Source organism: Streptomyces sp. NPDC048484, assembly GCF_040651415.1.
Taxonomy (GTDB): Bacteria; Actinomycetota; Actinomycetes; order Streptomycetales; family Streptomycetaceae; genus Streptomyces.
This window is the reverse complement of record NZ_JBEZJY010000007.1, coordinates 226,569-270,190: the sequence shown is the minus strand read 5'-3', so window position 1 is coordinate 270,190 and position 43,622 is coordinate 226,569. Positions and strand designations below refer to the sequence as shown.

Below are 43,622 nucleotides of genomic sequence, written 5' to 3'. Positions count from 1 at the left end.
CTGCAGAACGGCTACGCCCTGATGGTCGGCGGCGACGCCGAGCACATCGCCAAGGTCCAGCCCGTCTTCGACGCCCTCAAGCCGGAGGGTGACGCCGGGTTCGTCCACGCGGGCAAGGTCGGCGCCGGCCACTTCTCCAAGATGGTCCACAACGGCATCGAGTACGCCATGATGCAGGCCTACGCCGAGGGCTGGGAGCTCCTCCAGGCGGTCGACTCCGTCACGGACGTGCGCGAGGTCTTCCGCTCCTGGCAGGAGGGCACCGTCATCCGCTCCTGGCTGCTCGACCTGGCCGTCAACGCCCTGGACGAGGACGAGCACCTGGAGCAGCTGCGCGGCTACGCCCAGGACTCCGGCGAGGGCCGCTGGACCGTCGAGGCGGCCATCGACAACGCCGTACCGCTGCCCGCGATCACCGCGTCACTGTTCGCCCGGTTCGCGTCCCGGCAGGACGACTCACCGCAGATGAAGATGATCGCGGCACTGCGCAACCAGTTCGGCGGTCACGCCGTCGAGAAGGCTTAGTTCGGAAGCAGCCGGAAAGCAGCCGGAAGCAGACCGGAGCAGTCCGGCAGGAAACAATCCACAGGTCCGCTCCGCGGATCCACAGCCCCGGGGGAGGTCGGCGAACGACCATGCACGTCACGCATCTGTCGCTGGCCGACTTCCGCTCGTACGCCCAGGTCGAGGTCCCGCTCGACCCGGGCGTCACCGCGTTCGTGGGGCCCAACGGACAGGGCAAGACCAATCTCGTCGAGGCGGTCGGCTATCTGGCCAGCCTCGGCAGCCACCGGGTCTCGTCCGACGCGCCCCTGGTGCGGATGGGCGCCGACCGGGCGATCATCCGGGCCAACATCCGCCAGGGCGAGCGCCAGCAGCTCGTGGAGCTGGAGCTGAACCCCGGCAAGGCGAATCGCGCCCGTATCAACAGGTCCTCGCAGGTCAGGCCCCGCGACGTGCTCGGCATCGTACGGACCGTGCTGTTCGCGCCCGAGGATCTGGCGCTGGTCAAGGGCGACCCCGGAGAGCGCCGGCGCTTCCTCGACGAGCTGATCACCGCGCGCTCTCCGCGGATGGCCGGGGTGCGCTCGGACTACGACCGTGTCCTGAAGCAGCGCAACACGCTGCTGAAGTCGGCCGCGCTCGCCCGCCGCCACGGCGGCCGCACGATGGACCTCTCCACACTCGACGTGTGGGACGAGCACCTCGCACGCGTCGGCGCCGAGCTGCTCGCCCAGCGGCTCGATCTGATCGCCACGATCCAGCCGCTCACCGACAAGGCGTACGAGCAGCTGGCGCCCGGCGGCGGCCCGGTGGCCCTGGAGTACAAGCCCTCCTCGCCCGAGATCACCGGCCACGCGCGCGAGGAGCTGTACGAGCAGCTGATGGCGGCCCTGGCGGAGACCCGCAAACAGGAGATCGAACGGGGCGTCACGCTCGTGGGCCCCCACCGGGACGAACTGCTGCTCAAACTCGGCCAGATGCCCGCGAAGGGATACGCGTCACACGGCGAGTCCTGGTCGTACGCGCTGTCGCTGCGCCTGGCCTCGTACGACCTGCTGCGGGCCGAGGGCAACGAACCCGTGCTGGTCCTCGACGACGTGTTCGCCGAGCTGGACACCCGTCGCCGCGAACGCCTCGCCGAGCTGGTCGCCCCCGGCGAGCAGGTACTGGTGACGGCCGCGGTCGACGACGACGTGCCGGGCGTACTGGCGGGGACGCGATATGCGGTGGCCGACGGTGCGGTGGAGCGGGTATGAGCGAGAACACACCTGGGCCGAAGGAACCGCCCGAGCCCTCCGGGGTCGACCTCGCGCGCGTGGCGCTGCGCGCGGCGAAGGAGCAGGCACGCGCGCGTGGGGACGCGGCGCGGGACAAGAAGCAAGCGCGTCGTGGAGGTCTGCGCTCCGGCGCGCACGCCGACGGGCGCGACCCCATGGCTCTCGGGTCCGCCATCAACCGGCTCATCACCGAGCGCGGCTGGGAGACCCCGGCCGCCGTCGGCGGGGTCATGGGCCGCTGGCCGCAGATCGTCGGGGACGACCTGGCCAACCACTGCGTACCGGAGAAGTACGACGAGGACGAGCGCGTACTGATCGTGCGGTGCGACTCGACGGCCTGGGCCACCAATCTGCGGCTGCTCGCTCCGCAGCTGGTCGCACGCCTGAATGAGGACCTCGGGCACGGCACGGTGAGGCTGATCAAGGTGCTTGGCCCCGGTGGTCCCGTCCACCGCTACGGCCCCCTCCGTGCCCCCGGCAGCACCGGTCCCGGTGACACCTACGGGTGAGCCAGACCGGACGGTATGCCGTCCGTAGCGCGGGGTTGACACCCGGAAGCGCTGAGTGCCGCTCTGCGCCTCTTTGAGCCCGGGTCCGCATATGGGGAGTCGGTGGAGACCGGTTCAGGGCGGCACATGCGGACTCAGGTACCGGCAAACCCCCATCACTGTCGGCGCTACCGGTAGACTGGAAGCTAATCCCGCCCCACTTGTGGGACGCACCGAGCAACGCTGACAAAGGCTTACCAACGCAACACGCCGCAGCCGCTCCGGCAGACCGCCTGGAGCTTGGCTTGTGCTGTGCCAGAAAGGGCGCTTCGTGGCCGATTCCGGCAACCCCAACGAGAACATCCCGTCCACCGACGCGGGCGCGAAAATCGAGCTCAAGACCTCGAACGGCGAGGTCACAGCCTCGTACGACGCCAGCGCCATCACCGTCCTCGAGGGTCTGGACGCGGTCCGCAAGCGACCCGGCATGTATATCGGCTCGACCGGCGAGCGCGGACTGCACCACCTCGTGTACGAGGTCGTCGACAACTCCGTCGACGAGGCGCTGGCCGGCCACGCGGACACGATCGACGTCACGATCCTTCCCGACGGCGGCGTCCGCGTCATCGACAACGGCCGTGGCATCCCGGTGGGCATCGTCGCCTCCGAGGGCAAGCCCGCCGTCGAGGTCGTGCTGACCGTGCTGCACGCGGGCGGCAAGTTCGGCGGCGGCGGTTACGCGGTCTCCGGTGGTCTGCACGGCGTGGGCGTCTCCGTCGTGAACGCGCTGTCCTCCAAGGTGGCGGTGGAGATCAGGACCGACGGGCGCCGCTGGACGCAGGACTACAAGCTGGGCGTCCCGACGGCTCCGCTGGCCGAGCACGAGACCACGGACGAGACCGGCACGTCGGTCACCTTCTGGGCCGACGGGGACATCTTCGAGACCACGGACTACTCCTTCGAGACGCTCTCGCGGCGCTTCCAGGAGATGGCGTTCCTCAACAAGGGTTTGACGATCAAACTCACTGATGAGCGCGACTCGGCGAAGGCCGTGGCGGGTGCCGACGAGGCCGGTGCGGACGAGGCCGAAGAGGTCAAGACCGTCACGTACCACTACGAGGGCGGCATCGTCGACTTCGTGACGTACCTCAACTCCCGCAAGGGCGAGGTCGTCCACCCCACCGTGATCGACATCGAGGCCGAGGACAAGGAGCGCATGCTCTCCCTCGAAGTCGCGATGCAGTGGAACGGCGGCTACAGCGAGGGCGTGTACTCCTTCGCCAACACCATCCACACCCACGAGGGCGGCACGCACGAGGAGGGCTTCCGTGCGGCGCTCACCGGTCTCATCAACCGGTACGCGCGCGACAAGAAGCTGCTGCGCGAGAAGGACGACAACCTCACGGGCGACGACATCCGCGAGGGTCTGACGGCGATCATCTCGATCAAGCTCGGCGAGCCCCAGTTCGAGGGGCAGACGAAGACCAAGCTGGGCAACACCGAGGCGAAGACCTTCGTCCAGAAGGTCGTCCACGAGCACATCACGGACTGGCTGGACCGCAACCCGAACGAAGCCGCGGACATCATCCGCAAGGGCATCCAGGCGGCCACCGCGCGCGTGGCGGCCCGCAAGGCCCGCGACCTCACCCGCCGCAAGGGACTCCTGGAGACGGCGTCGCTGCCGGGCAAGCTGAGCGACTGCCAGTCGAACGACCCCACCAAGTGCGAGATCTTCATCGTCGAGGGTGACTCCGCCGGCGGTTCGGCCAAGTCCGGCCGGAACCCGCAGTACCAGGCGATCCTCCCGATCCGAGGCAAGATCCTCAACGTCGAGAAGGCGCGGATCGACAAGATCCTGCAGAACCAGGAGATCCAGGCGCTGATCTCGGCCTTCGGTACCGGGGTCCACGAGGACTTCGACATCGCGAAGCTCCGCTACCACAAGATCATCCTGATGGCGGACGCCGACGTCGACGGCCAGCACATCAACACCCTGCTGCTGACCTTCCTGTTCCGCTTCATGCGGCCGCTGGTCGAGGCCGGCCACGTGTTCCTGTCCCGCCCGCCGCTCTACAAGATCAAGTGGGGCCGCGACGACTTCGAGTACGCGTACTCGGACCGTGAGCGCGACGCCCTGACCGAGCTCGGCCGCCAGGCCGGCAAGCGCGTCAGGGAGGACTCGATCCAGCGCTTCAAGGGTCTCGGTGAGATGAACGCCGAGGAGCTGCGCATCACGACCATGGACCAGGAGCACCGCGTCCTCGGCCAGGTCACGCTCGACGACGCCGCCCAGGCCGACGACCTCTTCTCGGTCCTGATGGGCGAGGACGTCGAGGCACGCCGCGCGTTCATCCAGCGCAACGCCAAGGACGTCCGCTTCCTCGACATCTGAGTCGGTCTCAGCTGACCGCGTCAGAAAGGATCTTCACCAGCAATGACCGACGAGACACCCATTTCCCCCACCGGTCCGGGCATCCCCGTTGCGGGCGAGACCATCCAGCGTGTCGAGCCCGTCGGGCTCGAGACCGAGATGCAGCGCTCGTACCTCGACTACGCGATGTCCGTCATCGTGTCGCGCGCGCTGCCCGACGTACGGGACGGTCTCAAGCCCGTCCACCGCCGCGTCCTGTACGCCATGTACGACGGCGGCTACCGGCCCGAGAAGGGCTTCTACAAGTGCGCCCGTGTCGTCGGCGACGTCATGGGCAACTACCACCCGCACGGCGACTCCTCGATCTACGACGCGCTGGTCCGCCTCGCGCAGCCGTGGTCGATGCGGATGCCGCTGGTGGACTCGAACGGCAACTTCGGTTCCCCGGGCAACGACCCGGCCGCCGCGATGCGGTACACCGAGTGCAAGATGATGCCGCAGTCCATGGAGATGGTCCGCGACATCGACGAGGACACCGTCGACTTCACGGACAACTACGACGGCCGCTCCCAGGAGCCGACCGTCCTGCCGGCCCGCTTCCCGAACCTGCTGATCAACGGCTCGGCGGGCATCGCGGTCGGCATGGCCACCAACATTCCGCCGCACAACCTGCGCGAGGTCGCGTCCGGTGCCCAGTGGTACCTGGAGAACCCCGAGGCCTCGCACGAGGAGCTCCTGGACGCGCTGATCGAGCGCATCAAGGGCCCCGACTTCCCGAGCGGCGCCCTTGTGGTGGGCCGAAAAGGCATCGAGGAGGCGTACCGCACGGGCCGTGGCTCCATCACGATGCGCGCGGTCATCGAGGTCGAGGAGATCCAGAACCGCCAGTGCCTGGTGGTCACCGAGCTCCCCTACCAGGTCAACCCCGACAACCTGGCGCAGAAGATCGCCGACCTGGTGAAGGACGGCAAGGTCGGCGGCATCGCGGACGTCCGGGACGAGACCTCGTCGCGTACGGGCCAGCGCCTGGTCATCGTCCTGAAGAGGGACGCGGTCGCCAAGGTCGTCCTGAACAACCTCTACAAGCACACCGATCTGCAGACGAACTTCGGCGCCAACATGCTGGCGCTGGTGGACGGCGTGCCGCGCACCCTGTCGCTCGACGCGTTCATCCGCCACTGGGTGACGCACCAGATCGAGGTCATCGTCCGCCGTACGAGGTTCCGGCTGCGCAAGGCCGAGGAGCGCGCACACATCCTGCGCGGCCTCCTGAAGGCCCTGGACGCCATCGACGAGGTCATCGCACTGATCCGGCGCAGCGACACCGTCGAGATCGCGCGTGGGGGCCTCATGGGCCTCCTGGAGATCGACGAGATCCAGGCCAACGCCATCCTCGAGATGCAGCTGCGCCGGCTGGCCGCTCTGGAGCGCCAGAAGATCGTCGCGGAGCACGACGAGCTCCAGGCGAAGATCCGCGAGTACAACGCGATCCTGGCCTCGCCCGTCCGTCAGCGCGGCATCATCAGCGAGGAACTCGCCGCGATCGTCGAGAAGTTCGGTGACGACCGCCGCTCCAAGCTGGTGCCCTTCGACGGCGACATGTCCATGGAGGACCTGATCGCCGAAGAGGACATCGTCGTCACCATCACGCGCGGCGGCTACATCAAGCGGACCAAGGCCGAGGACTACCGTTCGCAGAAGCGCGGCGGCAAGGGCGTACGCGGCACGAAGCTCAAGGAAGACGACATCGTCGACCACTTCTTCGTGTCGACGACGCACCACTGGCTGCTGTTCTTCACGAACAAGGGCCGCGTCTACCGCGCGAAGGCGTACGAGCTGCCCGACGCCGGGCGGGAAGCGCGCGGACAGCACGTCGCGAACCTGCTGGCCTTCCAGCCGGACGAGGCGATCGCCGAGATCCTCGCGATCCGCGACTACGAAGCGGTGCCCTATCTGGTGCTCGCCACCAAGGGCGGGCTGGTGAAGAAGACATCCCTGAAGGATTACGATTCACCGCGTTCGGGCGGCGTCATCGCGATCAATCTCCGTGAAACGGAGGACGGTTCTGATGACGAACTGATCGGAGCCGAGCTGGTTTCATCGGCCGATGATCTGCTCCTGATCAGCAAAAAGGCCCAATCGATCAGGTTCACCGCGACGGACGACGCACTGCGCCCCATGGGCCGTGCCACCTCGGGCGTCAAGGGGATGAGCTTCCGTGAGGGAGACCAGCTGCTCTCGATGAATGTTGTTCGACCCGGTACGTTCGTGTTCACTGCCACAGACGGTGGGTACGCGAAGCGGACCAACGTCGACGAGTACCGCGTCCAGGGTCGCGGTGGCCTGGGCATCAAGGCCGCCAAGATCGTCGAGGACCGCGGCTCACTCGTCGGCGCGCTGGTGGTCGAGGAGACCGACGAGATCCTCGCCATCACACTGTCGGGCGGTGTGATTCGCACGCGAGTCAACGAGATCAGGGAGACGGGCCGTGACACCATGGGCGTCCAACTGATCAACCTGGGCAAGCGCGATGCCGTCGTCGGTGTCGCACGTAACGCCGAGGCCGGTCGCGAAGCCGAGGAAGTCGACGGGGTGGTCGACGACTCGGACGAGGTCGAGACGGTCGCCGGCACGGACGAGGGCGAGCAGTCCTCGGACGAGTAACGAGGAGTGAGTCATCGTGAGCGGAGCCACGGGCGCCGGTTCGACCGATACGGAAACGGACGGCGGCCGTGGCCCCGCCACGGAGGCGACTGACTCCCATGACTCTCATGGAACCCAGGGGGGAACTGTGACGGACACCCGAGGCCCACAGACGCCGCAGTACGCGGCCGGTGCGGCCCCAAGCTCGCCGGTGCCTCCGGGCCCCGCGACACCTCCGGGCCCGCCGACGCCTTCGGGCACGGCGGCACCTTCGGGTCCGGCGGCACCTTCGGGTCCGGCGGCACCGAAGGCTCCGGGCTCGCCTCTGCCGGGGGAGCGACAGTCGCAGCAGCCCGCTGCTCAGCCGTACCACCCGCCGCAGGCGTACCCGGCGCACACGGCACCCGCCGCGGGTGCCGCCGCCGTCCGCAGGCCGCGCACCGGGGCACGCACCACGCCCCGCACGCGCAAAGCACGACTGCGGGTGGCCAAGGCCGACCCGTGGTCGGTGATGAAGGTCAGCTTCCTGCTCTCCATCGCGCTCGGCATCTGCACGATCGTGGCGGCCGCGGTGCTGTGGATGGTCATGGACGCCATGGGCGTCTTCTCCACCGTGGGCGGCACGATCTCCGAGGCCACCGGCTCGAACGAGTCCAACGGTTTCGACCTGCAGTCGTTCCTGTCGCTGCCGCGCGTACTGATCTTCACATCGATCATCGCCGTCATCGACGTCGTCCTCGCCACCGCGCTCGCGACCCTCGGCGCGTTCATCTACAACCTCTCGGCGGGCTTCGTCGGCGGTATCGAGCTCACGCTCGCCGAGGACGAGTAAACGTTGTCATCCCCGCTTCACTGTGCGAGCGCATCCCAGCCGGGGGTGCGCTTTCGCGCTGTCCAGGCAGGCTGGAGCGGGGCTCGGATACCGATTTTGGGACTGACCCCGTCGTGCGCTAATCTTCAGAGGTCAGCGCGCGGGACGTACACCGCACAGCGCGGCGGGGCTATAGCTCAGTTGGTTAGAGCGCATCCCTGATAAGGATGAGGCCACAGGTTCAAATCCTGTTAGCCCCACATACGAGAAGACCCCCAGTCGATCAGGCTGGGGGTCTTTTAACATCACCGGTTGACACCAACGGCGACGATCAGCCGATGAGCGGATCTTCCAGAAGCTCAGCGCGCATCGACACGGCCTCCCGCTCGCTGCGCCCGGAGATCTCTGCCGGTTCGGCGGCAGGCCCGACTGGTACCCTCCCGCAGCGGCTTCAACTTCTCTGACCCAGACCGCAGTTGACGTCGGGGCTGGATGGGTGCAGGCGGGATGACCGTGAGTAGCCGAGTCCGGTGGAAAGGGCTGTCGTGATCCTCCTGGTGCCGGTGGTCTTTCTCGCTGCCATCGCGATGATCGTGTTCTTGCTGCTCCGGTGCCTCAGAGTTGTCTTGCCGGGGAACCGGCACTGGTCTGGATGGCGCCGTGTGGTCGTTGCCGGCGCCCTTGCCTGCGCGGCCACGGCTACGGCCTCTTACTCGTTGGGGGTCATCAATCTGATGCTGACCGTGGCCGTGGCGCAGGATGGCGGGACGAACTCGGCTCCGTTGCCCTACAACCACCCGTGCATGAGCCAGCTGAAGGGGGCGACAGACTACGACGTCCAATTCCTCGCCCTGCGCACCCTGTGCGTCATGGAAGACGGAGAGCGTAGAGCAGTGGACGACGTACCGCAGGGGGTTCGGGTGACGGCAGCGGCATCCGCGGGCAGCTCCGCCGTGTTGGCGGGGATCGTGGTGGCTGCCGGGGCCCTTCCTGCGCGTCCGACTGCCGACAAGCGTCCTTGACGCCCCTGCACTGCAGCAGCGAGGTACAGCGACCACAGCGACCGTCGGTGTCCCGCACCAATCCCAGAAACTGGATGAGAAGCCCCGGACGATGAGTCGGGGTTTCTGCCCGCGCTGCCCGCGCTGCTTGCGCGTCTCCTCGGTGAATCGCGGGGCAGGGCCCAGAAGGGCCCGGCTGCGGAAGCCGGTATCTCCTGTCCGACGCTCAACGCATGGATGAACCGGACGCGCGGGACCTCCCGCATCGATCCGGAACGGTTGCTTTCGATGGTCGAGGTGTTCCGTCGCTGAGGTGCAAGGACCACGCCTCAGGGGGTTCTTCGCCTCCCGTCGGCCGACCGGCGCCCGGCCCCAGTGGGGACGAACGCGAGACACAACTGCTCAAGGTCTACCGCAAATTGTCCGAATCCAGGCAGCGCACTCTGGTCAAGAACGCCGAAGCGATGCTCCAGCTCAGTCGCACTTCTTGACGGTGCCTCCGGTGCCTCCGGTGCCTCCGGCGCCTTGGCGGATTCGGGTGCTTTGCCCTACCGGTGCACAGCACGGAGGGGCGATTTTCGGACTGGCAATTCTCAGTGGGACACCCAACAACTCTCTCACTCAGTGAACACGCATGAGCACGATCCGCTTGTTGCTTGCCGCCGCATGCCTCCCTGCGCGGGATTTCTGCATGCCCTCATTGCATCCCAGGAGGAATTCCTGTGTGTCTCGGGGCTTCTGCGGCGGATGACCTTCGGTCGGCGAATTCCGGGTTGCCGGGGGTTCGAATGCCGGTCTCTCGGAGAGCGGTCGGTCATCCCCGAGTCGCTGAGCCGGCAGCCGCCAGAACCGGGGCCGAGGATTGCGAGGGAAGAGCGATGCCGGCGGTGGGTGCGGCGGTCCCGGCCGGTGCCGAGGATGTGCAGGTGGCCATTGCCGTGCGCGTAGGGAGTTCCCCGCGGAGCCCTGCGGTCGGCCTGGTCGCGGTTGTGCCGGCGCCGGTGACGGTGCCGATGACTCCGGTCACAGTGCGGGTGGGGCCGGAAGGGCCAGAGGGTGCCGGGATGGTGTGCCTCGTGCCGGACGGGGCCGGGATGGTGCTCCTCGCGCCGGAGCTTGCCGTACCGGAGCCTGCCGTACCGGAGCCTGCCGTGCCGGAGTCCGTTGCGCCGGCGAGGGGCGCTGTGGGGGCTGTCGCGTCGGCGACGGCTGTTGCCGCGGCGTTCGTCGTGGTGCGGGCAGCGGCAGGGGCCAGTGCGCTGGCGTGTGCGACGGCGGTGTCCGTGGCCGTGGCGTCCGTCGGCGGTCGGTGCCGGCAGGACGGCGAGGAGCCGTGCGCCTCCGCGTGGATTCGCTGCTTCATCGTCGGTGGCAGGGAGTGTGCGTGGGCACGGGCCCGGATGGGCTCCTCCTGCGCCGCCGTGTTCTGCGGAGCGTCGGTGTTGCGCGCTGTCCCCGCCTCGGGTACGGCGGCGACGGCGGTCGTCGTGATCAGTCCGAGCGTCGTGCACAGCGTGAGGAAGGCGGTGACGATCGCCGTCCACAGGTTCATGGCCGGGTTGCGGGTCATGGTCCCTCTCTTTCGGGTGGGTGGATTTGCGTACTTTCCTCATGATGTGTATGTCGGCTGCGAGGTGACGGACCGACGCTCGTGGCGCGGCGATCTTCTGATGAACACCACTCATATGGGCGTAAACATTGCGAAATAGCCTGAAGGGCGTAGAAACAGGGGCGAAATACTCCTCGGAGAAGATGTGACCACCCTCCGATCGGAGCGGGCGAGATCCAGTCCTACTGCGTTCCCACCGAGGCCAGTTGAGGCCCGACGCAGGTCACCGATCGGTATCGGCCGGTGTGTATAGTCGGGCGCCAGAAGTCCCCAACGCCAAGGAAAGACGAGGTCGCGCGGTGAAGAAGCTTCTTGTGGTCGCACTGGCCGCCATCGGCGGGCTCCTCGTGTACCGCCAGATCCAGGCGGATCGCGCCGAGCAGGATCTGTGGACGGAGGCGACCGACTCCGTGCCCACGGGTTCGTGAGATCGACGACAGTCTCAGTACAGACCCCGGCCGCCTCGCGGTCGGGGTTTTGTGTTGCCCGGGGCCGCCGGGCCCGGTAGGAGGGGACCGGACGTCACAGGAAGCGCTTGTGTCACCGAAGAGTGGGGTGGCGCGGCGGTCCGAGGGGCAGGATGGTCGAGGCTTCGCGGGCGTTCGGGACCCTGTCGGAACAGCGACGGCGCCGACCTGCGGGAGCCTGATGGGTGACGGTCGGGGTGATGGCGAGGGGGCGCGTGATGGGGCGGCGCACGAGATGGTGGCGCGGCCGTACGGCCCTGGCCGGGGCGGCGGCGCTGCTCTCGGTCGGGGCGTCGGCGGGACAGACGCCGGCGGCCGGTACTACCCCTCCGTACCGCTTCGCCGCCGGCGCCGAGCGGATCGAGGGTGCGACGCAGCTTTCCGACGCCGTACGTCTGACACCCGGTACGACCTACCGGAGCACCATCCGCGACGACGGCAAGCTCTACTACGGGTTGCGGCTGGACAAGGCGTCCAGCGCGTACGTGTCGGCCACAGCTGTTCCCAAGCAGGGCACGAAGGTCGTGTACTCGGACGGCATCAAGGTGTCGCTGCAGGACGCCGCAGGCCACAAGTGTTTCTCCGGGGACGCAGGCGCCGCCCGCTTCGGACCCACCGAGAGTCCGCGCCCGCTCACCGCCTGGGCGTCGCGCAGGGCCGGCCCCGGCGCTTACAGCTGCAAGGACGTCGGTACGTACTCGGTGCTCGTCGAGCGTACGAGCGGGAGCGGGTCCTCACCGGACGACTGGGAGCTGGAGCTTCAGTACGTCTCGGAGCCCGCTCTGGAGGAGACCGCTCCGACGGCCGCCCCGGAGGTGTGGGACTCCGCCTCCCCGGAAGTGCCCGACGGCTCGGCCAGGCCCCGTGAGGGCGGCACGAGCTTCAACGCGGCGCGCTCCCTGGAGCAGGGCGTCTGGAAGGACGAGATCCAGGCCGGGCAGACGCTCTTCTACCGCGTTCCCGTCGACTGGGGCCAGCAGATCGACGCCACCGCGGAACTGGGACCGGCCGACGGAGACGGCTTCCTGGGGAATGCCCTCGTCATGTCGCTCTACAACCCCGTGCGTGCCCTGGTGGACGACGCCGACACCGGATACGACGGCACACGGCAGCGGACCGCCCTGGAACCGCTGCCTCCGGTGGCGTACGAGAACCGGTACGCCGTCGACGACCAGGTCGGCGGTATGCGGTTCGCCGGCTGGTACTACCTCGCCGTGCACCTCGGGGCGGGTATGGCCGACAAGTTCGGCGACGGGCCGTTCGAGCTGACGCTGAGCGTGGGGGTGAGGGGTGCGGCCGGGAAGGCGCCGGCGTACGGAGGTGCCGTCGCACCGCGCGACGTGTTCGAGGTGACCGCGGGGGACCGCGACGACGCGGAGAGGGGCACTGCGGCGACCGGCGGGGGCGGTGGTGCGGGCGAGAACCTCGCGATGAAGGCGGTGGCCGCGGGCGGGATCGGTGCGGGGTGCGTCCTCGTGCTGGGGCTCGCGGTGTGGACGGTGGCCGACCGGCGGCGGGCGGCGGCGGAAGCGGCCGAGGGCGCGGTGCCGGTTGCCGACGGCGTGGCTGCACGGACGTACGGGCGGCCGCGAGCCCGATAGTTCAGTGGTGCTGGGGTCTGGGTCCGGCCGGTGGTTCAGCGGTGCCAGGGCCGGTTCAGATCCGTGTCAGTGCCCAGAACCCGATCGCGAAGCAGACGAGCGCGAGCAGCAGCACCGGAACTGTCACCAACATGGGCGGTCCGGGCCGCGGCCGCGCTCGCGCCCGCCTGGCACGGTGACGCGCGACGGGCTGCGGCTGCGGCTGCGACGGAACCTGAATGTCCTGAGCGGTGTATGAAGCAGTAGAGGCAGCTTCGTGCGGCTGCGGGCGCGGCACGGGGGCCGGGGTCGACGCGTACGGAGCCTGGGGGGAAGGCGCGTGAGTGGGTTCGTACGGGAGCGATGGGGCGTAGGCGGAACTCGGCAGGCCGAGCGGAGCGGAGGGAGCGGGGGGAGCAGAGGTACGAGGCGGGGGTGGCAGGTGGAAGCTGCCGGTGTCCGACGCGGTGAGGGGCTGCGGGGGGACGGGCCCGGTGGGCGCTCGCTCGGGCGAGGGACGTTCCGAGGGACGCTCGGGCGAGGGACGGTCGGGAGAAGGTGGGTCAGGAGTGGGGTGGGCCGCTGGGGGGACGGCTCCCGTGGAGGTCTCGGGGGATGCGGCGCCGTCTGTCGGTGCCTCCGGCTGCCCGGAGCCTGTTCGAACCTCCGGTGAGGCCGAGCCTGTCCGCGGGCCCGGCAGCGAGGCGTTCGGGGCCGGTCCTCGGCGCACGGTGTCGTGTCCCTGAGCCTGTCCCTGTGGCTGACCTCGTCCTGGCCCTCGTCCTGGCCCTTGTCCCGGCCCTCGCCCTTGGGGCCGGGACAAGGCGGTCGTGGTCGTGAGAGGGCCGTCAGGGCCGAACCCCGCTTGCAGCGGGCCGAGTTGGTCGAAGATCTCGATCAGCTCGTCGTCGGGGCCGGGCTCCGGCAGGAGCTCCCTGGCCGAGACGAGTGCCTTGCGTGCTCCTGTGGCGGTGCGGAACCGAGCCTGTGGGTCCGGTTCGAGCAGAGATGCCACGACCTGCCACAGGGGCTCGGGAACCCCCTTCGGGGCGCTCGGGGTGCCCTGGGCCGCGAAGTGCTCGACCAGCGTCTTGGCGTCGGGTTTGGCGCCTTCGAGGAGATAGAGGGCCACCAGGCCCACAGCGAAGAGGTCGGCGGGGAAGTCCGGGTCCGCGCCGAGCAGCTGCTCGGGCGCGAGGTAACCAGGCGTGCCCACCACGTAGTTGGTCTCCGTGAGCCGTGGGTCACCGAGACGCATCGAGATGCCGAAGTCGGACAGCCGCAGCCGGGGGCGGCCCGTGCCGGTCGCCTCCAGCAGGATGTTGGCGGGCTTGATGTCACGGTGCACGATCCCCTCCGCGTGCACCGCGGCGAGCCCCGCCAACAACTGGTCGAGCAGTGTGCAGACGAAGGCCGGCGGGAGAGGGCCGTAGTCCCCGATCAGATGGACCAGCGAACCCCCACCGACGAGGTCCATGGTGAACAGGACCTTGTCGTCGTCGGCCGCCCAGCTGGCGGGAGCGAGCACATGGGGATGATCGATCCGCACCGCCTGCTCGCGCACGAACCGCAGCAGCGAGTGGGCGTCGCTCTGCTGGAGCACTTTGGCGGCCACATACCGGCGCCGCCGGTGGTCCCAGGCGCGCCAGACCGCACCGACTCCCCCGCGTCCGATCGGGTCGACCAGTTCGTACCGTCCGGCGAAGACCTCACTCATGGTCGTGCGTCGCTCCCCCTTCGGCGGTCGGTACGGCAGCCTCTTCGAGGTACCCGGCTGCCCTGCTCTTCCGGGTGTCCGGCCTCCGCCGCCCGGATACCCGGCCGCCCGGCTGCCTGGCTTCCTGCTGCTGGAAAGCCACAACATGCTTCCAGCCGCAGGGCGTTCGGCTGCCGGGCGGTGTTCTCAGCTCTGGTGGGACTGGTAGTGGGCAACCGCGTCGGAGGTGCGCCCGGCTCCGTACACCCGGAGGAACTCTGCCAGTTCCGGGTGCGTCGGGGCGAGGGTGTCGGCCGCCTCGATGATGTCCCCCGCCGCGGACACCGAGCGCAGCAGTGACTGAATCTCGCGCACCACGCGCTTCACCGTCGGTGCCCCGCCCGAACTGGTGGTCGACTGCGTGGTGTTGCTCAGCACCGAGCCCCCCTGGGACTTCTTGATCTCCTCCATGCGCTCGGTGGCTTCCGCGGCGCTCACGCTGCCGTCCGCGACCTGGCCCGAGAGATCCTGCAGCAGCTGAACACGCTGGACCACCGCGGGATTGCCGATCTTGGCGCGCTGGCCGCTCATCAGCTGAGACAGCATGGGCGCGGACAGGCCGAGCACTCCCGCCAGGCGGGCCTGATTGAGCCCCAGGTCATCTATGAGCCTACGGAAGAGCGCCCCCAGCGGCTCCCCGTACCAGTTCCGCTGCAGCTCCCGGGCTCTCGCGGTTGCTTCCTGCTGTGCGGCGTCCATGCGCGTCTCCCCATCGCTTCCCCAAGTACCGTGGTTCGCTGTCGCGAACCACGTCGTGCATCTTACGGAGAGTGGTCGTACACGGGGACCCCCAATCCTTTTGCGGGATACCGGGGGTGACCCGGTACTCTGGTCTGCGGTGGCGGTCCAGAGGGCGATCTTTCTGGCGTATGCCTCCTTTTCGGGGCCTTAGCTCAGTTGGTAGAGCGCTGTCTTTGCATGGCAGATGTCAGGGGTTCGACTCCCCTAGGCTCCACGGAAAAGAACCCCCTCCGGCCTGGCTTTATGCAGGTCGGAGGGGGTTTTTGTATGTGGCGGGCAGGGATGGGACAGGGGCGGGGCGAGGGTCGGCCCCTGGCGGGGGAACCGGGAAAACGCCCGGCGCCCCGGTTGTGGCGCCGAGTGGGTCTCCGGCGTGAACTTTTTCGGTCTCAAGTTTTTTTCGGGGTACTCCCGTTCGGCGCCGGCCTGTTCAACAGGTCTGGGGCGACGGGGAATTGACCGTCCGTCGTGGGTGACGTGGCCTCGTCAACCTTCAAGGGGCACTTTTCTCGGGCCCCCGAGCCCCGTGGGCCGCTTGGCGGTGAAGTGCATCACAGGTATTTCGTTGCGATCTTTGCAATTGTTCGCGCAAAGAAGCGTGCGGGACGGGGTCGGGTGGCTGCCATGCGGGGGGTCCGGGTGGTGTGAGGGCAACATGCAGGAGTCGTGAAGGCTCGCGTGAGCTGCTGTGAACGCATGGGCGTAACCAGAGCGATGCACTCCGTTAAGCGAGTCGGCGTACATGTTGCACAGTCGGCCCGTTGCAAACGTCATCGCGAGAGAGGGGCGTGAAACGGTTCAGTGGAGTGGCGTCGGCTCTCAGCAGGCGGTGCCTGTTTCACGTGAAACACGGTTGGGGGGCAGGAGACCTCAGGTCTCCTGCCCCCCAACCGTTCAGCAGGTGCGGGGTGTGCGCCAGGCGTGTCAGGCTCGCCAGGTGTGGTCGGCCGCTTCAGCCGTGCTCCTTGCGGTCCGCCGCCTCCGCCTCCGCCTCAGCCTGCTTGGCCTGGACCTCGGGGTCGAGATCTTCCTGGCCGCTGCCGTCGACCGAGGCCAGACGGCCGGTCTCCGGAACCTCCGTGGCGGCGGGCGGCTCGACCAGCCAGTCGGGGTTGGCCTGCTTGTCCCACCACTTCCAGGCGGCGAAGGCGCCGCCGGCCAGGATGCCCAGAACCGCCAGCCCCTTGGCGAGACGGCCGGCCCTGGCCCGCCGCTCGTGCTTGCGGACCAGCTTCTCGACCTCCTTGGCCGAGATCTGACCGCGCAGGGCCGCGAGCGCCGCCGTCCTCCGGGATGCGGCCTCCTCACGGGCGGGCCCGGCCGCGGCCCTGGCCTGCTCAAGCCTCGGGCGGGAGTAGTCCGCGGCCTGTCGGGCGGCCTTGCGGGTACGAACCGCGGCCTCGTGTGCCGCCTGGTCGACCTTCGGCGGCATATGGGTGAGCGCCTGCTCAAGGCGTGGTGCGAGATGAGCGTCGTACTGAGTGCGTGCCTGTTCGGCGGCCTGGAGAGCGGCGGACGACACCTTGGGCGCGAGCTTGACGCGTGCTTCATTCGCGTAGTGGGTGGCTCGGTCCTTTGTAGTGTCGGCGTAGGGCGCCACCACTTCCGCGGCGTGCCGCACGCTGTCCTTCGCCGACTCGGTTGCCGCGCGCACGCTGTCCTTGCGGGTCACGGGATCCTCCTCCTCGGTGGCGTACACGGGGGTTTGGGGCCATCCCCCAGAAAGTCACAGTTCACCTTTCCACCCTTATCCGGATCATGCCTGCCCGAGCGCTTCGGGGCATGCGAGGGCAGGCATCCGGGTCATGAATGGTGACTCCGGGCGTACTTGGTGAAATAACCGATCAATACGGTGCAACAGGAGCCTGCGACGACAATGCCACGGATCCCCGGACCGCGCGCCTGTTTGGTGCGAAGCGGCTGAAGCGGTCCGTACGGCGGTGACAGAAGACTGGCGGCGCGGTCCGTGCGAGGATCGGTGAGTCACAAAGGACAACGGAAGGCAGATCGTGGCTGAGCAGCTGTACGCCACCCTGAAGACCAATCACGGCGACATCGAAGTGCGGCTCCTGCCGAACCACGCGCCCAAGACGGTCCGGAACTTCGTCGAGCTCGCCAAGGGTGAGCGGGAGTGGACCAATCCGGCCACCGGTGCGAAGTCCACGGACAAGCTCTACGACGGCACGGTCTTCCACCGAGTGATCAGCGGTTTCATGATCCAGGGCGGTGACCCGCTGGGCAACGGCACCGGCGGTCCCGGCTATGAGTTCGAGGACGAGTTCCACCCGGACCTCGCCTTCGACAAGCCGTACCTGCTGGCCATGGCGAACGCCGGCCCGGGCACCAACGGCTCGCAGTTCTTCGTCACGGTTTCCCCGACGGCGTGGCTGACCCGCAAGCACACCATCTTCGGTGAGGTCACCGAGGGGGCCAGCCAGAAGGTCGTGGACGCCATCGCCGCGCTGCAGACCAACCCGCGCACCGACCGCCCTGTCAACGACGTCGTCATCGAGTCGGTCGTCATCGAGACCCGCTGAATCGAGACCCGTCGGTGAGCCCCCTTCCGGCCCTGTGCCGGAGGGCTCCCGCAGGGAACCAAACGCCCCGCCCGTCCGTAGGGATGAGCGGGGCGGCGTGTTGCGTACCCCGTGCGTACAGAAGGATGAGGGGATCCCGATGGATCAGGCGCCAGGCAGCCCGCAGGAACCACAGGGGGCCCCGAGCCTGCCGACCTGCTACCGGCACCCGGACCGGGAGACCGGCATCCGCTGTGTCCGGTGCGACCGCCCCATCTGTCCGGAATGCATGATCAGTGCTTCGGTCGGCTTCCAGTGCCCCGAGTGCGTACGGGACGGTTCCGGCACAGGGCACGCCCCGAGCGCCTCCCAGCCCCGCACCCTCGCGGGCGGCACGGTCAGCGCGGACCCCCGGCTGTTCACCAAGATCCTCGTCGGGCTCAACCTCGCCGTCTTCCTGGTTCAGCTCTCCGTGGGCGACCGCTTCACCGACAGCTTCGACCTGATCGGGCGGGCGTTCGTGCCGATCCTCGGAGAGGTCGAGGGCGTCGCCGAGGGCCAGTGGTACCGCATGGTCACGGCGATGTTCCTGCACGGGAGCTATATCCACATCGCTTTCAACATGCTCAGCCTGTGGTGGATCGGTGGTCCCCTGGAGGCGGCGCTCGGCCGCGCCCGCTATCTCGCCCTGTACGGGGTCTCCGGCCTGGCGGGCAGCGCGCTGACGTATCTGATCGCCGAGCCGAACCAGCCCTCGCTCGGCGCCTCCGGCGCGATCTTCGGCCTCTTCGGCGCCACCGCCATCCTGATGCGGCGCCTGAACTACGACATGCGCCCGGTGATCGCCCTGCTGGTGATCAACCTGATCTTCACCTTCGGGTGGAGCAACATCGCCTGGGAAGCCCATATCGGCGGTCTCGTCGGCGGTGTCCTCATCGGTTACGCCATGGTGCACGCACCCCGGGAGCGACGGGCGCTCATCCAGTACGGCGCCTGCGCGCTGGTGCTGATCGCGGTTGTGGTCATGACACTCGTAAGGACGGGTCAGCTCACCTGAGCGGGGCGACCCGTGGCCACGTTGTCCACAGACCGTGGCGGATCTTGTGCATGCTGTGTGGGAACAAGTGTGCCCCCTGTCGCTGACCTGGGTTTCCCCAGGCAGGACAGGGGGCGAACACATTTCCGGATCCCGGTAGGTCAGTCACACCGGCGTCAACACCCGACGGGTTATCCACAGATCTTCCGACCTTTTCCCCACTGTGGAAACTCCTGTGGATAACTCAGTGGACCGCTACTTCCACTGCGTCGAAACGCCGAACCCCGCCGCGATGAAGCCGAAGCCGACCACGATGTTCCAGTTGCCCAGTGAGTCGACCGGCAGGGAGCCGTCCGTCACGTAGAACACGACGATCCAGGCGAGGCCGATGAGGAACAGGGCCAGCATCACCGGGGCGACCCAGGCGCGGCTGTTCAGCTTGATATTGGTCGCCTGCTTCGCCGGGGGCGGCGTGTAGTCGGCCTTCTTGCGGATACGTGACTTCGGCACGAGGGTCTCTCCTGTCGATGCGCTGCGTGGCCGCGCAGGGAACGTGGGCTGCTCCGGGCAGCGTACAAGGGGACTCTTAGCGCTCCCCCGGGCGTCCGTTAGCGTAGTGCTTCCGTGGCGCCGAAGGAGATAAGGGTACGTTGAGCAATTCTGCCGACTCTCCCCAGCCGGGTTCCAGCCCTGACCGTATCCGGAGATTCCGGCCGGTGCGGCTACTGACCGTGTCCGTCTTCGCCCTGGCCGGGCTGATCTTCTTCACCAGCTTCGACACGGCCAAGGGCACCGACATCCGTACGGACGCCTCGCTGCTGAAGCTCTCCGACCTCATCCAGGAGCGCAGCCACAAGAACGGGCGGTTCGACGAGAGCAACGGATCGCTGCGCGACGACGTCGAGAACCTCGCCGAGCGGGACAACGGCAGCACCGCCGCGGAGGCGGCCAAGCTGTCCGCCCTGGAGAAGAACGCGGGCACCCAGAAGCTCAAGGGCAAGGCCCTCACCGTCACCCTCAACGACGCGCCTGCGAACGCGACGGCCAAGCTCCCCGGCTATCCCGAGCCGCAGCCCGACTACCTGGTCATCCACCAGCAGGACCTGCAGGCCGTGGTCAACGCGCTGTGGCAGGGCGGAGCCAAGGGGATCAAGGTCATGGACCAGCGGCTGATCTCCACCAGCGCCGTCCGCTGCGTCGGCAACACGCTGATCCTCCAGGGCCGCGTCTACTCGCCCCCGTACAAGATCCAGGCGGTCGGCGACCCGGAGAAGCTGGAGAAGGCCCTCACGGCGTCCCCGGCGATCCAGAACTACATGGTCTACGTCAACGTCTACGGGCTCGGCTGGAAAGTCGAGGAGGACGGGGCGGTGACTCTTCCCGGCTACTCGGGCACAGTGGATCTCCACTACGCGAAGCCTGTGGAGTAACTGCCGCTGGGGGACCCTGTGTCGGTGCGAGTGGTCGTCAGGACGTTCAGCGAGCTGTGCATCACGGTCGGCACCGTGATCGTGCTCTTCGTCGTCTACGTGCTCTTCTGGACGGGTGTGAAGGCCGACACCGCGATGGACGACCAGATCGCCCAGCTCCAGGAGCAGTGGGCGAAGGGTTCTGTGACCGCCGGGCCCGACGAGCCGAGATCGACGGAGGGCCCGGGTGCGACTCCCCGGAAGCCCACCGCCTACCAGGACGGCAGGCCCTTCGCCGTCATGTACATCCCGCGGCTTGGTTTCACGTGGAACAAGCCCGTGCTCGAAGGAACGAAGACGAAGACCCTCAAGAAGGGCCTGGGCCACTACGCCAGCACCGCGCAACTCGGTGAACGGGGCAACTTCGCCGTCGCCGGCCACCGCCGGACGTACGGGGACCCCTTCAAGGACTTCCCCCGGTTGCGCCCGGGGGACCCGGTGGTGCTGACCGACGGCACGACCTGGTTCACGTACCGCATCGACACCAAGCCCTACAAGACGCTGCCCAGTGACACAGCGGTCATCGGCCCCGTACCGAAGAAGTCCGGGTACACGCGAGCGGGCCGCTATCTGACGCTGACCACCTGTGAACCCGAATGGGGCCACAGTCACCGGCTGATCATCTGGGCACACCTTGATGCGACCCAGCCCACAGAGGCTGGGAAACCGGAGGCTCTACGCCGTTAGTCTGGTTGGGTACGGCGTGAGTCTGGTGCCGTGGTGCTACGGAAGGGACGGCATGTACGGCTTTATCTGGCGGGTTCTGCCGGGGAACACGTGGATCAAGGCACTGATCTCCATCGTGCTGGTCCTCGCGGTGGTCTACGTGCTCTTCCAGTACGTCTTCCCGTGGGCCGAACCGCTGCTGCCCTTCAACGATGTGACGGTGGACAACCAGTGAGCGCGCGGATTCTCGTCGTCGACAACTACGACAGCTTCGTCTTCAACCTGGTCCAGTACCTCTACCAGCTCGGCGCCGAGTGCGAGGTGCTGCGCAACGACGAGGTGGCGATGACGCACGCGCAGGACGGGTTCGACGGCGTACTGCTGTCGCCCGGCCCGGGTACGCCCGAGGAGGCCGGGGTCTGCGTCGACATGGTGCGGCACTGCGCCGCGACCGGGGTTCCCGTCTTCGGGGTCTGCCTCGGAATGCAGTCGATGCAGGTGGCGTACGGCGGTGTGGTGGACCGCGCGCCCGAGCTGCTGCACGGCAAGACCTCGCTCGTCGAGCACGAGGGCAAGGGGGTGTTCGCCGGACTGCCGTCCCCGTTCACCGCCACCCGCTACCACTCGCTGGCCGCCGAGCCGAAGACCGTGCCCGCCGACCTGGAGGTCACGGCCCGTACCCACGACGGGATCATCATGGGTCTCAGACATCGTGAACTGCCGGTCGAGGGCGTGCAGTTCCACCCCGAGTCCGTGCTGACCGAGCATGGTCACCACATGCTGGCCAACTGGCTGGTCGAGTGCGGCGACCTGCGAGCTGTGGCCAGGTCGGTGGGGCTCGCCCCGGTGGTGGGCAGGGTCACGGCGTGACCGCCCTGCGCCCTGAGCGCGACAGTGCCGCCCCGTACGGCGAGGACGCCGGGTACGGGGGCGCTGCTGCGTTCGAGGCGCCGGATGCCTACGGGGGTGCTGCCCCCGCCGCCCCCGCGGCCTCCTTCGAGGTGGCCCCTGATATCGGGCTGACGGGCGACGGCCGGACGGGCGGCGCGATGCGGGCCGCCGTCGACGGGCTCGCCGACCCGCTCAGCGACCCTCTGCCGGGCCGCCGGCAGCCCGTGGCGCCGGAGCAGGAGTGGTACGACCCCCAGGCGTACGCACCGGACTGGAGCGTCGGGCAGAGCGCTTCGGCGTACTCGGAGCCGATGCGCCGCGCGCGCACGGAGCCGGCGCACGGCTATTCCGAAGCCGAACCACGAGTGCCGTACACAGCGCCTCAGCAGCCGCACGCCCGGCCGCAAGCGTCGACGCCGCCCTATGCGCAACCGCAGGCGCCCTATGGGCAGGCGGGGTCCTCCCACACGGACCCCCGGTCCGCGTACACCGGGTCCCAGCCGTCGTACGCTCAGCCGCAGTCCGCGCAGTCCGCGCAGTCCGCGTACACCGAGCCGCCCCGGCCGTACGAGGAGCAGCGGACGGCATACGGGGAGTCCGGATCCCGCCCCGGGTACCAGGAGGCCCGGCCGCAGGAGGCTCGGCCGCCGTACGAGGGGGTGCCGCAGGCCCCGTACGAGGCGGCGTACGCCCCCGCGGGAGCCGCCGCGGACCCCCGGCCGGAGCCTCAGCCGTATGCGCCGCCGTACGGGGCTTCCTCCGCGGCCGACGAGACGCTCGCGCTGTCCGTCACCGACTTCGCGCCCTCGGCCGGCTCGCCGACGCCCTCCGTGCCCTCTGCAGGCCCCGCAGCGCCCTCGAGTGGCCAGGGTGCCCCGGGCGGCCGCGCGGCCCGCCGTAAGGCTTCCAGGCACCGTGGAAGGCGCGGCGGGCCGGGGGTCGACGGTGCGCAGGACGAGCCGGTGGACTCCGATGCATCAGAGGCACCCACTTCGCGTGTGGCGGCGCGGCGTGCGGCGCGGGCGCGGAAGCCGGGCGCGGCCGTGATGGCCAGCCGGGCGATCGGCGAGGTCTTCATCACCACCGGCGTACTGATGCTGCTGTTCGTGACCTACCAGCTGTACTGGACGAACATCCGGGCCCACGCGCAGGCCGACAGCGCGGCGAGCAGCCTGCAGAACGACTGGGCGAGCGGCAAGGGTGCTCCGGGGACGTTCGAGCCCGGCCAGGGTTTCGCCCTCCTGCACATCCCGAAACTCGACGTGGTGGTGCCGATAGCCGAGGGCACGGACAAGAAGCGGGTGCTGGACCGCGGCATGGTCGGCCACTACGCCGAGGAAGGCGTGAAGACCGCGATGCCGGACGCCAAGAAGGGCAACTTCGGGCTCGCGGGTCACCGCAACACCCACGGCGAACCGTTCCGCTACATCAACCGTCTCAAGCCGGGCGACCCGATCGTCGTCGAGACGCAGGACAAGTACTTCGTCTACAAGATGGCCTCGATCCTGCCGGTGACGTCGCCGAGCAACACGTCCGTCCTGGACGCGGTCCCCAAGGGATCGACGTTCAAGTCGGCGGGCCGCTACATCACTCTCACGACCTGCACCCCGGAATTCACCAGCAAGTACCGGATGATCGTCTGGGGCACGATGGTCGAGGAGCGATCGCGGGACAAGGGCAAACCGGACGCGCTCGTCGGCTGAACGCGCGGAGCGGACGGGCGCGCCCTGAAGCAAGATTCCTGAGCACGACTTCTGAAAACGACTTCTGAACTTCTGAACTTCTGAACACGACTTCTGAGACACCAGACGGGGAAAACGCAGTGGCAGCGACGACCGACCACGAAGAGCACACGGACGCGTCGGCGTCCTCGCCCGCGCCGCGCCGCGGCGGCGGCCGGATCGCGGCAGCCGTCAGCTTCTTCGGCGAGCTCCTCATCACGGCCGGTCTGGTCCTCGGCCTGTTCGTCGCCTACTCGTTGTGGTGGACGAACGTGATCGCGGACCGCGAGGCCGACAAGCAGGGCGACAAGATGCGCGACCACTGGGCCGAGGACCGCGGCCCGGTCGGCCTGGACACCAAGGACGGCATCGGCTTCCTGCACGTCCCGGCGATGAAGAACGGTGAGGTGCTGGTCAAGAAGGGCACCGCCACGAAACTGCTCAACAACGGCATCGCCGGCTACTACACCGACCCCGTGAAGTCCGCCCTCCCGCGGGACAAGAAGGGCAACTTCTCGCTGGCGGCCCACCGCGACGGCCACGGAGCGAAGTTCCACAACATCGACAAGGTCAAGAAGGGCGACGCGATCGTCTTCGAGACCAAGAACGACTGGTACGTCTACAAGGTCTACGCGACCCTTCCGGAGACGTCGAAGTTCAACGTCAAGGTCCTCGCGCCCGTCCCCGGGGACTCGGGGAAGGCGAAGGCGGGCCGCTACATCACGCTGACCACCTGCACGCCGGTCTACACGTCCCGCTACCGGTACGTGGTCTGGGGCGAGCTGGACCGCGTGGAGAAGGTGAACGACGAGCGGACACCTCCGGCGGAGCTGCGCTGATGTGACCGAGGTCCTTGGAAGAGCTCAGTCGTCCAGTGCCGCGGCACTAGCATGGCGGAGGCCCGAAGCCGCAACTTTCTCTTGCGGCTTCGGGCCTCTGTTGTGCGGTACCTAGCGCAGCGCTTTGAGGCGCACTCCGGCGCTCCACGCCTCCAGCTCGTCGCGGTTCACGGTGATGACTCCGCTCAGGTCGGCGATCGCCTGCGCTTCCAGGCTGAAGTTGCACGTGGCGACGAACAGGGCGACATCCACAGGGGTGATGGCTCGTGCGGCACCTGCGAACTTCTGCATGTCGGCACTCGGAACGGACGACCGGCCGGCGCGGTTCTTGCACTGGACAGCCACCGTACGGCCGTCAGCCGTGCATGCCGTGATGTCGATGCCTCGATCGGTTCGGGCTTGCCGGACGACGACCTGCGTGCAGCCGTCACGGCGCAGCAGGTCGGCGATGTGACGCTCGAATGCCTGCCATGTCATCGCCTTGATGGACGCCCTGACCGAATCGGCTGGAACTTCTCCTTCCAGGCTGCGGAGCCGTCGGTGGTGCCAGCACAGCTTGCGCTCCACGTTCTCGATGTCGTCACGGAGTGCGATGAGTTCGCGGCGGTGCTCGCTCGACGTCTCGATCAGGGCGTTGAACATAGGGACGACCGTCTTGCCGAGGATGTGGGTGATGCGGTCGTCGAGGGGAGCGGCCTCACTCGGGGCAGTTTGATCTAGGGGATGGGTGCGTGCCAGGGACTCAACGTCGAGGAGGTAGGTGCGCACCTCGCGGGCTACCTTGCTGTCGCGGAGGAGCATGGCGATGTTGAGCACGGCTCGTCGGGAGTAGATCGTGAGGCTGCGGCGGGGCTGTGGATAACTCCCGAGCGAGAGTGACACGTTGTCACTCTCGAATTTTCGCAGGTCAGCGCCACGCAGCACGGCAAGCCCGTTGACTTCCAGTTCTTCACGGTGTCGTTTGACCAGTTGTCGAATCGTCTCGACGGCGACGCTGAAGTATGTGGCAACCATCCCAGTCGTCACATGCATGCCGTCCGGCAGCAGTGACAGTGCCTTGACTCTGTCGAGCACTTCTGTGCGCTCCAGCGCACCGTCGCGCAGGGTCTTCGATTCCAGCAGAGCCGCTTCGTTGATCACGCCCTGTCCCTTCTGCTCGTGCAGTGGCCACACGGCCAGGGCTGGGCTCTGACTTCCCACCCCATCCGTTCAACGAGTCGGGACATACGAAGATGTGGTCGGATCTCGCTCAGGTGATCGAGCGCTGATCGAGCGGATGGTTCGGCCTTCTGGTACGCGCAGTCGTCCCTGCCGTACGACGAAGCCCCCGGCGCCCTCAAGAGAGGGCGCCGGGGGCTTCGTCGTGGTCCGGTGGAGCGGAGGCGTCAGGCCGGGGGAAGTCCGAGGGATCAGTTCCCGAAGATGCCGCCGTTGCCGTTGCCACCGCCGCCGTTGTTGTTGTTGTTCTGCCCGCCAACCGTGACGAGGTTGACCCGGTCGCCGGGCTTCACCTCGGTGCCTTCACCCGGGTCGCTGATGAGGACGATGGCGTTGTCGTCCTGCGAGCCCTGCACGTTGCCGAGCTGGAGCTGGTTCTCCGTGAGCACCTGCTTGGCCTGGGCGAGGGTCAGCTGGGTCACCTTCGGCATGGCGATCTTCTGTTCCTCTTCCTTCTCCTTCGCCTTGCCGATCTGGATGTTCACCGTGGACCCGGGGTCGGCCGGCGAGTTGGCCTGGGGCGAGGTCGCGATGACCTTGCCGACCAGGTTGTCGTCGTCGGTCTCCACATCGGTGCAGTTACCCGTGAGGTCGTTCTGCTCCATCTGTGCCTTGGCCTGGTCACAGCTCTGGCCGCTGACATCCGGAACAGTGACCTGTTCCTTCTCCTTGGCGACGGTGAGAGTGATCGTGGAACCCTTCTCCACCTCGTCACCCGCGGAGGGGTCCTGGTCCAGGACGGTGCCGGGGTCCTCGCTGGACTCCTTGCTCTCCGTCTTGACCTCGAACTCGTACTTACCGTCCTCGAGCTTCTTGGTGGCGTCCGCCACCGGATCGTCGATGACGTTGGGAACGGCCACCTTCGGCGCGCCCGAAGACACCGTCAGCGTGATCGTGTCGCCCTTTTGGACTTCGGTCTTCGCGGCCGGGTTCTGGTCGCAGACGCTGTTCTTGGGCGTGTTCTCACACGGCTTCTTGTTGATCGTGAGTTTGAGATCGACGTTGGACGCCGTCTGTTTGGCGTCGGCCACGGTCCGGTTCACGAAGTTGGGCGTGTCGATCGAGTCGTTCCCGTTGCCGCCGGTCCCGCTGAACGCCCACTTGCCGATGAGGATCGCGCCGATCAGCACGAGCACACCGGCGACGACCAGAAGGATCGTCGAGGTGTTGTTCTTCTTCTGCTGACGGCGCCGGCCGGCCCGGTCGTCGTAGCCGAAGCCGCCGTCGTCCGGGTTCGTCGGAGGCAGCAACGTGGTGTGCTGGCCGTCCGCGGAGCGCAGGGCCGTCGTCGGCTGGTCGTCCGGGTAGCCGCCGTAGCCGACCGAACCCATGGCCGCGGTGGCCGCGACGGGCTGACCGTCGAGGCAGGCCTCGATGTCGACGCGCATCTCGTCGGCCGACTGGTACCGGTAGTCCGGGTCCTTGGTGAGCGCCTTCAGGACGATGGCGTCCATCTCGGGCGTGATCTCCGGGTCGAACACGCTCGGCGCCTGTGGCTCCTCGCGTACGTGCTGGTACGCGACCGCGACCGGGGAGTCCCCGATGAACGGCGGGCGGACCGTCAGGAGCTCGTACAGCAGGCAGCCCGTGGAGTACAGGTCGGAGCGGGCGTCGACCGGCTCGCCCTTCGCCTGTTCCGGCGAGAGGTACTGGGCCGTTCCTATGACCGCCGAGGTCTGCGTCATCGTCATGCCGGAGTCGCCCATCGCGCGGGCGATGCCGAAGTCCATGACCTTGACCTGGCCGTTGCGCGTCAGCATGATGTTCGCCGGTTTGATGTCCCGGTGGACGATGCCGGCGCGGTGCGAGTACTCGAGTGCCTGGAGGATGCCGATGGTCATCTCCAGCGTGCGCTCGGGCAGCAGCTTGCGCCCGGAGTGCAGCAGCTCGCGCAGCGTGGACCCGTCGACGTACTCCATCACGATGTACGGGATGGAGATGCCCTCGATGTAGTCCTCACCCGTGTCGTACACGGCGACGATCGCGGGATGGTTGAGCGAGGCGGCCGACTGGGCCTCCCGGCGGAAGCGGGCCTGGAACGACGGGTCGCGTGCGAGGTCCGCCCGCAGCGTCTTCACCGCCACGGTGCGGCCGAGCCGGGTGTCATGGGCGAGATGTACCTCCGCCATGCCACCACGGCCGAGCACATGGCCCAGCTCGTACCGGCCGCCGAGGCGACGCGGCTCTTCCATAGCTACCTACCAGCCTTTTCCGACGGTCCTGACCACACCACGTGTGGTCCGGCGGTGTGCTGTCCGGGCATACCGTACCCGGACCGCCTTGACTGACCTGGCCACAACCGTCACCCGATACAGGACCGGTATCGCAACGTGCACCGATGTGAAGGGGACGTGAGCGGGGTCACTTCTTGCTGTCGATGACTGCCTTCATCACGTCCCTCGCGATCGGAGCGGCGAGACCGCCGCCGGAGATGTCGTCACGGGCGGCACTCTCGTCCTCGACGACCACGGCGACGGCGACCGGAGAGCTGCCGTCCTCGACCTTCGCGTACGAGATGAACCAGGCATACGGGTTCGCGCTGTTGTTCTCGCCGCGCTGGGCGGTACCGGTCTTGCCGCCGACGGTGACGCCGTCCTCGTTGATCTGGCCCTTGGTGCCGGTGCCCTCCTTGACGACCGTCTCCATCATCGACTGCAGGATCTGGGCGTTCTCCTCGGAGAGCGGCTGACTCATTTCCTCGGGGTCGGTCTGCTCGATGACGTCGAGGCTCGGTGCCTGGAGCTTGTCGACCATGTACGGCTTCATGAGCTTGCCGTTGTTGGCGACGGCCGAGGCCACCATGGCCATCTGCAGCGGGGTCGTGGCGGTCTCGAACTGGCCGATGGAGCTGAGCGCGGTCTGCGGCCTGTCCATCTTCTCGGGGAAGACGGAGGCGCTGGAGCGGATCGGAATGAACTGCTCCTCGCCGAAGCCGAACTTCTTGGCGGTCTCCAGCATCTTGTCCTTGCCGAGATCCGCTCCCACCTTGCCGAAGACGGTGTTGCAGGAGTACTTGAGGGCGTTGCGGAGCGTGGCGTTCTTACACGGGATATTGCCCTCGTTCGGCAGATCCTGCGTGGTGTCCGGCATGGTCCACGGGTCCGGCGAATCGGTCTTCGCGTCGGGGTCCGTGTAGAGATCGTGCTCCAGCGCGGCCGCGGCCGTGACCACCTTGAAGGTGGATCCGGGCGGGTAGATCTCGCGCAGTGCTCGGTTGAGCGTCGGGTCGTCGCGGTTGTTCTTCTTCTGGAGCCGGTCCCAGGCCTTGCCGTCGACCTTGGTGGAGTTCCCGGCGAACGAGGAGGGGTCGTACGAGGGAGTGGAGGCCAGCGCCAGGATCGCGCCGGTCTCCGGGTCGATCGCGGCGACGGCACCCTTGCCCTGCTTCAGCAGGCCGTTGTACGCGGCCTTCTGCGCGGCGGCGTTGAGCGTGGTGACGACGTTGCCGCCCTCCTGCTTCTCGCCGGTGAGCATGTCGAGCGTGCGCCGGAAGAAGAGCCGGTCGTCGTTGCCGGTGAGGATGCCGTCCTCGATGCTCTCCAGCTGCGTGGCGCCGAAGGCCTGCGAGGCGTAGCCCGTGACGGGGGCCCACATCGGGCCGTCCTTGTACGTGCGCTTGTAGTCGAAGTCGTTGAAGTCGTCACCGCTCGTCTTCTTGGACCCGGTGATCGGGTTGCCGTCGACGATGATGTCGCCGCGCGGTGTGGCGTAGCGCGCGATGGCGACGCGGCGGTTCTTGGTGTCCTTCTTCAGCGAGTCCGCCTGGACGTACTGGATCCAGTTGTCGCGGATGAGCAGGGCGAGCACGAGGAGCCCGCAGAAGAGGGCGATCCGGCGCAGTGGCTTGTTCACGGTCGGACCACCTGGGTCATCTCGGCGTCGGGGTTGGGTGCGGGGGCGGGCGCGGGCCGGCGCGCGGTGTCGCTGATCCGGATCAGGATGCCGATGAGTGCCCAGTTGGCGATGACGGAGGAACCTCCGTAGGCCAGGAAGGGCATCGTCATACCGGTCAGCGGGATCAGGCCCATGACGCCGCCGGCGACCACGAAGACCTGGAGGGCGAAGGCGCCGGACAGGCCGATGGCGAGGAGTTTGCCGAAGGGGTCGCGGGCGGCGAGGGCGGTGCGTACGCCGCGTTCCACGATCAGGCCGTACATCAGCAGGATCGCCATCACGCCGGCCAGGCCCAGCTCCTCGCCGAAGGTGGCGAGGATGAAGTCGGAGTTGGCGGCGAAGCCGATGAGGTCGGAGTCGCCCTGGCCGAGGCCGGTGCCGAGGGTGCCGCCGGAGCCGAAGGCCCACAGGGCCTGCATGGACTGCTCGGTGTGGCCGATGACGCCCTGCTGGCTGAGCTCGTACTCGTGCATCGGGTCGAGCCAGGCCTGGACGCGCTGCTGCACGTGGGACTCGAAGGACGCGACGCCGACGGCGCCGGCCGCGGACATCAGCATTCCGAACACGATCCAGCTGGTCCGCTCGGTGGCGACGTACAGCATGATCACGAACATGCCGAAGAAGAGCAGCGAGGTACCGAGGTCGGTCTCGAAGACCAGGATCAGGATGGACAGCGCCCAGATGACGACGATCGGGCCGAGGTCACGCCCGCGCGGCAGGTAGAGCCCCATGAAGCGGCGGCTGGCCAGGGCCAGGGCGTCGCGTTTCACCATGAGATAGCCCGCGAAGAACACCGCCAGGGCGATTTTCGCGAACTCACCGGGCTGGATGGTGCCGAGGCCGGGGATTTTGATCCAGATCCGCGCGCCGAAGACGTTCACGCCGAGGCCCGGGACCAGCGGGAGGAGCAGCAGGATCACCGCGGCGACCATGGAGATGTAGGTGTAGCGCTGCAGGACGCGGTGGTCCTTGAGGAAGACCAGTACGACCACGAACAGGGCGACACCCAGCGCGGAGTTCAGCAGCTGGCGGGGGGCGGCCTCGAAGAAGGTGGATTTCTCCTGCAGTCGCTGCGACTGGTCCAGGCGCCACACGACCGCCAGGCCGATGCCGTTGAGCAGCGTGGCCAGCGGCAGCATCAGCGGGTCCGCGTACGGTGCGAACTTCCGTACGACGAGGTGGCCGACGCCCGCGAGCAGGCCGAGGCCGAGGCCGTAGCTGAGCAGGCCGGGCGGCACGGAGCCGTTCATGGCCAGACCGACGTTGGCATAGGCGAACACCGCGATGAGCACGGCGAACACGAGCAGCGCGAGCTCGGTGTTGCGTCTGCTCGGTGTGCCGATCGCGCCGATCGTGGACGTGTGCTGCGTCGATGGATTGGAAGTACTGCTCATCGTGTGACAGGGCCCCTCACGGCTGCTTACTGCTTACCGCACAGCGAGACCAGCTTCTGCTCCTCGTCGGAGAGGCTGGGGCCGGGTGTGGGAGTGGGTGCGGTCGCGGACTTGGACGGGTCGGGCGTCGGCGACTGCTCCCCCGAGGAGGTCGCCGTCGGCGTCGGTGTGGCCTTGGACGCGGCGGAGGTCCGTGTGGTTCCCGTGACCCCTCCTGCCTCGCCCTCGCCGGTCTTCGTCTTCTGATCGCTCTCGGCCTTGCGGCGGTCGGCGTCCTTCTTGCACGCGGACGCCTGGGTCTCGAGCTCGTCGATCTTCGACTGGGCGTCGCTCAGGCCGCCCTCGACGATCGTGGCCTTGACCTGCTTCTGCTGGTACGGAGGCAGGTACTTGAGTTCGATCTTCGGGTAGTCCTTCTCCACCTTGGAGAGCGAGACCCAGGCGAGGTCCTGGCTGATGCCGCGGTACAGGGCGACGTGCTCGTCGCTGGCGCCCACGTAGTACTGCGTCTGCGTCCAGCGGTAGCCGCCGTACAGCCCGCCGCCGATGACGGCGAGCGCGAGCACGCTGTAGAGGGATCTCTTCAGCCACTTCCGCCCGGGGCGTGGCTTGACGAAGTCGTCGTCGGAGTAGCCGTCGAACCCGCCGGTGGGTACGTAACCGGTGGTGTCGCCGCTGCCGGGCGGGCCGAACTCGCCACCGCCGCCCTGCCCGGGCACCTGACGGCCGAGGCCGGAGGCGCGGCCGGCCGGCGTCTGCATGGCGCCGTTGTCGTGCGGCTGGAGCTGGTTCTCGGCGACCGCGCCCACGACGACCGGGGTGTCGGAGAGCTGCCCGGCGAGGGTGTCGCCGCCGTCGATGTCGAGGACGTCGGCCACGATGACGGTGATGTTGTCGGGGCCGCCGCCGCGCAGCGCCAGCTCGATCAGCTGCTGCACGGTCTCCTGGGGACCCTGGTAGCTGGCGAGGGTGTCCTCCATCGTCTGATGGGAGACGACCCCCGAGAGCCCGTCGGAGCAGATCAGGTACCGGTCGCCGGCGCGGACCTCACGGATGGAGAGGTCGGGCTCGACGTGGTCGCCGCTGCCCAGCGCGCGCATGAGGAGGGACCTCTGCGGGTGGGTGGTCGCCTCTTCGTCCGTGATGCGGCCCTCGTCGACGAGGCGCTGCACCCACGTGTGGTCCTGCGTGATCTGCGTCAGCACACCGTCGCGCAGCAGGTAGGCGCGCGAGTCGCCGACGTGCACGAGGCCGAGCCGCTGCCCCGTCCACAGGAGGGCGGTGAGGGTCGTCCCCATGCCCTCCAGCTGGGGGTCCTCCTCGACCATCATCCTCAGCTGGTCGTTGGCGCGCTGCACGGCCGTGCCGAGCGAGGTGAGAATGTCGGAACCGGGCACGTCGTCGTCGAGCGCGACGATGGTGGAGATCACCTCCGACGAGGCGACCTCGCCCGCGGCCTGACCGCCCATCCCGTCGGCGATTGCGAGCAGCCGCGGCCCGGCGTAACCGGAATCCTCGTTGCCCTCTCGGATCATGCCTTTGTGCGATCCGGCGGCGAAGCGCAGTGACAGACTCATGCGCACCTCGCCCGTCGGCTCCGGGTACATCCGCACGGTGCCCACCCTCCGGTCGGGAGCGCGCCGGGATCCGTCGTGGGGACCGCCGCTGCTCGCTCGCTCCGCTCGCGCTCATTCATGACGTAGTACTACTTCCGCAACTCGATGACGGTCTTGCCGATGCGGATCGGCGCGCCCAGCGGAACCGGCAGGGGAGTCGTCAGTCGGGTCCGGTCGAGATACGTACCGTTGGTGGACCCGAGATCCTCGACGATCCACTGGCCGTCACGGTCCGGGTAGATCCTGGCATGCCTGCTGGATGCGTAGTCGTCGTCCAGCACGATGGTGCTGTCGTGCGCGCGGCCCAGCGTGATGGTCTGCCCCTGAAGGGCAACAGTCGTGCCCGTGAGGATGCCCTCCGAGACGACCAGTTTGGTGGGAGCGCCGCGGCGCTGACGGCCACCGCCACCGCTGCTGCTGGGTGCCGCTTGTTGTCGCTGAGGTGGTGGTGCGCTCTGGCGCGCGGCCTGCTGCGGCCTTTGGGCTTCCCGTCGCGACCCGCGCTGTGTGACACGCGTTCCGAACAGGTCGCTGCGGATGACCTGCACGGCCACGATCACGAACAGCCACAGTACGGCCAGGAAACCCAGCCGCATGACCGTGAGGGTCAGCTCTGACATTGCCCCCGCTTCACCCTTCGGCTTGCCGGTAAATGATGTTGGTGCTGCCCACGACGATCCGCGAGCCGTCGCGGAGCGTAGCGCGGGTTGTGTGCTGCCCGTCCACCACGATGCCGTTGGTGGACCCGAGATCCTGGATCGTCGAGGGCGTTCCGGTCCGGATCTCACAGTGCCGGCGCGAGACGCCGGGGTCGTCGATCCGCACGTCGGCTTCGGTGCTGCGGCCCATCACCAGAGTTGGGCCGGAGATCTGATGGCGGGCGCCGTTGACCTCGATCCAGTGCCGCGTCCGGCCACCCGGCTGAGGGGCCGCGGCGGGACGATGTGCTGAGGGTGCGCCGCCAGGACGGCCGCCGGGCGGCGGCGCGGCGGGCATGGGGGGAGCGGCCGCGGGCGGGTAGCCGTAGCCCCCGGCCTGGCCGCGGGCGGCCGCCGGGGGCGGGCCCGCGGGGGCGCGCTCCGGAGCGGCAGCCTGCTGGTTCGCGGAGGAGGCGAGCGTGCGACTGCGGACCCGGTAGAGGCCGGTGTCGAGGTCGTCCGCCTTCTCCAGGTGGACCTTGATGGTGCCCATGAAGGTGTAACGCTGCTGCTTGGCGTAGTCGCGCACCATGCCGGCCAGCTCGTCGCCGAGCTGGCCCGAGTAGGGGCTGAGACGCTCGAAGTCCGGCGTGCTCAGCTCCACGATGAAGTCGTTGGGAACGACGGTCCGGTCACGGTTCCAGATGGTGGCGTTGTTGTCGCACTCGCGCTGGAGCGCTCCCGCGATCTCCACCGGCTGGACCTCGGACTTGAACACCTTGGCGAAGGTGCCGTTGACCAGGCCTTCCAGACGTTGCTCAAACTTCTTCAGGACTCCCATGGGACACCTCCTCCTTCGTCGTCGCCCTGGTACTGCTTACTGATCGTATCCACGCAGCGGGAAATCGGCTGGTTCCCCCTGTCGGCCCGGTCGGCAGATGTCGACCGGGCACTGAAGTCCCCTCCCGAGGTTCCCGCCGAAGCTCCTCTTCGAACTCCTCCGAGACACTCCGCATGGGAAGGATCGTAGAGGCGGCTCCACCACAGTGTCCCGCACGCGGCAGCGGACTCCGGCCCCCTGATGGGGAGATGGCCGGGACCGGTACGAGGTTGATACGTGAACCGGTTCTGGTTGGTACGTGGAAGGCGGGGCCGGTGGGATCCGGGACGCCACGGGAGTCGGTCCCGCTGGTGGTGGGGGGTGGTGCGGGGGGTCGCGCGGAGGCCGGTTGCGCGGTCGCTGCCCCTCGGAAACGGATGTGAATCCACCCCTTCCAGCGTGCTAATCTTCTCGATGTCGGAAGGCGCTCACCCACCTGGTGAGAGACGGATGACACACCCAATGCGCGGGTGGCGGAATAGGCAGACGCGCTGGATTCAGGTTCCAGTGCCCGAAAGGGCGTGGGGGTTCAACTCCCCCCTCGCGCACCATGGAGCACCGATTTTAGGCGCTTCTGAGCAGTGACGGAACGGCCCTCATCGTGATCACGGTGGGGGCCGTTCTGCTGTGCCTCGACACTTCGGGGCGGACGGATGGATCCAGCTTCGTCACCACACACGCGTCCGCCCCGGGCCTCCGCCCCGCCCCGTCCCGGGCCGTGCAGCGGCAGACCTGTACGGCGTGTGCCCTTCTGTCGGTGTGAGGTCTCTCTCACTGGCTGGTGAGGTGGCCTGTGGGGGCCAGGGGGCCGGCTGCCGAGGGGTTGGTGGGTCGTCGTCGGCGGGTGGGGCGTGCTCTTGCAGAAATCGCTCACTCTGACCACGGCCCGCCTTTTCCTCGCCCGACTGATGAAGATCGGCGAGCTGCGACGCCTGCCGGGACTCAGGTAAGAGCTGTAGTGGCCCGTCGCCAGGCCGCCGGATCGGAAAAACGAATCAGCTGGTCAGCGCACTTCCCATTGATCACTCAAGTCGGTGAACCATCTCATCGGCCAGGAACATGATCGCGGGATCGGAGTTCTTTTCGGTCGGAAGAGATTTTCCACCGAAGGGGATTGTTCATGGTCTCGCTGTATCGATCCAGGCACTTCATGGCCCTTGCTGCCGCGTGCGTCCTCGTGCTCACGAGTTCCTAGTCGGCGCAGGCCGGCGCTGTCGGATCGACCCCTGTCCGGGCCTTCGAGTACAGCGTCGGCGGTATGACGATGAAGGTTCCGACCGGCTGCGCGTTCACACACATCATCCGAGGTGGCGGGAAGAAGATCACTTATCAGAACGCCTGCGTCGACTGCGCTTTTGTCGCCGCGCTCGGCAGCGGCTTCTGCAACTGGCGGATCGACTTCACGTACGCGAACACCAACAACAAGACATACCGGACCTCCAGGGGGCGAACGCACCCCGAGTGCAAGATCGATCCGATGCGGAACAACTCTCCTCAGACGCTGCCTCGTTATGGAAAGGCGTGTGCGCATCTCCATGTCAATGGGGTGCGTCGAGTGAGCCAGTGCCACCACATCACGAAGTGAGCTGCGAATGATTGATCAACAGCAGGGGTCGGACCAGCGACGGGAGTCGCGGCGGCGGTCGGTTGGGATCGTCTCGTTTGTGGCGGGTCTCGTCGTGACACTCGCCTTCTTCGCTTTTTTCCCCGGGCTTCCGCACGTCATCGACTCGGGAGCGATCGTCGTCGCCGTCCTGGCAGGAACACTCACTCGATGGGTCTGCCAGGACTGGATGGCAAAGAGAAGCAGAGAGAACAAGTGAAGTTCGGGCATGGTGACGCGGGCGCGGGCTGCCCCAAAGCCCCCTGATCGGGGCGATTTTGGGCTTGAGCTCTGGCGGGGCCCGATTCTCGTTGTACGGCGGGGCCCTACGGTGAGGTATCTCACGGGCCTCACGGTAGGGGCCCACTCTTCTGTCGCCGTCGCGCGGCGTTCCCCGGTCGGTGGCGTGGGGTCGGTGACGTGGTCGCGCAGCTGTGGGCGCCGGTGGCCTGTCGGACCCGTGCCGGGTGGTCCGGGCGGGCGGGGCGGCCTGGGGCGCCGGTCCGGACTGCGTGGTGGGGTGGGGCTTCAGGCGGCGTTCGAGGTGAGCTGCTCGGCGAGGGTCCTCCCCCTGACGGCCGCGTCCTTCAGGGCCTTGGTGCGGGACGCTTCGAAGTGCGGGATCAGCTCCGCCATCGCCGGATTGTTCGGAGCCATCGTGAGCTCCGGGACGATGAAGTCGAGATCCAGGGCCAGCATGTCCTTGAGGACGGCTTCCAGGTAGTTCTGCACGTACTCGTAGCCCGCGCGGGGTGTGCCCGGCGCGTAGGAGCCGCCACGGCTGGCCACGACGGTGACAGGGGTGCCCTTGGCGGACGGGGTCTCGCCCGCGGTGCGGCCGTAGACGACCACGTTGTCCAGCCACGCCTTGAGGGTCGACGGGATCGAGTAGTTGTACATGGGTGCGCCGATCAGAACGGCGTCCGCCTGCTCCAGCTCCTCGATGAACTTCACACGCCTGGCGAAGGCTGCCGCCTGCTCCGGGGTGTGCTCCGAGGGGTCGGTGAAAGCGGCGCTGTGCGCGTCGGCGGAGATGTGCGGGACCGGGTGTGCGGAGAGGTCGCGGTAGATCACCGTGCCCTCCGGGTGCTGCTCCTCCCAGGCGTTGCGGAAGGCGTCCGTGACGGCGCGGGACGCCGAGGCGGGACGGGGAAAGACGGACGAGTCCACGTGCAGCAGGGTTGCCATGAGTTCTCCATTGGGGATGTTTGATGCGGTTTTGAGGTGGATCCGAGAGGGTCGTAGGCCGTCGCAGCCCCTCGGCTTTTTGTTGGTAGCTATTAATAACATAGGAGCTTACTTTTTCTCACTCACATACGGGTGGGTAGTACTCTGAGGGCATGGCGGTGCAGGGAAACCACGACGCTGCGGCGTGCAGACGGGTCGACGACGGCATCACCCGCGTCTTCCAGGTGTTCGGAAAACGCTGGACGGGCCCGATCGTGGCCGTGCTCCTGCCCGCCCCCGTGCACTTCGCCGACCTGCGTCGCGCCATCCCCGGCATCAGCGAGCGCATGCTCTCCGACCGGCTCACGGAACTGGCCTCGGTCGGAGTGTTGGTGCGCGAGGTCGACGAGGGGCCGCCGCTGCGCGTCTCCTACCGGTTGACGGAGGCCGGGTCCGCGCTGGAGCCGGCGCTCGCCGAACTGGGCGCGTGGGCGGAGAAGTACCTGACCGAGGACGGCCGTTGCCCGGAGGAGTTCCGGAAGTAGCGACGGCTTTCGCACCGGGCGCACCAGGCGCACCGGTGGTAGGGGTGGTACCGGGCGCGCCCGTCGGCGTAGCTCCGCTGTCCGCGCTGAGCTGGGGTGTTTTCCACAGGCGCGGAGTTGTCCACAGGGGCTCACGCGAATCGACGCCCGGAGGTACGGTCGTCACGGATTGATGTTCGTGTGCGGGGGAGGCGGTTCGGGTGAGCGAGACCGGTGGTGCGGTGGCCGGGGCGGCGAGGATTCCGAAGGTGCGCGGGTTCGCGCGGTGGCCGGCGGAGGACTCGTCCAAGAAGGAGGGCAAGGCTCTCCGGGAGCGTGTCCCGCGCAGCGCGCACGCGTCGCTCGACATGAACGGCGACCGTCCGGACGCGGTGACGGCCGTCGAGGAGTCCGGCCGCGGCCGTATCCCCGAGCTCACCCCCATCCGGGTGGGCAGGATGGCGGCCACACCGTTCGCCTTCCTGCGTGGTTCGGCCGGCCTCATGGCGTACGACCTGGCGCGTACGCCCGTGTCGGGCATCGGCACCCAGCTCTGCGGCGACGCGCACGCGGGCAACTTCGGCCTGTACGGGGACGCGCGCGGCGGCCTCGTCATCGACCTGAACGACTTCGACGAGACGGTGCACGGGCCGTGGGAATGGGACCTCAAGCGCCTGGCTACCTCGCTGGTGCTCGCCGCGCGTGAGGCGGGAGCGGACGAGGACACCTGCCGCAAGGCCGCGCACTTCACGGCCGGTTCCTACCGGCGCACGATGCGGCTGCTCGCCAAGCTCCCGGCCCTGGACGCGTGGAACGCCATCGCGGACGAGGAACTGGTCTCGCATGCCGACGCCCACGACCTGCTCGGCACGCTGGAGCGGGTCGCGGAGAAGGCGCGGGGCAACACCAGCGGACGGTTCGCGGCGAAGTCGACGGAGACCGTCGAGGGCGGCGGCCGCAACTTCGTCGACGCCCCGCCTGTGCTGCGCCGCGTCCCGGACGGCGAGGCCACCGCGGTCGCGCTGGCGCTGGAGGAGTATCTGGGCACGCTCTCCGTGGACCGCCTCCCGCTCCTCGCGCGGTACGCGGTGCACGACGTCGCCTTCCGGGTGGTCGGCACCGGCAGCGTGGGGACGCGCTCGTACGTGGTGCTGCTGCTGGACCACCGTGACGAGCCGCTTGTCCTCCAGGTGAAGGAGGCTCGTGGGTCCGTTCTGGTACCTCATCTGGAGGCGGTCGGCTTTCCGGTGCCGGAGGTCGAGCACGAGGGCCGTCGGGTCGTCCTCGGCCAGAAGCGCATGCAGGTCGTCAGCGACAACCTTCTCGGCTGGACCTCTGTCGAGGGGCGCCCCTTCCAGGTGCGGCAGTTCCGCAACCGCAAGGGCAGCGTCGATCCAGCCGCGCTGGCCGCGGACCAGATAGACGACTACGCCCGGATGACGGGGGCGCTGCTGGCGCGGGCACACGCCCACAGCGCCGATCCGGGGCTGATCGCGGGGTACTGCGGCAAGAGCGAGGAACTGGACGAGGCGGTCGCCGTCTTCTCGGTGGCGTACGCGGACCGGACCGAGGCCGACCACGCAGAGCTGGTGACGGCCGTGCGCGCGGGGCGGATCGTGGGCGAGCTGGGGGTCTGAACGGGGCGAGGGCGGGAGGCCGGAGGTCGTGGGCCGGGGCGGGAGAGGGGTGAAAGCCCTGGTCCCGGGCGGGTTCGGGTGACTGGTGGAGTCGTGGCCTAGGCTGGGCGGGTGACGACCCCGGAAGCTGAGCAGTCCCCGTCCGAGCCGCCGTCCGAGCCCTCCGCGGAGCCGGTCGCCGGTGAGCCGCGTGCCGGTGAGCACGGCGCCCAGGAGGCACACGCCGAAGAGGTACGGGTCGCGGAGGCGCCGTCCTCCGAGTCGCCCTCCGAGGCGTCCGTCGAAGCGGGTGCCGAGCCGTCCGTCGAGGCAGGTGCCAAGGCGTCTGCCGACGCAGGTGCCGCGCCGTCCGCTGCTGAGACGTCTGACGATCCGTCTGCTGAGCCGTCCGCTGAGGACGGTGCCGAATCGGGCGCTGGTGCGTCAGCGGGCGCGGTCGGCGGCGACGAGTCGGCGGGGGGCCGGGCCGTGGGCGAGGCCGGAACCGGTGCTGGTACCGGGAGCGACGGGGCCGAGCGGCCCGAGGAGCGACTGGAGCGGGCCGTGCGTGCGGCCGAGCAGGCACTGATCGAGTTCGAGATCGCGGTGGAGACGTTCCGGGTCGAGGTGGAGAACTTCTCCCGGCTGCACCACCAGCGGCTCGGCCCGATGTACTCGCGGCTCGACGAGCTGGAAGCGCAGATCGCCGAGGCGCGGGCCGCGAGCACCGGTGACCCGGAGGACGTGCGCAAGGCTCAGGAGGCCCGGGCCAGGGTCATGCCGATGCCGGGTATCGAGGAGCTGTTCCACGACTGGCTCGACTCGGACGGGCTGTCCCCGGAGGCTTCGGCCATGCTGACCGATCAGCCGGTGCGCCCGCCGCAGCGGGTGCGGCCGAGCGACGAGGCCCGCAAGCTCTACCGGGAACTCGTCCGCAAGGCGCACCCCGACCTGGCGCAGGACGAGACGGAGCGCGCGCGGCGTGACGAGTTCATCTCCCGCGTCAACGCGGCCTACGGCCGTGGGGACGAGGCCCTGCTCCGGGAGCTGTCCGAGGAGTGGGCCGCCGGTCCCGTGCCCGAGGAGTGGCAACCGAGTCGCAGTGAGGAGCTCTACTCCCGTCTGGAGTGGCTGTCCCAGCGCAAGGAACTGCTCGCCCTCCTGGCCCGCGAGCTGGAGGAGAGCGCGATCGGCGGGATGCTCAAGATCGCGCCGGACGACCCCGACCGGCTGCTGGAGGAGATCGCCGAGCAACTGCTTGCGCAGGTGAGCGAGCGTGAGACGGAGCTGGCGGGCCTGCTCGACAGCGGTAGCAGCAGCGATGCCTGAGAAACACTCCGCGGAGCGCGTGGCCGGTTCCGGTGGGGTGGCCGGATCTGCGTCCGGCGGACCTGCGGAGCCGGCTGGTGGAGCGGACTTGGGCATGGGGCCGGTCGGGTAGCGTCGGGGTCATGAGTTTCGGAGCTGGTGTGCCCACGGTCGAGGTCGGAGATCTCGCGGACGGAGACTTCCTGCTGGACGTCCGGGAGGACGACGAGTGGCAGGCGGGTCACGCCGAAGGGGCGCTGCACATCCCCATCAGTGAGTTCGTGGCCCGTTACGGTGAGCTGACCGAGGCGGCGCCGCAGGACGGCAGGGTCAACGTGATCTGTCGCTCCGGCGGCCGGTCGGCGCAGGTCGCGATGTACCTGAACCAGCAGGGCGTCGACGCGGTGAACGTCGCCGGCGGCATGCAGGTCTGGGCGGCCAAGGGCCGCCCCGTGGTGAACACCGAGGGGCAGCCGGGCTCCGTGCTGTAGCGGACCCCTGGCGACCGCGACCGGTGCTGTGCGGCGAGTGGGGGCACCTCCCACGCGCCCTTAAGGCACGAGAGCACGCACCGCGGTGACACAGCCACTCCGCGGCGGTCGCTCCTCAACGGGCAAACGTTGCCTGCCGCGGCACTAGGCGTGGGCGGCGGCCAGGTCCCGCACCACCCGGCACCGCTGCCGGCTGCTCGCTGCCCGCTGTCGCCGGGCCTCACCCCAGCGGGTGTGCCGCCAGCAAGTCCCCCAGCGCCTCCTCGTGTGCCGCCGCCGGGCCGAGTGAGAGCTCCAGGTGTTTGGCCCAGGCGTGGTACCGGTGCAGCGGGTAGTCGGTGTCCGCGCCGAAGCCCCCGTGCAGGTGCTGGGCGGTCTGCACGACGCGGCGTACCCCCTCGGAGGCCCAGATCTTGGCGACGGCGACGTCACCGGAGGCGGGCAGCACCCCGCCCGCCCCCGTGCTGATCCGCCACGCGGCCTGCCAGAGGGTCGCCTCCATCGCGCGCAGATCGATGTAGCGGTCGGCGGCCTGCACGGCCACGGCCTGGAACGTGGCGACCGGGAAACCGAACTGCTCCCGCTTGCTGGTGTATTGGCTCGTCATGCCGAGTACCCCCTCGCCCAGCCCGAGCGCCAGCGCGCATGTCCCGGTGGCGAGCAGGTTCCGCAGCAGCTCCCAGGCGCCGTCGGCGTCGATGACGTCACGGGCGGGGACCCGTACGGAATTCAGGCTGAGTTCGCCGAGCAGTTCGCCCGTCGTCGAGATCTGCTCGGCGAGAACCGCACCCTTGTGGCCACGCGGCACGAGGGCGAGCACTGAGCGGCCCGAGCCGCTGCTCAGTGCGGGTATGAGGACGAAGTCGGCGTTCTGCGCCCAGGGCACAGCCGTCTGCAGGCCGTCCAGCACCCATGTCTCGCCCTCCTGCCGTGCGGTCACGGCGAGTTCGGCGCCGTCGTGGCCGGTGCGTCCGTTCGCGGCGACGGTCAGCACCAGCTCACCCCGGCCGGCCCGCGGGAGCAGATCGGTCTGCAACTCCTCGCTGCCGTAAGCCTGTACAGCGACGGCGGCCGCCGTGCTCTCCAGCAGCGGCACCCGGGCGAGTACCTTCGCCGACTCCCGCAGCACCAGGCACAGGGCGATGGCGTCCAAACCGGCGCCGCCGTGGCGCGCGTCGAGCAACAGGCTCAGCAGATCCGCGTCGGCGAGTCGGGCCCACAGAACGCGGTCGAAGTCGTCCGCGACGGCACCCGCGGTGAGCGCGGGACTCGGCACGCCGTCCGGGGCGACCCCCGCGAAGACCGCCTTCGCCGCCTCCACGGCCGCCTGCTGTTCCTCGGTGAAGGTGAAGTCCACGGTCCCGTCCTCCCGGCTGATCCGTCTGACTCTGTCTGGTCCGTCTGGTCCGTCTGGTCCGTCTGGCGGAGCGTCAAGATAGAACAGGTTCTACAAGAAGGGAACGGTGGCGGCCCGGTGGTCGTCGATGCACGGCGGGGGTGCGAGGGCATGACAGACCGATCGTTCGGTGCCCTCGGTCCGTAGAGAGGCTGGGCCGTAAGGTGTCCCCCGCTGTGGATGACCTTGAGGCTGCTGTGCCCCCTGGGACTGTGCCGGGCGGGTGTGCCTGAGTACCGTTTCGGTGCGGCCGTCGCGTGACGTGCGGCGATATTCGGCAGACGTGGCGATATTCGGCAGACATGGGGAAACGGGGCGCAATGGACGCGTACGACGAGGGCTCGAACGCCCGGCCCGTGCCGGGCGAGCCCGCGGCCGCCGCCCCTGGCGCCCCACCGCAGGACGGTCGGGCGACCCCGGGGGACGGGCTCACCGGCGCCCGGCTCTCCGCCGGCCCTCCTCCCCCTGAGGGCATCGCCGCCCTCTCCCTCCCCTTCCAGATCGCCGCCGCGCTCGCGCTCGCGCTCGTCGCGGTGGCCGCCTGCGTGCACCTCGGCATGGTCTTCCTTCATGTCGCGCCCTCGAACACGGTCACCAAGCAGCACGGGCGGGCGATCGACGAATGGGTCTACCCGGAGTTCGAGCAGAACTGGAAGCTCTTCGCGCCCAACCCGCTGCAGCAGAACGTCGCCGTTCAGGTCCGCGCCGAGGTGAAGGCCACGGACGGCGCCATCAGGACGACCCGCTGGTACGACCTTTCCGCGATGGACGGCCGGGCCATCGACGGCAATCTGCTGCCCAGCCACACCCAGCAGAACGAACTGCGCCGGGCCTGGGACTTCTTCGTGGCCACGCACGACAACACGAACCGCCCGAACGGTCTGCGCGGCGACCTCTCCGAGCGCTATCTGCGCCGCATCGCGATCCTGCGCCTCGACCGCGAGGAGGCGGGCGGCCGAAGCGCCATCCTCCAGCAGGTCCAGGTCCGCTCCCGTACGACCAATGTGCCGCCACCGGAATGGAGCGAGGAGAAGGTGTCCGACAAGCCCGTCTTGCGTCAGCTGCCCTGGTGGCCGGTGTCGGAGACCGACCGGGCGGCCGGGACGCGGCCCGTGGACTCCACGGAGACGGCGGCGAGCGCCCGATGACCAACCAGGACAGCACCCCGGCGAGCGCCCACGACAGCGCCCCCGTGACCAATCAGGACAGCACCTCCACGGCCAATCAGGACAGCACCCCGGCGAGCCCCCCCGACCCTCACCACACGCGCAGCCCCGGTCGCGAGCGGTTGGCCGGGCGGGTCAGCCGGTTCGACCGTAAGCACCGCCTCGACCGGACGCTGGGCCACGCCGTCTCCCGTCTCACCGGCCAGGCCCTGGGGCCGTACCAGAGCGCGGTGATCCGCATAGGGTTCGCCGGCACCTGGCTGCTCTTCCTGTTGCGGGAGTTCCCGCACCGGCAGCAGCTGTACGGGCCGGACGGACCCTGGAG

Annotated in this window: 37 protein-coding genes, 3 tRNA genes and 2 pseudogenes (1 of these 42 only partly in view); 28 read left to right on the top strand and 14 right to left on the bottom strand. The window is 68.4% G+C overall.

What is annotated here, in order from left to right; all coding sequences use genetic code 11:
* The 8 genes and pseudogenes from AB0D14_RS10015 to AB0D14_RS09980 all read left to right on the top strand — a co-directional run.
* Positions 1 to 525: pseudogene (locus tag AB0D14_RS10015) on the top strand (6-phosphogluconate dehydrogenase); the annotation flags it as partial.
* 110 nt (positions 526 to 635) lie between these two features.
* Positions 636 to 1,760, top strand: a complete 1,125-nt coding sequence (gene recF / locus AB0D14_RS10010) for a DNA replication/repair protein RecF (protein WP_362776591.1) — start codon at positions 636 to 638, stop codon at positions 1,758 to 1,760.
* Positions 1,757 to 2,290 (top strand): DciA family protein, encoded by a 534-nt coding sequence (locus tag AB0D14_RS10005; RefSeq protein WP_362776589.1) that lies wholly within the window; start codon positions 1,757 to 1,759, stop codon positions 2,288 to 2,290. The genes recF and AB0D14_RS10005 overlap by 4 nt, the downstream gene beginning before the upstream one ends.
* Before the next feature lie 310 nt (positions 2,291 to 2,600).
* Positions 2,601 to 4,661: a DNA topoisomerase (ATP-hydrolyzing) subunit B gene (gene gyrB / locus AB0D14_RS10000; protein WP_362776586.1), complete on the top strand. Its 2,061-nt coding sequence runs from the start codon at positions 2,601 to 2,603 to the stop codon at positions 4,659 to 4,661.
* 42 nt (positions 4,662 to 4,703) lie between these two features.
* Positions 4,704 to 7,304, top strand: coding sequence for a DNA gyrase subunit A (gyrA, locus tag AB0D14_RS09995; protein WP_362776585.1), 2,601 nt, complete (start codon positions 4,704 to 4,706; stop codon positions 7,302 to 7,304).
* Between the two features lie 16 nt (positions 7,305 to 7,320).
* The gene (locus tag AB0D14_RS09990; protein ID WP_362776584.1) at positions 7,321 to 8,115 is read left to right on the top strand and encodes a DUF3566 domain-containing protein; all 795 of its coding nucleotides are present in this window, start codon (positions 7,321 to 7,323) and stop codon (positions 8,113 to 8,115) included.
* Positions 8,116 to 8,280: 165 nt separating this feature from the next.
* Positions 8,281 to 8,354 (top strand) — tRNA-Ile (locus tag AB0D14_RS09985).
* A gap of 285 nt (positions 8,355 to 8,639) precedes the next feature.
* Positions 8,640 to 9,116: a hypothetical protein gene (locus tag AB0D14_RS09980; RefSeq protein ID WP_362776581.1), complete on the top strand. Its 477-nt coding sequence runs from the start codon at positions 8,640 to 8,642 to the stop codon at positions 9,114 to 9,116.
* A 1,264-nt stretch (positions 9,117 to 10,380) separates the two neighbouring features.
* Here AB0D14_RS09980 and AB0D14_RS09975 read toward each other — a convergent pair.
* Positions 10,381 to 10,665: pseudogene (locus tag AB0D14_RS09975) on the bottom strand (DUF6344 domain-containing protein); the annotation flags it as partial.
* Between the two features lie 338 nt (positions 10,666 to 11,003).
* Here AB0D14_RS09975 and AB0D14_RS09970 point away from each other — a divergent pair.
* Positions 11,004 to 11,132, top strand: a complete 129-nt coding sequence (locus tag AB0D14_RS09970; RefSeq protein WP_213089207.1) for a DLW-39 family protein — start codon at positions 11,004 to 11,006, stop codon at positions 11,130 to 11,132.
* Positions 11,133 to 11,371: 239 nt separating this feature from the next.
* Positions 11,372 to 12,772, top strand: coding sequence for a hypothetical protein (locus AB0D14_RS09965; RefSeq protein ID WP_362776578.1), 1,401 nt, complete (start codon positions 11,372 to 11,374; stop codon positions 12,770 to 12,772).
* Between the two features lie 55 nt (positions 12,773 to 12,827).
* Here AB0D14_RS09965 and AB0D14_RS09960 read toward each other — a convergent pair whose 3' ends face one another.
* On the bottom strand, positions 12,828 to 14,468 hold the full coding sequence (locus AB0D14_RS09960; protein ID WP_362776577.1) for a protein kinase: 1,641 nt from the start codon (positions 14,466 to 14,468) through the stop codon (positions 12,828 to 12,830).
* A 186-nt stretch (positions 14,469 to 14,654) separates the two neighbouring features.
* Positions 14,655 to 15,206 carry a DNA-binding protein gene (locus AB0D14_RS09955; protein ID WP_362776575.1) on the bottom strand — a complete coding sequence of 184 codons (552 nt, stop codon included), beginning with the start codon at positions 15,204 to 15,206 and terminating at the stop codon, positions 14,655 to 14,657.
* Between the two features lie 183 nt (positions 15,207 to 15,389).
* On the opposite strand from AB0D14_RS09955, the gene AB0D14_RS09950 reads away from it, so the two are divergent.
* Positions 15,390 to 15,462: transfer RNA gene (locus AB0D14_RS09950), tRNA-Ala, on the top strand.
* Between the two features lie 738 nt (positions 15,463 to 16,200).
* Here AB0D14_RS09950 and AB0D14_RS09945 read toward each other — a convergent pair.
* The gene (locus AB0D14_RS09945) at positions 16,201 to 16,920 is read right to left on the bottom strand and encodes a DUF5324 family protein (protein ID WP_362776572.1); all 720 of its coding nucleotides are present in this window, start codon (positions 16,918 to 16,920) and stop codon (positions 16,201 to 16,203) included.
* 337 nt (positions 16,921 to 17,257) lie between these two features.
* Here AB0D14_RS09945 and AB0D14_RS09940 point away from each other — a divergent pair, with 337 nt between their 5' ends.
* Both AB0D14_RS09940 and AB0D14_RS09935 read left to right on the top strand, forming a co-directional pair.
* A complete protein-coding gene (locus tag AB0D14_RS09940; protein ID WP_362776569.1) occupies positions 17,258 to 17,785 on the top strand; it encodes a peptidylprolyl isomerase in 528 nt (175 codons plus the stop codon).
* Between the two features lie 139 nt (positions 17,786 to 17,924).
* Complete coding sequence (locus tag AB0D14_RS09935; protein WP_362776568.1) at positions 17,925 to 18,821, top strand: rhomboid family intramembrane serine protease; 897 nt, start codon at positions 17,925 to 17,927, stop codon at positions 18,819 to 18,821.
* Positions 18,822 to 19,055: 234 nt separating this feature from the next.
* On the opposite strand, the gene crgA is transcribed toward AB0D14_RS09935, so the two are convergent.
* A complete protein-coding gene (gene crgA, locus AB0D14_RS09930; protein WP_362776566.1) occupies positions 19,056 to 19,310 on the bottom strand; it encodes a cell division protein CrgA in 255 nt (84 codons plus the stop codon).
* Positions 19,311 to 19,450: 140 nt separating this feature from the next.
* Between crgA and AB0D14_RS09925 the strand changes: the two genes are divergently transcribed.
* The 6 genes from AB0D14_RS09925 (at position 19,451) to AB0D14_RS09900 (ending at position 24,386) form a co-directional block, all read left to right on the top strand.
* On the top strand, positions 19,451 to 20,230 hold the full coding sequence (locus AB0D14_RS09925) for a DUF881 domain-containing protein (RefSeq protein WP_362776564.1): 780 nt from the start codon (positions 19,451 to 19,453) through the stop codon (positions 20,228 to 20,230).
* Positions 20,231 to 20,254: 24 nt separating this feature from the next.
* The gene (locus tag AB0D14_RS09920; protein WP_362776562.1) at positions 20,255 to 20,956 is read left to right on the top strand and encodes a class E sortase; all 702 of its coding nucleotides are present in this window, start codon (positions 20,255 to 20,257) and stop codon (positions 20,954 to 20,956) included.
* Positions 20,957 to 21,008: 52 nt separating this feature from the next.
* Positions 21,009 to 21,170: a hypothetical protein gene (locus AB0D14_RS09915; protein ID WP_362776560.1), complete on the top strand. Its 162-nt coding sequence runs from the start codon at positions 21,009 to 21,011 to the stop codon at positions 21,168 to 21,170.
* A complete protein-coding gene (locus AB0D14_RS09910) occupies positions 21,167 to 21,805 on the top strand; it encodes an aminodeoxychorismate/anthranilate synthase component II (RefSeq protein WP_362776558.1) in 639 nt (212 codons plus the stop codon). Before AB0D14_RS09915 ends, AB0D14_RS09910 begins: the two co-directional genes overlap by 4 nt.
* 386 nt (positions 21,806 to 22,191) lie before the next feature.
* Positions 22,192 to 23,529 (top strand): class E sortase, encoded by a 1,338-nt coding sequence (locus tag AB0D14_RS09905; RefSeq protein WP_362776624.1) that lies wholly within the window; start codon positions 22,192 to 22,194, stop codon positions 23,527 to 23,529.
* A gap of 119 nt (positions 23,530 to 23,648) precedes the next feature.
* Entirely contained in the window at positions 23,649 to 24,386 is a 738-nt protein-coding gene (locus AB0D14_RS09900; RefSeq protein WP_362776556.1) for a class E sortase, read from the top strand.
* A gap of 111 nt (positions 24,387 to 24,497) precedes the next feature.
* Here the strand turns inward: AB0D14_RS09900 and AB0D14_RS09895 are convergent, their stop codons facing one another.
* From AB0D14_RS09895 to AB0D14_RS09865, 7 genes are all read right to left on the bottom strand, one after another.
* Positions 24,498 to 25,526, bottom strand: a complete 1,029-nt coding sequence (locus AB0D14_RS09895; protein ID WP_362776555.1) for a restriction endonuclease — start codon at positions 25,524 to 25,526, stop codon at positions 24,498 to 24,500.
* Positions 25,527 to 25,795: 269 nt separating this feature from the next.
* Entirely contained in the window at positions 25,796 to 27,796 is a 2,001-nt protein-coding gene (gene pknB, locus AB0D14_RS09890) for a Stk1 family PASTA domain-containing Ser/Thr kinase (RefSeq protein WP_362776553.1), read from the bottom strand.
* 169 nt (positions 27,797 to 27,965) lie between these two features.
* Positions 27,966 to 29,456, bottom strand: coding sequence for a penicillin-binding transpeptidase domain-containing protein (locus AB0D14_RS09885; protein WP_362776551.1), 1,491 nt, complete (start codon positions 29,454 to 29,456; stop codon positions 27,966 to 27,968).
* The gene (locus AB0D14_RS09880; RefSeq protein WP_362776549.1) at positions 29,453 to 30,892 is read right to left on the bottom strand and encodes an FtsW/RodA/SpoVE family cell cycle protein; all 1,440 of its coding nucleotides are present in this window, start codon (positions 30,890 to 30,892) and stop codon (positions 29,453 to 29,455) included. Before AB0D14_RS09880 ends, AB0D14_RS09885 begins: the two co-directional genes overlap by 4 nt.
* A gap of 26 nt (positions 30,893 to 30,918) precedes the next feature.
* The gene (locus AB0D14_RS09875; RefSeq protein ID WP_362776621.1) at positions 30,919 to 32,499 is read right to left on the bottom strand and encodes a Stp1/IreP family PP2C-type Ser/Thr phosphatase; all 1,581 of its coding nucleotides are present in this window, start codon (positions 32,497 to 32,499) and stop codon (positions 30,919 to 30,921) included.
* 98 nt (positions 32,500 to 32,597) lie between these two features.
* Positions 32,598 to 33,128 carry an FHA domain-containing protein gene (locus AB0D14_RS09870; protein ID WP_362776547.1) on the bottom strand — a complete coding sequence of 177 codons (531 nt, stop codon included), beginning with the start codon at positions 33,126 to 33,128 and terminating at the stop codon, positions 32,598 to 32,600.
* Between the two features lie 10 nt (positions 33,129 to 33,138).
* Positions 33,139 to 33,987, bottom strand: coding sequence for a DUF3662 and FHA domain-containing protein (locus AB0D14_RS09865; RefSeq protein WP_362776545.1), 849 nt, complete (start codon positions 33,985 to 33,987; stop codon positions 33,139 to 33,141).
* Positions 33,988 to 34,490: 503 nt separating this feature from the next.
* Here AB0D14_RS09865 and AB0D14_RS09860 point away from each other — a divergent pair.
* The 3 genes from AB0D14_RS09860 to AB0D14_RS09850 all read left to right on the top strand — a co-directional run bounded on the left by AB0D14_RS09860 (position 34,491) and on the right by AB0D14_RS09850 (position 35,849).
* Positions 34,491 to 34,577 (top strand) — tRNA-Leu (locus AB0D14_RS09860).
* A gap of 707 nt (positions 34,578 to 35,284) precedes the next feature.
* Positions 35,285 to 35,611, top strand: a complete 327-nt coding sequence (locus AB0D14_RS09855; RefSeq protein WP_362776543.1) for a hypothetical protein — start codon at positions 35,285 to 35,287, stop codon at positions 35,609 to 35,611.
* Between the two features lie 7 nt (positions 35,612 to 35,618).
* Positions 35,619 to 35,849 carry a hypothetical protein gene (locus tag AB0D14_RS09850; RefSeq protein WP_362776541.1) on the top strand — a complete coding sequence of 77 codons (231 nt, stop codon included), beginning with the start codon at positions 35,619 to 35,621 and terminating at the stop codon, positions 35,847 to 35,849.
* A gap of 308 nt (positions 35,850 to 36,157) precedes the next feature.
* Here AB0D14_RS09850 and AB0D14_RS09845 read toward each other — a convergent pair whose 3' ends face one another.
* The gene (locus AB0D14_RS09845) at positions 36,158 to 36,817 is read right to left on the bottom strand and encodes an NAD(P)H-dependent oxidoreductase (RefSeq protein WP_362776540.1); all 660 of its coding nucleotides are present in this window, start codon (positions 36,815 to 36,817) and stop codon (positions 36,158 to 36,160) included.
* Positions 36,818 to 36,969: 152 nt separating this feature from the next.
* Here AB0D14_RS09845 and AB0D14_RS09840 point away from each other — a divergent pair, with 152 nt between their 5' ends.
* The 4 genes from AB0D14_RS09840 (at position 36,970) to AB0D14_RS09825 (ending at position 40,735) form a co-directional block, all read left to right on the top strand.
* On the top strand, positions 36,970 to 37,341 hold the full coding sequence (locus AB0D14_RS09840) for a helix-turn-helix domain-containing protein (protein WP_362776538.1): 372 nt from the start codon (positions 36,970 to 36,972) through the stop codon (positions 37,339 to 37,341).
* 200 nt (positions 37,342 to 37,541) lie between these two features.
* Positions 37,542 to 38,957 (top strand): DUF2252 domain-containing protein, encoded by a 1,416-nt coding sequence (locus tag AB0D14_RS09835; protein WP_362776536.1) that lies wholly within the window; start codon positions 37,542 to 37,544, stop codon positions 38,955 to 38,957.
* Between the two features lie 468 nt (positions 38,958 to 39,425).
* Positions 39,426 to 40,265 carry a J domain-containing protein gene (locus AB0D14_RS09830; protein WP_362776620.1) on the top strand — a complete coding sequence of 280 codons (840 nt, stop codon included), beginning with the start codon at positions 39,426 to 39,428 and terminating at the stop codon, positions 40,263 to 40,265.
* A 140-nt stretch (positions 40,266 to 40,405) separates the two neighbouring features.
* A complete protein-coding gene (locus AB0D14_RS09825) occupies positions 40,406 to 40,735 on the top strand; it encodes a rhodanese-like domain-containing protein (RefSeq protein WP_362776618.1) in 330 nt (109 codons plus the stop codon).
* 220 nt (positions 40,736 to 40,955) lie between these two features.
* Here AB0D14_RS09825 and AB0D14_RS09820 read toward each other — a convergent pair whose 3' ends face one another.
* Positions 40,956 to 42,092, bottom strand: coding sequence for an acyl-CoA dehydrogenase family protein (locus tag AB0D14_RS09820; protein WP_362776534.1), 1,137 nt, complete (start codon positions 42,090 to 42,092; stop codon positions 40,956 to 40,958).
* Between the two features lie 359 nt (positions 42,093 to 42,451).
* On the opposite strand from AB0D14_RS09820, the gene AB0D14_RS09815 reads away from it, so the two are divergent.
* Positions 42,452 to 43,279 (top strand): DUF5819 family protein, encoded by an 828-nt coding sequence (locus tag AB0D14_RS09815; RefSeq protein ID WP_362776532.1) that lies wholly within the window; start codon positions 42,452 to 42,454, stop codon positions 43,277 to 43,279.
* On the top strand, positions 43,276 to 43,622 hold the 5' end (the start) of the coding sequence (locus AB0D14_RS09810) for an HTTM domain-containing protein (protein ID WP_362776530.1). Its footprint extends 1,111 nt past the window's final position; the window shows 347 of its 1,458 coding nt (coding positions 1-347); the start codon lies at positions 43,276 to 43,278; the stop codon falls past the right edge of the window. The genes AB0D14_RS09815 and AB0D14_RS09810 overlap by 4 nt, the downstream gene beginning before the upstream one ends.

Bases quoted from the DNA above. Each gene is read 5' to 3' on its own strand.
- recF (WP_362776591.1), top strand. From the start codon at position 636: ATGCACGTCACGCATCTGTCGCTGGCCGACTTCCGCTCGTACGCCCAG.
- AB0D14_RS10005 (WP_362776589.1), top strand. From the start codon at position 1,757: ATGAGCGAGAACACACCTGGGCCGAAGGAACCGCCCGAGCCCTCCGGG.
- gyrA (WP_362776585.1), top strand. From the start codon at position 4,704: ATGACCGACGAGACACCCATTTCCCCCACCGGTCCGGGCATCCCCGTT.
- AB0D14_RS09965 (WP_362776578.1), top strand. From the start codon at position 11,372: ATGGCGAGGGGGCGCGTGATGGGGCGGCGCACGAGATGGTGGCGCGGC.
- AB0D14_RS09960 (WP_362776577.1), bottom strand. From the start codon at position 14,468: ATGAGTGAGGTCTTCGCCGGACGGTACGAACTGGTCGACCCGATCGGA.
- AB0D14_RS09955 (WP_362776575.1), bottom strand. From the start codon at position 15,206: ATGGACGCCGCACAGCAGGAAGCAACCGCGAGAGCCCGGGAGCTGCAG.
- AB0D14_RS09935 (WP_362776568.1), top strand. From the start codon at position 17,925: ATGGATCAGGCGCCAGGCAGCCCGCAGGAACCACAGGGGGCCCCGAGC.
- AB0D14_RS09915 (WP_362776560.1), top strand. From the start codon at position 21,009: ATGTACGGCTTTATCTGGCGGGTTCTGCCGGGGAACACGTGGATCAAG.
- pknB (WP_362776553.1), bottom strand. From the start codon at position 27,796: ATGGAAGAGCCGCGTCGCCTCGGCGGCCGGTACGAGCTGGGCCATGTG.
- AB0D14_RS09880 (WP_362776549.1), bottom strand. From the start codon at position 30,892: ATGAGCAGTACTTCCAATCCATCGACGCAGCACACGTCCACGATCGGC.
- AB0D14_RS09875 (WP_362776621.1), bottom strand. From the start codon at position 32,499: ATGTACCCGGAGCCGACGGGCGAGGTGCGCATGAGTCTGTCACTGCGC.
- AB0D14_RS09870 (WP_362776547.1), bottom strand. From the start codon at position 33,128: ATGTCAGAGCTGACCCTCACGGTCATGCGGCTGGGTTTCCTGGCCGTA.
- AB0D14_RS09865 (WP_362776545.1), bottom strand. From the start codon at position 33,987: ATGGGAGTCCTGAAGAAGTTTGAGCAACGTCTGGAAGGCCTGGTCAAC.
- AB0D14_RS09855 (WP_362776543.1), top strand. From the start codon at position 35,285: ATGACGATGAAGGTTCCGACCGGCTGCGCGTTCACACACATCATCCGA.
- AB0D14_RS09850 (WP_362776541.1), top strand. From the start codon at position 35,619: ATGATTGATCAACAGCAGGGGTCGGACCAGCGACGGGAGTCGCGGCGG.
- AB0D14_RS09845 (WP_362776540.1), bottom strand. From the start codon at position 36,817: ATGGCAACCCTGCTGCACGTGGACTCGTCCGTCTTTCCCCGTCCCGCC.
- AB0D14_RS09840 (WP_362776538.1), top strand. From the start codon at position 36,970: ATGGCGGTGCAGGGAAACCACGACGCTGCGGCGTGCAGACGGGTCGAC.
- AB0D14_RS09815 (WP_362776532.1), top strand. From the start codon at position 42,452: ATGGACGCGTACGACGAGGGCTCGAACGCCCGGCCCGTGCCGGGCGAG.